This is a genomic window from Kitasatospora sp. NPDC058492 (assembly GCF_042720685.1).
Taxonomy (GTDB): domain Bacteria; phylum Actinomycetota; class Actinomycetes; order Streptomycetales; family Streptomycetaceae; genus Kitasatospora.
Genome location: NZ_JBHXMU010000074.1, coordinates 1 through 43,150, shown reverse-complemented (window position 1 = coordinate 43,150; position 43,150 = coordinate 1). Strand labels below are relative to the sequence as shown.

General features: G+C 74.8%; 42 protein-coding genes. 25 read left to right on the top strand and 17 right to left on the bottom strand.

What is annotated here, in order from left to right; genetic code table 11:
* Positions 1-147: 147 nt before the first annotated feature.
* The 4 genes from ACFWPI_RS34060 to ACFWPI_RS34045 all read right to left on the bottom strand — a co-directional run bounded on the left by ACFWPI_RS34060 (position 148) and on the right by ACFWPI_RS34045 (position 3,603).
* Positions 148-906, bottom strand: a complete 759-nt coding sequence (locus ACFWPI_RS34060; RefSeq protein WP_380377431.1) for a polysaccharide deacetylase family protein — start codon at positions 904-906, stop codon at positions 148-150.
* Entirely contained in the window at positions 903-1,634 is a 732-nt protein-coding gene (locus tag ACFWPI_RS34055; protein ID WP_244293554.1) for an SDR family oxidoreductase, read from the bottom strand. The genes ACFWPI_RS34060 and ACFWPI_RS34055 overlap by 4 nt, the downstream gene beginning before the upstream one ends.
* 135 nt (positions 1,635-1,769) lie before the next feature.
* On the bottom strand, positions 1,770-2,696 hold the full coding sequence (locus ACFWPI_RS34050) for a hypothetical protein (RefSeq protein ID WP_380377432.1): 927 nt from the start codon (positions 2,694-2,696) through the stop codon (positions 1,770-1,772).
* A 103-nt stretch (positions 2,697-2,799) separates the two neighbouring features.
* The gene (locus tag ACFWPI_RS34045) at positions 2,800-3,603 is read right to left on the bottom strand and encodes an SAM-dependent methyltransferase (RefSeq protein ID WP_380343185.1); all 804 of its coding nucleotides are present in this window, start codon (positions 3,601-3,603) and stop codon (positions 2,800-2,802) included.
* Between the two features lie 223 nt (positions 3,604-3,826).
* Here ACFWPI_RS34045 and ACFWPI_RS34040 point away from each other — a divergent pair, with 223 nt between their 5' ends.
* Entirely contained in the window at positions 3,827-4,501 is a 675-nt protein-coding gene (locus tag ACFWPI_RS34040; RefSeq protein ID WP_063350675.1) for an RNA polymerase sigma factor, read from the top strand.
* A gap of 86 nt (positions 4,502-4,587) precedes the next feature.
* Positions 4,588-5,235 carry a hypothetical protein gene (locus ACFWPI_RS34035; RefSeq protein ID WP_363374696.1) on the top strand — a complete coding sequence of 216 codons (648 nt, stop codon included), beginning with the start codon at positions 4,588-4,590 and terminating at the stop codon, positions 5,233-5,235.
* 30 nt (positions 5,236-5,265) lie between these two features.
* On the opposite strand, the gene ACFWPI_RS34030 is transcribed toward ACFWPI_RS34035, so the two are convergent.
* The 4 genes from ACFWPI_RS34030 to ACFWPI_RS34015 all read right to left on the bottom strand — a co-directional run bounded on the left by ACFWPI_RS34030 (position 5,266) and on the right by ACFWPI_RS34015 (position 9,255).
* A complete protein-coding gene (locus ACFWPI_RS34030; RefSeq protein ID WP_380377434.1) occupies positions 5,266-7,020 on the bottom strand; it encodes a condensation domain-containing protein in 1,755 nt (584 codons plus the stop codon).
* Between the two features lie 158 nt (positions 7,021-7,178).
* Positions 7,179-7,958, bottom strand: a complete 780-nt coding sequence (locus tag ACFWPI_RS34025) for a hypothetical protein (protein ID WP_380377436.1) — start codon at positions 7,956-7,958, stop codon at positions 7,179-7,181.
* Positions 7,959-7,962: 4 nt separating this feature from the next.
* Positions 7,963-8,253, bottom strand: a complete 291-nt coding sequence (locus tag ACFWPI_RS34020) for a phosphopantetheine-binding protein (protein ID WP_079136143.1) — start codon at positions 8,251-8,253, stop codon at positions 7,963-7,965.
* Positions 8,254-8,322: 69 nt separating this feature from the next.
* Entirely contained in the window at positions 8,323-9,255 is a 933-nt protein-coding gene (locus ACFWPI_RS34015) for a 3-oxoacyl-[acyl-carrier-protein] synthase III C-terminal domain-containing protein (RefSeq protein ID WP_380377438.1), read from the bottom strand.
* A gap of 145 nt (positions 9,256-9,400) precedes the next feature.
* Between ACFWPI_RS34015 and ACFWPI_RS34010 the strand changes: the two genes are divergently transcribed.
* The 4 genes from ACFWPI_RS34010 to ACFWPI_RS33995 all read left to right on the top strand — a co-directional run bounded on the left by ACFWPI_RS34010 (position 9,401) and on the right by ACFWPI_RS33995 (position 12,822).
* Complete coding sequence (locus ACFWPI_RS34010; protein WP_159398581.1) at positions 9,401-9,724, top strand: hypothetical protein; 324 nt, start codon at positions 9,401-9,403, stop codon at positions 9,722-9,724.
* A complete protein-coding gene (locus ACFWPI_RS34005) occupies positions 9,721-10,914 on the top strand; it encodes a glycosyltransferase (protein ID WP_380377440.1) in 1,194 nt (397 codons plus the stop codon). The genes ACFWPI_RS34010 and ACFWPI_RS34005 overlap by 4 nt, the downstream gene beginning before the upstream one ends.
* A gap of 146 nt (positions 10,915-11,060) precedes the next feature.
* Positions 11,061-12,035 (top strand): ATP-binding cassette domain-containing protein, encoded by a 975-nt coding sequence (locus ACFWPI_RS34000; RefSeq protein WP_063350668.1) that lies wholly within the window; start codon positions 11,061-11,063, stop codon positions 12,033-12,035.
* A 22-nt stretch (positions 12,036-12,057) separates the two neighbouring features.
* Positions 12,058-12,822, top strand: coding sequence for an ABC transporter permease (locus ACFWPI_RS33995; protein ID WP_380343208.1), 765 nt, complete (start codon positions 12,058-12,060; stop codon positions 12,820-12,822).
* 97 nt (positions 12,823-12,919) lie between these two features.
* Here ACFWPI_RS33995 and ACFWPI_RS33990 read toward each other — a convergent pair whose 3' ends face one another.
* The 4 genes from ACFWPI_RS33990 to ACFWPI_RS33975 form a co-directional block, all read right to left on the bottom strand.
* Entirely contained in the window at positions 12,920-14,218 is a 1,299-nt protein-coding gene (locus tag ACFWPI_RS33990; protein ID WP_380377443.1) for a PLP-dependent aminotransferase family protein, read from the bottom strand.
* Positions 14,215-15,150 (bottom strand): alpha/beta hydrolase, encoded by a 936-nt coding sequence (locus ACFWPI_RS33985; RefSeq protein ID WP_380377445.1) that lies wholly within the window; start codon positions 15,148-15,150, stop codon positions 14,215-14,217. The genes ACFWPI_RS33990 and ACFWPI_RS33985 overlap by 4 nt, the downstream gene beginning before the upstream one ends.
* 112 nt (positions 15,151-15,262) lie before the next feature.
* Positions 15,263-16,057 (bottom strand): class I SAM-dependent methyltransferase, encoded by a 795-nt coding sequence (locus ACFWPI_RS33980; protein WP_380377447.1) that lies wholly within the window; start codon positions 16,055-16,057, stop codon positions 15,263-15,265.
* A 49-nt stretch (positions 16,058-16,106) separates the two neighbouring features.
* Complete coding sequence (locus ACFWPI_RS33975; protein ID WP_380377449.1) at positions 16,107-17,201, bottom strand: alpha-hydroxy acid oxidase; 1,095 nt, start codon at positions 17,199-17,201, stop codon at positions 16,107-16,109.
* A gap of 180 nt (positions 17,202-17,381) precedes the next feature.
* On the opposite strand from ACFWPI_RS33975, the gene ACFWPI_RS33970 reads away from it, so the two are divergent.
* From ACFWPI_RS33970 to ACFWPI_RS33915, 12 genes are all read left to right on the top strand, one after another.
* Positions 17,382-18,818 (top strand): class I adenylate-forming enzyme family protein, encoded by a 1,437-nt coding sequence (locus ACFWPI_RS33970; protein WP_380377451.1) that lies wholly within the window; start codon positions 17,382-17,384, stop codon positions 18,816-18,818.
* A 33-nt stretch (positions 18,819-18,851) separates the two neighbouring features.
* Entirely contained in the window at positions 18,852-19,139 is a 288-nt protein-coding gene (locus tag ACFWPI_RS33965; protein ID WP_380377453.1) for a phosphopantetheine-binding protein, read from the top strand.
* Positions 19,136-19,390: a hypothetical protein gene (locus ACFWPI_RS33960; protein ID WP_079136142.1), complete on the top strand. Its 255-nt coding sequence runs from the start codon at positions 19,136-19,138 to the stop codon at positions 19,388-19,390. Before ACFWPI_RS33965 ends, ACFWPI_RS33960 begins: the two co-directional genes overlap by 4 nt.
* On the top strand, positions 19,387-20,535 hold the full coding sequence (locus tag ACFWPI_RS33955) for a beta-ketoacyl synthase N-terminal-like domain-containing protein (RefSeq protein ID WP_380377455.1): 1,149 nt from the start codon (positions 19,387-19,389) through the stop codon (positions 20,533-20,535). The genes ACFWPI_RS33960 and ACFWPI_RS33955 overlap by 4 nt, the downstream gene beginning before the upstream one ends.
* Before the next feature lie 61 nt (positions 20,536-20,596).
* Positions 20,597-21,184, top strand: a complete 588-nt coding sequence (locus tag ACFWPI_RS33950) for a hypothetical protein (RefSeq protein ID WP_380377457.1) — start codon at positions 20,597-20,599, stop codon at positions 21,182-21,184.
* Positions 21,185-21,464: 280 nt separating this feature from the next.
* Positions 21,465-23,087: a class I adenylate-forming enzyme family protein gene (locus tag ACFWPI_RS33945; protein WP_380377459.1), complete on the top strand. Its 1,623-nt coding sequence runs from the start codon at positions 21,465-21,467 to the stop codon at positions 23,085-23,087.
* Positions 23,084-24,340: a beta-ketoacyl synthase gene (locus ACFWPI_RS33940; RefSeq protein ID WP_063350660.1), complete on the top strand. Its 1,257-nt coding sequence runs from the start codon at positions 23,084-23,086 to the stop codon at positions 24,338-24,340. The genes ACFWPI_RS33945 and ACFWPI_RS33940 overlap by 4 nt, the downstream gene beginning before the upstream one ends.
* 42 nt (positions 24,341-24,382) lie before the next feature.
* Positions 24,383-25,369 carry a 4-hydroxyphenylpyruvate dioxygenase gene (gene hppD, locus ACFWPI_RS33935; protein ID WP_380377462.1) on the top strand — a complete coding sequence of 329 codons (987 nt, stop codon included), beginning with the start codon at positions 24,383-24,385 and terminating at the stop codon, positions 25,367-25,369.
* A gap of 33 nt (positions 25,370-25,402) precedes the next feature.
* Complete coding sequence (locus tag ACFWPI_RS33930; protein WP_380377464.1) at positions 25,403-26,317, top strand: phytanoyl-CoA dioxygenase family protein; 915 nt, start codon at positions 25,403-25,405, stop codon at positions 26,315-26,317.
* Positions 26,314-27,369: a thiamine pyrophosphate-dependent dehydrogenase E1 component subunit alpha gene (locus tag ACFWPI_RS33925; protein ID WP_380377466.1), complete on the top strand. Its 1,056-nt coding sequence runs from the start codon at positions 26,314-26,316 to the stop codon at positions 27,367-27,369. Before ACFWPI_RS33930 ends, ACFWPI_RS33925 begins: the two co-directional genes overlap by 4 nt.
* Positions 27,366-28,334 (top strand): alpha-ketoacid dehydrogenase subunit beta, encoded by a 969-nt coding sequence (locus ACFWPI_RS33920; protein WP_380377468.1) that lies wholly within the window; start codon positions 27,366-27,368, stop codon positions 28,332-28,334. Before ACFWPI_RS33925 ends, ACFWPI_RS33920 begins: the two co-directional genes overlap by 4 nt.
* A 33-nt stretch (positions 28,335-28,367) precedes the next feature.
* On the top strand, positions 28,368-29,156 hold the full coding sequence (locus ACFWPI_RS33915) for a DUF3050 domain-containing protein (RefSeq protein WP_063350656.1): 789 nt from the start codon (positions 28,368-28,370) through the stop codon (positions 29,154-29,156).
* 55 nt (positions 29,157-29,211) lie between these two features.
* Here ACFWPI_RS33915 and ACFWPI_RS33910 read toward each other — a convergent pair whose 3' ends face one another.
* The gene (locus ACFWPI_RS33910; RefSeq protein ID WP_380377470.1) at positions 29,212-30,483 is read right to left on the bottom strand and encodes an acyltransferase; all 1,272 of its coding nucleotides are present in this window, start codon (positions 30,481-30,483) and stop codon (positions 29,212-29,214) included.
* 214 nt (positions 30,484-30,697) lie between these two features.
* Between ACFWPI_RS33910 and ACFWPI_RS33905 the strand changes: the two genes are divergently transcribed.
* From ACFWPI_RS33905 to ACFWPI_RS33890, 4 genes are all read left to right on the top strand, one after another.
* Complete coding sequence (locus ACFWPI_RS33905) at positions 30,698-33,100, top strand: FHA domain-containing protein (protein WP_380377472.1); 2,403 nt, start codon at positions 30,698-30,700, stop codon at positions 33,098-33,100.
* Positions 33,101-33,229: 129 nt separating this feature from the next.
* Positions 33,230-33,820, top strand: coding sequence for a hypothetical protein (locus ACFWPI_RS33900; protein ID WP_380377474.1), 591 nt, complete (start codon positions 33,230-33,232; stop codon positions 33,818-33,820).
* A gap of 128 nt (positions 33,821-33,948) precedes the next feature.
* The gene (locus tag ACFWPI_RS33895; RefSeq protein ID WP_063351672.1) at positions 33,949-34,941 is read left to right on the top strand and encodes a serine/threonine-protein kinase; all 993 of its coding nucleotides are present in this window, start codon (positions 33,949-33,951) and stop codon (positions 34,939-34,941) included.
* Positions 34,942-35,012: 71 nt separating this feature from the next.
* Positions 35,013-35,387, top strand: a complete 375-nt coding sequence (locus ACFWPI_RS33890) for a DUF1304 family protein (protein WP_063350652.1) — start codon at positions 35,013-35,015, stop codon at positions 35,385-35,387.
* 21 nt (positions 35,388-35,408) lie between these two features.
* On the opposite strand, the gene ACFWPI_RS33885 is transcribed toward ACFWPI_RS33890, so the two are convergent.
* Positions 35,409-36,791 carry a streptophobe family protein gene (locus tag ACFWPI_RS33885; protein WP_380377477.1) on the bottom strand — a complete coding sequence of 461 codons (1,383 nt, stop codon included), beginning with the start codon at positions 36,789-36,791 and terminating at the stop codon, positions 35,409-35,411.
* 429 nt (positions 36,792-37,220) lie between these two features.
* Between ACFWPI_RS33885 and ACFWPI_RS33880 the strand changes: the two genes are divergently transcribed.
* Entirely contained in the window at positions 37,221-38,570 is a 1,350-nt protein-coding gene (locus tag ACFWPI_RS33880) for a DUF6777 domain-containing protein (RefSeq protein WP_380377479.1), read from the top strand.
* Between the two features lie 78 nt (positions 38,571-38,648).
* Here the strand turns inward: ACFWPI_RS33880 and ACFWPI_RS33875 are convergent, their stop codons facing one another.
* Positions 38,649-39,092 carry a winged helix-turn-helix transcriptional regulator gene (locus ACFWPI_RS33875; protein ID WP_380377481.1) on the bottom strand — a complete coding sequence of 148 codons (444 nt, stop codon included), beginning with the start codon at positions 39,090-39,092 and terminating at the stop codon, positions 38,649-38,651.
* 137 nt (positions 39,093-39,229) lie between these two features.
* Here ACFWPI_RS33875 and ACFWPI_RS33870 point away from each other — a divergent pair, with 137 nt between their 5' ends.
* A complete protein-coding gene (locus ACFWPI_RS33870) occupies positions 39,230-40,477 on the top strand; it encodes an MFS transporter (RefSeq protein ID WP_380377483.1) in 1,248 nt (415 codons plus the stop codon).
* Between the two features lie 140 nt (positions 40,478-40,617).
* Positions 40,618-41,070, top strand: a complete 453-nt coding sequence (locus ACFWPI_RS33865; RefSeq protein WP_363582502.1) for a hypothetical protein — start codon at positions 40,618-40,620, stop codon at positions 41,068-41,070.
* A 72-nt stretch (positions 41,071-41,142) separates the two neighbouring features.
* On the opposite strand, the gene ACFWPI_RS33860 is transcribed toward ACFWPI_RS33865, so the two are convergent.
* Entirely contained in the window at positions 41,143-42,738 is a 1,596-nt protein-coding gene (locus ACFWPI_RS33860; RefSeq protein ID WP_380377486.1) for an LCP family protein, read from the bottom strand.
* A partial coding sequence (locus tag ACFWPI_RS33855) for a DUF6542 domain-containing protein (protein ID WP_380425231.1) occupies positions 42,731-43,150 on the bottom strand: 420 nt, incomplete at its 5' end. The genes ACFWPI_RS33860 and ACFWPI_RS33855, both read right to left, overlap by 8 nt.

The following is a 43,150-nucleotide window of genomic DNA, read 5'->3' as shown; positions in this document are numbered from 1 at the left end:
GCTTCCGCGGCCCCTGAGCCGTCCGGTCCTTGCGGATCTTGAAGTCCATCGCATCCCCTGAACTGGGGTGTTGCGACAACCACTAGAACCTAAGGTCGAGGCGGGGCTTCGCCGTCCGCCCGGCGCTCGGCGGCGGGCGCGATGCCGTCAGCCGCGGGCGGCCCCCGGGACGGCGTGGTCGCGGAGCGGGCCGAGGGTGAGGGAGTGGGCGCGGCAGTGGGCGGCGATCAGCGGAAGGGCGGCGAGGGTGGCCCGCCAGGAGTCGGGGGCGGAGGTGCAGTCGGAGTCGTGCAGGAGGAGGGTCGCGCCGCCGGTGAGGCCGGGGCGGGCGGCCGCGTAGACGGAGGCCCCGGTCGCCTCCGCCGTCCAGTCCCGGCCCCAGGCCGTCCACAGCACCGGGCGCAGGCCCAGCCGCCGGGCGGCCAGGGCCGGGCCCGCCGTCAGCACCCCGTACGGCGGGCGGTACCAGTGCGGGCGCACCCCGCACAGCGCGGTCACCGCCTCGGTCGCGCGGCGCAGTTCGCGCAGGTCACGGGCCGGGGCCGGGTACCACTGCGGCCGGTGGTGCCAGCCGTGGACGGCCACCTCGTGGCCGCGCAGCACCAGCTCCCGGCCGAGGGCGGGGGCGCGCTCCAGCATCGAGCCCAGCAGGAAGAAGGTGGCCCGGACACCGCCCAGCGCGTCCAGCGCGTCCAGGATCTCCGGGGTGCTGCGCGGGTCGGGGCCGTCGTCGAAGGTCAGGGCGACGTGGTGCGGGTCGGCGCCGAGGCCGGCGGTTCGACGGGCCAGCGTGCGGCGCAGCGCCGGGAGGCGCACCGCCGCCGGGGCCAGGTGCGCGAACTCCGCCGCGGCCGCCGCCGCGGCCGCCGTCGCGAGCACCCGGGTCGCGGTGTTCACCGGGCTCACCCGAAGCGGGAGGCCATGCGCCGGAACACGCCCGGCGCCACGCCGTGGATCCGGGCCGGGAAGCCGAGCCAGTGCGGCACGAAGAGCCGGTCACGCCCGGTGGTGATGGTCGCGACCACGGTGTCGGCGACCCGCTCCGCCGGCACGGGCCGTGGCCGCTCCCGCTGGTAGGGCGTGCCGCGCCGGTCGAAGAACGGGGTGTCCACCGGACCCGGCAGCACCAGGCGCACCCCCACCCCGGTGCCGCGCAGCTCGTACCAGAGGCTCTCCGCGAACATCGCCAGCCCGCCCTTGGTCGCCGCGTACCCCGACTCGTCGCGCACGCCGACCTGGCCGGCCATCGAGCCGAGCAGCACGATCCGGCCCCGGCGGCGCTCCAGCATGCCCGGCAGGAGCAGGCGGACCAGCCGCAGCGGGGCGGCGAAGTTGACCTCGATCATCCGGTCCAGGACGTCCGAGGGGGTGTCCGCGAACGGTCCGCGCCACCCCAGGCCCGCACTGGCGACCAGCGCGTCCACCCGGCCGGCCTCCGCGAGGGCCGCCTCCGCGAGCCGGCTCGGGCCGTCCGGTTTGCTCAGGTCCTCGGGCAGGACGCGGCCACCGGTCCGGGCGGCGACCTCGTCCAAGCGGGCGCCGTCCGTACCGGACAGCAGGGTCCGCCAGCCGGCGTCGGCCAGGCGGACGGCCGTGGCCAGGCCGATGCCGGAGGAGGCGCCGGTGACGAGCACGACCGGAGGGTCGGCGGGCCCCGGCCGTCGGGGGCCCGGCTGGGCTTCGTCCGCCATCGCGCACCTGCCGCTCCGTGGGCGTTCAACCGTCCGATTTGTCCGGCAAGTCACCTTCGCACGGCGGCGCCGCCCGGGCTACCGGGGCGGGACGGCCGACTCGGACTCCGCCTCCGGGCCCGGGCCGGGTTCAGGGTCCCGGTCCGCCGCGCCCGGCCGCGCACCGGCCACCTCCGCGGACTGCCCCTCCAACTCCCCGAACCTGGACAGCAGGAAGGTGCCGCCCACCGCCACCGCGAAGCCCGCCAGCGCGCACCACTCGAACCCCGGACGCGCCGCGTCGCCCAGCGCCGCCACGCCCACCAGCGCCGGACCGAAGGTCTCGGCAACCGTCCCGGCGGCGGTCGCGGCCGTGACCGTGCCGCGCTGCAGGGCCAGCGCGTACGCCAGGTAGCCGCCGAGGCCGCCCACCACGAGCGCGTACGCCGCCGGGTCGGTGAGGACGGTGACCAGGCTCGACGCGTCCATCACCCGCACCGCCAGGCTCGTCACCCCGAACCCCACCCCCGCCAGCAGCCCCAGCCCGGCCGCCGCCACGGTGCCGGCCCGGCGCACCAGGACGAGGGTCAGCAGCAGCATCACGGCCGTCGTCGCGAGCAGCGCCCAGTGGAACAGCGGCGGGGCGTGCTCCCGGCCCTCCCGGCCCGACCCCAGCGCCAGCAGCGTCAGGCCGACCACCACGGCGACGATTCCGACCGCGTCCCCCCGGCGCAGCCGTGCCCCGAGCAGCCGGACGGCGGCGAGCGCCGTCACGGCCAGGCTCGCATTGGTGACGGCCTGCACGAGGAACAGGGGCAGGCTGCGCAGCGCCACGATGCTCAGCGCGAAACCGACGATGTCCAGCACGGTGCCGAGCAGGAACTCCCACGAGCGCGCCAGCGCGGCCAGCAGCCCCGCCCGCACCCGGTCCGCCTGCGGCGCCGACCGCGCCCCACGCGCCTGGAACACCGCCCCGAACCCGAAGCACACGGTCGCGACCAAGGCGGTGGTGAGTCCCAGCAGCATGCCTCTCCCAGCCTCACGGGCAGCATCGATCCACCACCAGTCTGTCCCCGGGGCGGCGAGGCCGCACGGGTGGGGCGGGTGGGGGGCGGCGCGGTCGGCGGGGTCAGGGTTTGAGGGCCACGGCCGCGTAGGCGGCGGCTTCGGGGGCGGTGGCCGGCGGGTCGGTGGGGGTGGGACGCCAGTGGGGGGTGGGGACGATGCCGGGGGCGATGAGGCTCCAGCCGTCGAAGAAGCGGGTGAACTCGGGGAGCGTGCGGGCCTGGGCGGCGGTGCCGGCGGATTCGTAGATCCGGACCAGGCCGGCGATCTCGGCCGGGGCGAAGTCGGGGGTGACGTGGGTCATCACCAGGGCGCTGCCGGGGGCGAGGGCCGCTTTGAGGTGCTCGACGAGCTCGTGGGCGCCGTGGGTGTCGGGGACGAAGTGCAGGAGGGCGTTGAGGGAGAGCGCAACGGGCCGGGTGAGGTCGATGGTGTCGCGCAGGCCGGGCGAGGCGAGGAGCCGGGCGGGGTCGGTGACGTCGGCCTCGACGTAGGCGGTGCGGCCTTCGGGGGTGCCGGTGAGCAGGGCCTGGGCGTGTGAGAGCACGATCGGGTCGTTGTCGGCGTAGACGACGCGGGCGCACGGTTCCACGCTCTGGGCGACCTCGTGGAGGTTGGGCGGGGTGGGGATGCCGGTGCCGATGTCGAGGAACTGGTCGATGCCGGCCCGGGCGAGGGCACGGGTGGAGCGGTGGACGAAGGACCGGTTGGCGCGGGCGGCGACGCGCAGCCAGGGTCCGAGGGCGAGGGCGTGCCCGGCGGCCTCGCGGTCGGCGGCGAAGTTGGTGAAGCCGCCGAGGTAGTAGTCGTACATCCGGGCCGAGTGCGGCATGTTGAGCCGCAGGTCGACTCCGTCGTAGAGGCTCATCGCGTTCCCCTTGGCGTCGCGGACACCTGTCGATTGGTGCCCACCGTATCCGGAGGTCAAGCGCGGTCCGCCGCATTCCAACCGGTCAGCTGATCCCATGGGATGACAATCCGTATTCGGGATGCGGCCTGGAGTGACGAGCCGGATGGACTGAGGATGGGCGCAGACAGCCCGACCCTCGAGTGGACCGCCGAGCTGCCGGCGGCCACGGAAAGCAGGCTCGATGACGATCGACAGGGGCGCCCCCGTGCGCGGGTACCGGGGAGGGCCCACGCTGGAGCGCGCCGACGGCCCGGAGTCGGACCGGGAGGCCGGTGGCGACCTCGGCCTGCGGCTGGACCTCACCTACGCGTCGTTCTGCGAGACCCATGAACCTGCTTGGCACGCCCTCGCGTTGACCAGGATAGGCGGCCAGGCGGACGCCGCGCTGGTGGTCGAGGCCGTGAAGGCGGACCTGGCCCGCTGCTGGCCGCAGGTGCTGCGGTTCGAGGAGCCGGCCGCGTACGCCTGGCGGTTGGCGAACCGGCACGTCTCGGACTGGATGTCCGCCGAGGAACCGGTGGCGGTGGAGGCCGTCACCTTCGCCGCGGTGATCGGCGCGTTCAAGCAGGTCGCGAACGGGCTGCTGCACAGCGAGGCGGACGAGGTGCGGCTGTACGCGGCGATCCTCGAACTCCCGGACCGGCAGCGGGATGTGATCATCCTGCGGTACCTGCTGGGCCTGCACGTCAAGGTGATCGCGGCCTACCTGGGGCGGCCGGTGGCGACGGTGCACTCCAACCTCCGGCACGCGCGGGAGCGGCTGGCGCGCCGGCTCGGGGTGGGCGAACTGCCGGACAGCTCGGGCGAACCGGCCGACCGCGCGGGTGAACTGCCGGACCGCGCGGGTCAGCTGTGACGCCCGGGCCGGAAGCCGACCCGCCCGACGGGGCGGGCGCGAGCGGCGAGGCGGTTGCCAGCGGTGGGGGGCGTGCGGTGGTTCACGTGCCCCGGCCGGAACGCGCGCACGCCGAGCGCATCGCAGCACTGCGCCAGGCCCGGCTCACGGCCGCGCCGACACACCTGCCGTCGGAGTTCGAGCAGGCCGCCTTCGAACTGGGCCTGGTGGTGGCCCTGGTGCTGGGCGCGCCGGACGCCTCCCGGGGGCTCGACCTCCTGGTGAACGCCCGCCGGATCCAGCCCGAGGGGGCGGAGGTGTTCGCCGCGCTGCTGTACGCGACCGGACGGGAGGAGGGCGCCGAGTTCTGGTGGCGCTTCGCCGCCGGATCGGGCTGCGGCACGGCGGCGTACTGCCTGCACCTGCACCATCTGAAGCTCGGCGAGAACGACGACGCCGACTACTGGCGGGCCTGGTCGGACCAGCTGGCGGCGGCCGGACGCCCCTCCGGGCCGATGCCGTTGCGGATGACCAGGCCGCTGCTGCCGGACGACGTGCGGCGCGACATCCTGTCCCGGGTCCACCACGGGCTGGCGCCGCAACTGCCGCCGCGGCTGGTCGCGGTGATCGACCGGCTGCCGGTGCAGGGCGACGAGGACGAGGAGGAGGTGCCGAGCCCGTGGGGGCTCACCTCGGGGGCGACCTCGGTGTGTTCGTGGGACGTCCGGTGGGACGGCGAGGACCCGTTGGAGTGAGCCGACCGCGTCTGCCCGTCCTCCCCCCGTTCAGGTGAGCGCCGCCTGCCGGGCGGCGATGTCCGGGTCGCGGCCGCCGCCGGCGGTGACGGCCTCCGCCCCGGAGCCGGTGTGCCGGACGACGTAGTGGTGCGGCGCCATCGCCGTGTCGCGGCCGGGCAGGGCGGCGACCACCGCGTGGTGGGCGACGGCCGGGGTGAGTGCGTGGTCCGCGCTGGTCAGCCTGGCGGTCAGCCTTCCCTCGTCCAGCGCCAGTTCGATGTCCGCCCGCGCGCCGAGGGCGGCCTCCAGCAGGGCGCGGACGGCGGCCAGGTCGACCCAGGAACCGTCGACCAGGTGCCACTCCCCGCTCCGACCGGGGGTCGGCACGCCGCCGACGCCGGGCAGGGCGTCGAGCGGCACGGGCCCGCGGGCGGCGGCGGCGAGGACGGCGAGCAGCGCCCGCGCGAACCGGTCGGTCTCGTCCGGGTCCAGCACCTGCGGGCAGCTGATCAGGGCGAAGTCGAGGCTGCCGCTGATCCGCAGGATGGTGAACATCAGCCGGACCGGCAGCGGCGGGGCGGGCACCCGGGTCAGTTCGGGGTCGGCGGCCGCGGCGGGTTGGGCGTCGGCGACGGCCGCGGGGATGGTCAGGCTCAGGTCGTTGACCACGACATGCCGGGGGAAGCGGCTGCCGCGCAGGTGGGCGCAGTCCTCGATGAGCCGCCAGACCTGTTCGGCGTCCAGGGTGCTGTGCCAGTAGGCGCTCAGCGAGGCCGCCTTGGCCCGGCCGATCAGCTGGTCGAGGTCGGCCGCCCCGGTGTCGAGCCGGATCAGGGCGTCCTGCGCCAGGGTGCCGACGTGGTCGACCAGGGCGGCGCGCTGGCGGTTCGCGGAGAGCGCCGAGAGCGCCAGCTCGGTACGGCCGGACCGGTGCGTGACGAGCGCGGCGAAGGCGGCGAGCAGGACCACGGACGGGCTCGCGCCGGTGCGGCGGCAGACGGCGGCGAGGTCCTCGGCGGCGGTGCGGGAGCGGACCAGGACGGCCGAGTGGTCGCGCGGGGGGCCGGTGATCCGCGCGTCGGCGAACACCACCTGCGGGCCGGTGGCGAGGCTGCGGGCCCAGTACCGCAGGGCGGCGGCCGACTTGCGGCGGCCCTGCGCGCTCCGTTCCGCGTCCGCGATCCGCAGCGGGGTCGGGGCGGTGACCGGCGGGAGGTCCTTGCCGGCGGCGAGGTCCAGCCAGTCCTGGATCAGCAGCACGGTGGCGGCGCCGTCGGCGCCCGCGTGGCAGATCACCGCGACCAGCCGCAGCAGTCGCTCCCCGTCGGCGACGAGGGTGATGCGCAGCCGCGGGGCGGCGGCCAGGTCGAACGGAACGGCGACGTCGGCTCGGCCCAACTCCACTGCGAACGCGTCCAGTTGGGCGCCGTCGCGATCGCCCGCCTCGATCACGGTGACGGTGAACCGGCCTTCCGGGTGCACCACTTGGCGCTCCGGGAAGCCGTCCGCGCCGGGGCCGGCGGGGAAGGAGGTGCGCAGCGACTCGTGCCGTTCGACGAGCCGGCGTAGGGCGGTCAGCCCGGCCGACACCGAGGTGCCGTCCGGGACGGGCCAGAGCGAATCCTTGTTGATCTGCTCGGGGGCGTCGCGCCCGATGCACCGGATCATGTTGTCCTGGCCGAGCGTGAGCGGCCCCGAACCGCCGACCGAACAGCCGGCCGCACCGCCGGCCGAGTCGTCGACCGGGGCCGCGTACCGGACCTCGATCCGCCTACTGCTCTGTGTCTCGCCGTACGGGGTCACGTCGTACGCGCCTTTCGGCTCGCCGGGAAGGGTTCAGCGGGGGTGCGATCGGGACGCTACCAGCGACCTCACATGCTGGTCCAGACCAATCGTCTACCAAACCGATGGTTCATCAATTCCTGTGCGAGACAGGCGAGTTGGCATGAACCGAACCATGGCTACGGAAGGGTCAACGTGCTCAGCACGCCGAGCCGGCGGTCCAGGTCGGCGACCAGGACGGGGCGCCCCTGCGCCCGCCAGGCGGGCAGCTGCTCGGCGAGCTCCGCCCAGGCCCCGGTGAACGGCTGGGCGGCCGCACCGTCGGCACCGGCCAGCCCGGGGCCGAGCACGAGCGCCGGGTCGGGCCCCAGCTCGGCAGCCCGATCCCGCACCACCGTGTCCGACAGGCCGGCACCAGGTATCTGATGGATCGTCATATCAGGCCCGGGGGCCTCCTCGCAGACCAGCACCACCACACCGTGCCGCTCCGGAAGCGACACCGGCGCGGCCGGCTCGTGGTGCAGCGCGGTCTGCTCGGCGAGCACCACGACCGCCCGACGGCAGGATCCGGTGCGGTGGTAGTCGACCGCGAGGCGCAGCGCGGTGAAGGCCGCGGCGACGCCCTGGTCGCAGACCGCGAAGGCGAGCGGCGTGCCCGGACAGGACCGGCTGAGCGCCAGCGAGGACGGCGCGCCCGGTCGGACGTCCGGAGTGTCGAAGGCCAGGATCAGCAGGTCGACGGGCTCGTCCTCGGCGAGCGCCTCGCGCAGCAGGTCGGCGGCCAGCTCCTCGTAGGAGTGGCCGACGCCCTCGCGCAGCAGGTCCTCGCGCAGCGGCAGGCCGTAGGGGCGGACGAGGTCGGAGACGAACACCCGCAGGTCCGGGTGGAGCGAGGCCTCCGAGCGCCCGTCGAAGCGCCGCGCGAGCACCCGGGTGATCCGCAGGCCGCGGTCGGCCACCTGGTCAGTCCTCGGGGATGACGTGTCCGGCGACGTAGTCGGCCAGCTTGGTGACCGAGCGCAGGTCGTCCTCGGTGATCTGCTCGACGTCCACCTGGATGTCGAGCGACTCCTCCAGCTCCAGGATGAGCTCGATGGTGCCGGCCGAGGTGAGGCCGAGATCGTCGAAGAGGCAGGCGTTCTCGGGGATCTCGGGCAGTTCGCGCTTGAGGACGCGGGGCAGCAGTTCGCCGATGCCGGTGCGGATCCGCTCGCGCAGCTCGGGGTCAGTGGTCTGGACCACAGGTTCTGACATGGGTGTCCCGTCCCGTCGTACGTGGGAGAGTGGTCTGGCATGGGAAGGATGGACGAAGCCGACGCTTCGTCAGCAGCGGACCGCCATTGCGGAGAACGTGGCTCCGACACCGGCGGCGGCGATCAGGTAGTGGTCGCCGCGGCGCAGCAGCCCCCGTGTGGTGGCGGTGTGAAGATTGATGAGGCTGTCCGCAGCGAAACTGTGCCCCACCGACAGCACGTTGTCCAGCACCACCTTGTCGAGCGGATAGCCGATCCGGCGCGCTATCATCCGCCACGACGCCTGGTTGACGTTGTGCGGAAGCACCGCGGCCAGGTCGGAGAGGTCCAGACCTGCCTCGTCCAGGGCGGCCTCGATCGCCTCCACCATCACGTTCGGGTACTCGCGCTGGTAGCGGGCCAGGAGGTCCGCGTCCTCGGCCAGTCGGCCGTCGAACTCCGGGCGCTGGCGCACCGCGAAGGAGAGCACCCGGTGGCGCTCGCCGTCGGCACTCACCAGACAGGCGGCCGCGCCCTCGGCGAAGATACCGGTCTCGGGCACCACCTGGGCGTCCTTGGTGAAGGTCTTCTCGCCCGCCAGGATGACCGCCAGCGCCCGCGGGTCGGGCTCGGCGGCGAGCAGCCGGCCGGCCAGGTCGATGGCCAGCAGGCCCACCGCGCACGCGTGGTGGGTCACCGTGAAGGCGTTGGCGTGCGCGAGGCCGCGCGGGGCGAGCAGGTCGTGCAGTGGGTTGAGCGGGTAGGGCACCGCCACCGGCATGCTGCGCGCGTGGATCACGAAGCGGACGTCCCGTTCGCGTCCGCGCAGCTCAGGCAGGTTGTCGAGGGCGGAGTCAAGCAGGTCGGGCAGCGTCCCGGACGGGTCCAGACGGAGCTGGTCCAGTCCGTGGAAGCGGCGGAAGAGTCGAAGTTGACGTGGGGTCAGGCCGATCCGCTCACCAACCGCCTCGATGGGCACGGCGTGCGGGGGGAGGTGAACGGCCACTGCCTCCAGTGCTGTCACGCGGGCTAGTATTCCGACGCCCGCCGGGTCGCACAAGTGATCTCGGGCCCCTTCACCGTCGCGTTCGTCTCCGAGGCCGCCGAATCCGCCTCCGGGGCGGGCGCGTTCACCCCCGTGCCGTCGAGCAGGCGGGAGACCCCCTTCGATGTCCGATGCCATTTCTCACACGTCGTCCGACCGTGAACCGCACCACCCCGCCGCGCCGTTGCACCCCGAGCTGGTCGCGCTGCTGGTCGAGGCCGCCGGGGCGCCCCCCGGCTGGGCCGACCGGCTGACCCCGGACGCCCGGCTGGACGGCGACCTGCTGCTCGACGAGGGCGAGCTGGCCGCGCTCGCCGGGCGCCTGCGCGAACGCTTCGGCCCGGCCGCCGACCTGGCCCGGCTGCGCGCCGGGCTGGACCTGGCCGCCCTGGAAGCGCTGACCGTCGCCGACCTGCAGAAACTGATCCCCGAGGAGGGTGCACGATGACCCGGTTCCTGCTGGTGATGCCCCCGTTGACCGGGCACGTCAATCCCGCGGCGGGCATCGCCGCCGAGTTGACCGCGCGCGGACACGACGTCGCCTGGACCGGCACCGAGTCGGTGCTGCGCCCGCTGCTCGGCCCCCAGGCCCAGGTGCTCGGCACCGGCACCCGGGCCTTCCGGGCGCAGGGCGGGCACGGGCTCGCCGCGCTGCGTTCGCTCTGGGAGGGCTTCATCGTCCCGTACGCGCGGTTCACCGCGAAGCCGCTGGACGCGATCGTGCGGGAGTTCCGGCCGGACGTCCTGCTCGTCGACCAGCACACCCCGGCGGGCGCGCTGGCCGCCCACCGGCACGGCCTGCCGTGGGCGAGCTTCGCGCCGGGGGCGATGGAACTGGGCCGCCCGTACCGGGCATTGCCGCAGGTGGAGACCTGGATGACCGGCCTGCTGCGCGGGTTGTGGGAGCGCGCCCGGCTGCCCGCGCAGGAGTACGTGGACCCGCGCTTCTCGCCCGCCCTGGTGCTGGCGACCACCGGCCCCGCGCTGACCGGTGACGACGCGCCGCCCCCGCACCACGCGCTGGTCGGGCCGGTCCAGTCCGCCCGCCCGGCCGACCCGGACTTCCCGTGGGAGCGGCTGCTGCCCGGGCGCCGACGGGTGCTGGTCACCATGGGCACGCTGGCCGGCGAGCTGGGCGCGGACTTCCACGCGCGGGCCGCCCGGGCGCTGGAGCTGTCCGGCGACGACGTGCAGCCGGTGTTCGCCGCCCCGCGCGAGCTGCTGCCCGAACTGCCGCCGCAGGCCGTCGCGGTGGACCGGGCGCCGGTGCTGGAGCTGATGGCGCGCGGCGCGCTGGACGCGGTGCTGTGCCACGGCGGGATGAACACCGTCGGCGAGGCACTGACGCACGGCCTGCCGCTGGTCACCGCACCGATCCGGCACGACCAGCCGTTCGTCGCGGCGCAGGTGGCGGCGGCCGGGGCGGGGCTGCGGGTGCCGTTCGCCCGGGTGACGCCGGAGCAGCTGGCGCAGGCCTTGCGGGCCGTCCTGGACACGGCCGACTACCGGCGCGGCGCGGTCCGGGTCGGCGAGGCGCTGCGCGCGGGCGGCGGGGCAGCCGCGGCCGCGGACCGGCTGGAGGCCCTGTCGGCCCGAGCCGGGCGGGACTTCCGGCAGCCGCTACCGGGGGCCCTGTAGCAGACCGGAAGATCAACGTCCATTGGTCTAGGCCATTGTCACCGGGCCGGGGTTCGTCCTAGGGTGGCGCCCAGCACCGCCTTCGCAGGTGCCGAGCACCGCCTTCCCAGGTGCCGTGGCAGCCCATCCCCGCACGGGAGTTCCGGTTGATCGAGACCACGGGACTGCGCAAGTCCTATCGCAAGAAGACCTCCCGCAAGAGCGGCGAGAACCCCACCGTCGACGCTGTGCGCGGCATCGACCTGTCCGTCGACGCGGGCGAGATCTACGGTTTCCTCGGGCCCAACGGTGCCGGGAAGACCACCACCCTGCGCATGCTGGCCACCCTGATCCGCCCGGACGGCGGTCAGGCCAGCATCGCCGGGGCCGACCTCTTCACCGACCCGGCCGGTGTACGCCGCCGGATCGGCTACGTCGCCCAGGGCGGCGGCACCACCGACACCGTCAGCGCCCGCGAGGAGCTGGTGCTCCAGGCCCGGATGTACGGCGCCGCCAAGGCGCAGGCCGTCCAGGCCGCCGAGGGCGCGCTCAAGGCCTTCGACCTGGCCGAATTCGGCGACCGCCCGTGCGCCACCTACTCCGGCGGCCAGCGCCGCCGGGTGGACATCGCGCTCGGCGTCATCCACGAGCCCCGGGTGCTGTTCCTGGACGAGCCCACGGTCGGGCTGGACCCGGCCAGCCGGGCGTACGTGTGGGAGGAGATCCGCCGGCTGCGCACCGAGGGCATGACCGTCGTCGTCACCACGCACTACCTCGACGAGGCCGACGCCCTGTGCGACCGGGTCGCGATCGTCGACCACGGCCAGGTGGTGGCCGAGGGCACGCCCGAGGTGCTCAAGCGCGAGATCTCCGGCGACGTCGTGCTGCTCGGACTGGAGCCCGGAGAGGGCGTCGCCGAGCGGGCCGCCGAGGTGCTGCGCCCGCAGCCCTACCTGCACCGGCTGGAGTTCAGCGGGGAGGACGGACTGCGGCTCTACCTGGAGGACGGCGCGGCGGCCATCCCGCAGCTGCTGCGCGCGCTGGACGGGGCGGGCGTGACGCCCGGCACCGTCCAGCTCCAACGCCCCAGCCTGGACGACGTGTTCCTGGCCCGCACCGGCCGTTCGCTCCAGCAGTCCTGATCCGCCCACTCCTGGGGAGACCATGAAGCTCGCCCGCGACACCTGGCTGGTCTTCCAGCGCCAGGTGCTGCTGATGATCCGCACCCCGATCTGGATCGCCGTCGGGATCATCCAGCCCGTGCTCTACCTGCTGCTGTTCGCCCCGCTGCTGAAGAAGGTGCTCGTCCCCGGCGGTACCAGCAGCTACGCCGACACCTACCAGGTGTACGTGCCGGGCCTGTTGGCGGTGCTGTGCATCTTCGGCGGACTGTTCACCGGCTTCAGCCTGCTCGGCGAGCTGAAGGCCGGCATCATCGAGCGCGCCCGGGTGACGCCGGTGAGCCGGCTGGCGCTGCTGCTCGGGCGGGCGCTGCGGGAGATGGTGGCGCTGCTGGTGCAGGCCGTCCTGATCACCCTGATCGCGCTGCCGTTCGGGCTGCGGGTGAGCCCCCTGAACCTGCTGCTCGCCTACCTGCTGCTCGGGCTGCTGGCGCTGATGACCTCGGCGATCTCCTACGGCATCGCGCTGATGGTGCCGACGGACGCGGCGATGGCACCGGTGGTGAACACCCTCGCGCAGCCGATCGCGCTGCTCTCGGGGGTGCTGCTGCCGCTCACCCTGGCGCCGCACTGGCTGCAGCAGACCGCCAAGTGGAACCCCTTCTACTGGGCGGTGGAGGGCATGCGCGCGCTGTTCTCCGGCCACCTCGGGGACAGTGCGGTGTGGCAGGGCCTGCTGGTCGTCGTGGTGATGACCGTGCTGTCGGTGTACTGGTCGGCCCGGTTGTTCTCCACCCGGGTGCGCTGAGACACGACATGAGAGGAGGGGCCCGGCTCACGAGCCGGGCCCCTCCTGCTGTTGCCGCCAGCGCCGCTCAGGAAGCGATCGCCCAGGAGGCGGTCGCTCAGGAGGCGATGAACGCCGCCAACTTGGCCACACCGTCGATGATCTGAGCCTGCGTCAGTGAACTGATCGAGAGCCGCAGGCGGTGCTCCCCGCCGCCCGCCGGGTAGAACGGCGCCATCGGCGTCCACAGCACCCCGTAGCCGCGGGCGCAGCGTTCCATCGCCGCGTCGTCGGCGGCGAACGGGACGGTCAGCACGGCGAAGAAGCCGCCCTCGGGCCGGTTCCAGGACACGCCCAGACGGCGCCGCTCGGAGGCCGGGAAGTGCCGGTCCAGCTCCCGCAGCAGGGTGTCCATGCCGGCCGCGTAGTGGGCCGTGGCGGCGACGTTGGCGGCGCGCAGCCGGCAGTCGTGGCGCAGCAGCATGCCGCCGATGACGGCCTGGCTGAGCGCGGGCGTGTTGACCGTCGTCATGCTCTTCAGCTTGGCCAGTTCGTCCGCCAGCAGGGTGCGCCGCCCGCCGGGGCCGGCCACCTCCTGGTCGGCCACGACGTAGCCGAGGCGGGCGCCGGGGAAGCAGGTCTTGGCGAAGGAGCCCAGGTAGACCACCTGGCGGCGGCGGTCGAGCGCCTTGAGCGTCGGCCGCTCCCCCGGGTCGCGGGCGAAGAAGCCGTACGGGTTGTCCTCGATGACGAGCAGGCCCTCCTCGGCGGCCGTCTCCAGCAGCCGGGTGCGGGCCGCGACGGGCATGCTGGTGCCCGAGGGGTTGGCGAAGTCCGGGACGACGTAGAGGGCGCGCGGGCGGCGGCCCTCGGCCCGCACGGCCCGGGCGGCGGCGCGCACGGCCTCCGGGTCGGGGCCGCCGGCCGGGCCCTCGGGGACGGGGAGCGTGGTCAGGTCGAGCAGCCGGGCGGCGCCGGTGACGCCGACGTAGCAGGGCGAGCTGACCAGCAGGACGTCGTCCGGGCCGGCGCACAGGGCGCGCAGGGTGAGCAGCATGCCCTCCTGGGCGCCGACCGTCAGCACCAGGGCCTCGGGGGCCACCGCCAGGCCCTCGTCGTTGGCGAGGGTGCGGGCGACCAGGTCGGCGATGATCCCCTTGGTGGGGCCGTACTGGAACAGCGCGGTGCGCACGGCGTCCCGGTCGAGGCCGCGGGCCGCCAGGTGGGCGAGGTAGGTGTCCAGGTAGGCGGGGACGTCCTCGGGTTCGAAGAAGCCCTCGTAGGGGCGGCCGGGGGCGAAGGAGACGGCGTCGGGGTAGCGGGTGGTGACCTCGTTGAGGAAGGTCATCGCGTCCAGCAGCGGGTCGGCCAGGCTGGCGTGCAGGTCGGCCAGGGGCAGGGGCTCGGGCGCGCTCACCGCAGGGCCTCGCGCAGCCGCTCGGCGGCGTAGCGCTGGGCGTCGGCGGCCGCGTCCAGGGTGCCGGTCATGGCGAAGAAACCGTGCGGCATGCCGTCGTAGCGGCGGCTCTCCACCGGCACCCCGGCCGCGCGCAGCGCCTCGGCGTACTGCTCGCCCTCGTCGCGCAGCGGGTCGTACTCGGCGGTGATGACGGTCGCGGGCGGCAGTCCGGCCAGGCCGGGGGCGCGCAGCGGGGAGGCGTGCGGGTGGGCGCCGTCGGCGGGGTCGGCCAGGTAGTGGCCCCAGTACCAGTCCACCGAGCGGCGGTTGAAGAGCATCGGGTCGTCGTGCTCGCGCAGCGAGGGGGTGTCGGCGGCGTGGTCGGTGTTGGGGTAGACGAGCAGCTGGTGGCGCAGGGCCGGGCCGTTCTCGTCGCGGGCGATCAGGGTGAGGGCGGCGGTGAGGTTGCCGCCGGCGCTGTCGCCGCCGACGGCGAGCCGGCCCAGGTCGACGCCGAGTTCGCCGGCGTGTGCGGCGAGCCAGTACAGCGCGGCGCGGCAGTCCTGGACGGCCGCGGGGAAGGGGTGTTCGGGGGCGAGCCGGTAGCCGACGGAGACGGTGACGCAGCCGGCCGCGTTGGTCAGCCGGCGGCAGATCGCGTCGCTGGTGTCGGGCGAGCCGAGGGCCCACCCACCGCCGAACAGATAGAGCAGGGCAGGAAGTTGACGGCCGGGCGGCTCGGGGCGGTAGAGCCGTAGGGCGAGTTCGCCGCCCGGGCCGGGGATTCGGTGCTCCTCGACGGCGGCGACCGGCTCGGGGCTCCCGGCCGCGGCGCGGATGTCGGCGAGGTCGGCGGCGCGGGCCTCGGCCAGGGTGAGGGTGTAGAGCGGCGGCGCACCGCTGCTCGCGCGCCGGGCGCGCAGCGCCTCGGCCTGGGGGTGCAGGGGCATGGGTGGTCCCGTTCGGTACAGATCCGGTGCGGAGGCGTCGGCGGGGGCCCAGGGTCCAGGGGGCTATGAGCCCAAGGACCCGAGGGCCTGGCGAGCCTATGGGTCTACGGGCCTAACGGTCGGCTTCGACGTAGACGGTCTCGTCGGTGCGGAAGGCGGTGTCGAGGTCGGCGACGTCGGGGCGGGCACCCTGGCGGTAGGCGCAGTGGCGGATCCGCTCCGGTTCGAAGCCGGCGAGGGCGAGGACGTGGCGCAGCTCGTCCAGGTCGTAGATCCACTGGTGCCCGTAGTAACGGAAGATCTGGTTGACCAGGAAGGCCGGGCGGGCGGGCATCGGCGGGCCGAAGCCGAGGGTGGTGAGGCGGCGGCGGTGCTTGGCGAGGAAGCCGTCCCCGTTGGCGTAGCCGGCCAGGTAGCGGGCGAGGTCCGGGGTGGTGAGGCGCAGCACGCCGCCGGGGCGCAGGACGCGGCGGACCTCGCGCAGCCAGCCGACCGCGACCGGCATGGTGACGTGCTCGATCAGGTGCTCGGCGTAGACCCAGTCGACGCTGGCGTCGGCGAAGGGCAGCGGCCGGCCGATGTCGAGCTGGGTGAACCAGCGGTCGCCGTCGATCCGGTAGAGGGTGCCGGGCTCGGTGGCGGCGCCGGGGCTGCGCAGGGCGGTGAGGTCGCTGCCGAGTCCTTCCGGGTGGGCGGTCCGGAAGGCGGCGAACTCGATTCCGGTGAGGCCGAGTTCGCGGAATCCGGCGTGGTCGCGGGGCAGCCCGCCGGGGTGCGCTTCGAGCGTGTCGCAGGTGGCGACCAGCTCGCTGAAGGCGTCCAGGCGGGTGGCGAGGCCGTCGGGGTCGTCCCAGTCCCAGCCGGGGAAGGGGTCGTTGCGTTCGGTCTCGGGGGTCGGTTCGGTCATCTGCTGTTCTCCATCCAGTAAGGACAACGTGGTGCAGGCGGTGCGCGGTTCAGCGGGCCGGGCAGGGCCAGGGGGCGAGGGCCGTGCGGTCCAGGTCGGCGAGCCGGGGGCGGCCCAACAGGGCCATGGTGTGCTCCAGTTCCTCGCGCAGCAGGTCGAGGACGCGGTGCACGCCGGCCTCCCCCTCGGTGGCGAGGCCCCAGAGCACCGGACGGCCGACCAGGACGGCGCGGGCGCCGAGGGCGAGCGCGACGGCGATGTCGGCGCCGGTGCGCACCCCGCCGTCGAGCAGCACCGGCAGGTCGGCGGGTACGGCGTCGACGACCTCGGGCAGTGCGGCCAGGGAGGGCAGTGCGCCGTCGAGTTGCCGCCCGCCGTGGTTGGAGACCACGACGGCGTCGGCGCCGTGCTCGGCGGCGAGCCGGGCGTCCTCGGCGGTCAGGATGCCCTTGAGGACCAGCGGCAGCCGGGTGCGGGCGCGCAGCCAGTCGAGGTCGGCCCAGGTCAGGGTGGGGTCGAACTGTTCGCGGGCGTGCTCGGCGATGCCCGAACCGCCGTCCGTCACGCGGTGGCTGGCGGACATCAGGTCCTGGTCCAGGTTGACGGCGCGGACGGCGGGCGGGATCGCGAAGCCGTTGCGCAGGTCGCGCAGGCGGCGGCCGATCCTGGGGGCGTCCACGGTCAGGACGAGCGCGGAGTAGCCGGCCGCCTCGGCGCGTTCGACCAGGGCGGCGAGCGCGGCGCGTTCGCGCAGCCAGTACAGCTGGAGCCAGAGCGGGCCGGTGGCGGCGGCCGCGATCTCCTCCAGGGTGCGGCTGGCGAACATGCCGGCGACCAGCAGGGCCCCGGCGCGGCCGGCGGCGCGCGCGGTGGCGGTCTCGCCCTCCGGGTCGACCAGCCGGTGGTAGGCCATCGGGGCGATGCCGACCGGCAGGCCGAGCGGCGCGCCGAGCAGCGTGCGCCCGGGCGAGCAGTCGGAGACGTCGACCATCGTGCGCGGGCGCAGTGCATAGCGCGCGAACATTTCCCGGTTCGCCGCCACGGTGCGTTCCGTGCCGCTGCCACCCTCGATGAAGTCCCATATTTCCGGGGAAAGTTGCGCGCGCGCGGCGTGCTCCATCCCGGCCAGCGTGAGTTCTCCCACGGGCGTCCTCGATTCCGGGCGGCCACGCGTGGACCAGCCCCGGTTCGGCAGCGTAGGAGCAACAACCACATTGGTATAGACCTTGATTTGACCAAACGTCTGTGCAATCGTCTGGCAACGGAATTGACCGTTTTGGTTGTGAACGGCGTTCATGTCAAATCCCCTCACTTGTGTGGAGCGGTGTTGACCGGCATTTCCCCCTCTTCACTTCCGCCTTCCTCACCGCCGCACGCCGACGCCCCGGACGCCTGGGTCGACCGGCTGTTGCTGGCCGGTCCCGGAGGCGAGGAGTGCCTGCATCTCGGCGGACCACTCGACCGGGACGCCCTGCGCGCCCTGGTCGACGAACAGGCCGCGCACCTCGCCGCGGCCGGACTCGGCCCCGGCGGCACCGCCGCGCTACGACTGCCGCCCTCGGTGGCGTTCGTCACGGTGCTGCTGGCGTGCTGGCGGCTCGGCGCCCAAGTGGCGCTGCTCGACCACCGCTTGACGGACCACGAGGTCGACGCGGCGGTCGCGCGGCTGGCTCCGCAGGTCCTGGTAGGCTCCGCCCACCGGCCCGCGGCCGCTCTGCGCGGCTTCTCCGAGGTCGAGCCGGTGGCCGTCCGGCTGCCGGACGGGCGCCCGGCCCGCACCGGGCACGCGCTGATCCAGCTCAGCTCCGGATCCACCGGCCCGGCCAAGGTCATCGCCCGCACGGCCTCCGACCTGCTCCGCGAACTCGACTGCTACCACAGGCTGGTGGAGTTCCCCGGCGAGGGCGAGCGGGTCGTCCTGCTGTCCTCCGTAGTGCACGTGCTCGGCCTGGTCGGCGGACTGCTCAACAGTCTGCACGCGCGGGTCGCGCTCACCGTGCCCGAGCGGATGACGGCGGCGGGCATCCTCGCCGCGGTCGCCGCCGGCGACCGGCCGACCACCGTCATCGGGGTACCCTTCCACGCCGAACTGCTGGCCGGCACCGTCAACCCCCCGGCGCTGCCGGGGCTGCGACGGATGATCGTGGCCGGCGAACTGGTCCGCCCGGGCCTGCCCGCGCTGTTCGCCGACCGCTACGGCGCCCCGCTCGGCACCATGTACGGGATGACCGAGACCGGGGTCATCGCCACCGACCTGTCCGGCGCGCTCCACCCGGCCAAGCAGCCCGTCCACGGGATGCGGCTGCGGCTGGTCGCGGGCGAGCTGCGGATCGGCACGGAGGCCTCGCCCTACCCGGGGCTGGACGACCCGACCCGCTGGTCGGACGGCTGGCTGCACACCCGCGACGCGGCCGAACTCGACCCGGCCACCGGCCTGGTCACCGTCCTCGGCCGGCTGGACTCACAGGTCTCGATCGGCGGCCTCAAGGTCGACCTCACCGAGATCGAGCAGACCCTCACCGCGCTGCCCGAGGTCCGCGAGGCCGTCGTGGTCTTCGAGGACGGCGCGATCGAGGCCTACCTCGCCACCGAACCCGACGCCGACCTCGCCCTCGTCCAGGACGGGCTGGCCCGCCGGCTCGCCGCCTACAAGCGGCCGCGACGGCTCGCCCTGCTGCCCCGACTCCCCCGTACCGCCACCGGAAAACTCCTGCGCGACCCGGCCGCCCTGCGCAGCACCGCCACGGCCGCCGCGCTCTGATCCACCGCACGCACCCCGACAAGGAGCCACACCATGCAGGACCGCGTCCGCGAGTTCGTCCTCGCCTCGCTCACCGAGATGCAGTACGACGTCTCCGAGGTCACCGGGGACACCGACCTCGGCCCGGCCGGGCTGGACCTCGAATCGCTCGCGCTGGCCGAGCTGTCGGTGCAGGTCGAGGACGAGTTCGGGATCAAGTTCGACCTCGACGAGATGGAGACCACCGCGCTGATGACGCTCGACGAGTTCACCGCCGACGTCGTCAAGCGGATCGACGCCAGCGCCGCCACCGCCACCGCCACCGCCGGCAGCCCGGCGTGAGCGGCTCCGCCCTCCCCGACCGGGCCGAGGTCCGCGCGATGCTGGCGGCGTTCGGGCAGCGCGCCGCCGACACCGTGCCCGACGACCTCGGATCGCTCGAACTCACCTGGCTCATAGCCGAGTTCGAGCAGCGCTACGGCATCCAGGTGGACCTCGACGACGACCGCTTCGGCGCCGTCCGGACGGTCGACGACGCCACCGAACTGCTGCGCGCGGCCGTCCTGGCCGAACGTGTGGGCGCCCGGCCATGACCACCGGCGCGCCCTCCGCGCACCGGCCGCGCGGCCGGCCGGTGGTCACCGGGCTCGGCGTGCTCAGCGCCGCCGGGCGCGGACTCGGCCCGCTGACCGAGGCCGCCGCCCACGGCAAGACCGCCTTCGGCCCGGTCACCCGCTTCGACGTGAGCGCCCGCCGCACCACCCGGGCCGCCCTGCTGCCCGACGACGTGCCGCTCGCGCACACCTTCCCGCTGGCCCGCGCGGTGCTCGACGCCGTCGGCCAGGCCTGCCGCCAGGCCGGACTGACCGCCGCCGACGGCGCGGACACGCCCGTCCTGCTCGCCCTGCACAGCGACGAACGGACCAGGGGCACCGCCGACGCGGTGGCCGCCGGCGTCCGCGCCGCCTGGGGCACCGCGGGCGTCACCCGGGTGTACACCGGCGCCTGCGTGGCAGCCGCGACCGCCGTCGCGGACGCCGCGGCGCTGGTCGCCACCGGGCGGCACGAGCGGGTCCTGGTCGCGGCCGGGCACCTGGTCGAGCCGGGCGTGTTCGCCGTCTTCGACGCCGGCCGCGCGCTGGCCCGGGACGGCGAGCTGCGCCCGTTCAGCACCGGCCGCACGGGCACCCTGCTCGGCGACGCGGCCGCGGCCGTGCTGGTCGAGGCCGCCCCGGCCGCCGAACGGCGCGGCGCCGCCGCCCTCGCCCGGCTGGCCGGCTGGGGCCGCGCCGGGGACGCCCACCACGTGTGCCGCCCCGAACCGGACGGCGCCGGAGTCGCCCGGGCCGTCGAGGCCGCGCTCACCCGCGCCGGCGTCGCCCCGGCCGAGGTCGGCTACGTCAACGCCAACGGCACCGGCTCCACCCTCGCCGACCAGGCCGAGGCGAGCGCGCTGCGCCGGGTCTTCGGCGCGCACACCGCCGAACTCCCGGTCAGCTCCAGCAAATCCGTCCACGGGCACGCCCTGGAAGCCTCCGCCCTGCTCGAACTCGCCGTCACCATCGGCGCGTTGGGCACCGGCCTGCTCCCGGTCAACGCCGGCTGGCTCGGCCCGGACCCGGACGTCGGCCTGGACCTCGTCCTGGACGGCCCCCGCGCCGCCCGCCCCCGCTACGCGCTCAGCCTCAACTCCGCCTTCGGCGGCGCCAACACCGCCCTGCTGGTGGCCCCCGCATGACCGGCCACCGGACCCCGCCCGCCGTCCGACGGCGCCGACCCCGTACCCCGGCACCCACACCATGACCACCGACGCCACAGACCCCGACGCCACGAACTTCGGCGCCGCACCCGCCCCGGCCGCCGCCCGGCTGCGGGTCCTCGCCGAGGCCCGCCGACCCGACCCCGGCTCGGCCGACCCCGACCTGGCCGGCCCGCCGCCACCGCTGCCCGGCTTCGCCGCCTCCGGCTTCAACCCGCTGGTCGCCGACACCGCCGACCGCTGCCTGCGCGCCCACCACGGCGCCCCGCCCGCCCCCGGGCGGACCGCACTGCTGCTGGCCAGCGCCGGCGGCGACCGCGCCACCGCGCGGGCCATCGACCGGAGCGCCGAACCCGGACGGCGCCCCGCACCCCTGCTGTTCTTCCAGTCCAACCCCAACGCCGTCCTCGGGCACATCGCCGCCCGCTGGGGCCTGACCGGCCCCGTCGTGGCGATCAGCCCGGCCCACGCCGTCCCCGGGCAGGTGCCCGCGGACGCGCTCGACCTCGCGGCGCTGCTCCTCGCGGACGGCGACGCCGACCAGGTGCTGGTCATCGCCGCCGAACCGGGCGACGACGAACCGGGCGAGGCCGCCGGACACGCGGTGGCCGTCCTGGTCACCGGCTGACGTCCCGGTCACCGGCTGAGTCACCGTCTCAGTCACCTCCTCAGTCACCGGCTGAACCGTCCGGCCACCGCCGCCCGTACCCACGGACGAGGCCCGACGACTGAAGCAGCCGCACCCGGCAGACCAGCACCCGGCCCCGTCACCCACCCAGGCCCCGTCGCACCCGCCGACAGCCCACCGAGCACTCGCCGACACCCGTCGCCGCCCGCGCGGCCGTCCGACCCACGCCAACCGATCAGCCGCCCGGGCCGTCTCCGGCCCCGAGGGAGGGATCCACCCCGTGACCATCCGCAGTGTCCGCAGCCTGATCGCGGACGACCCCGACGTGGGCGCCGGCAACGTCCTGACCGCCCGGCTCGCACTCGGCCTCGGCCTCGACGAACCGCTGCTGACCTTCGACACCCCGGTGGACGACCACCCCGCCTGGCAGCCGCTCACCCTGCGCGAGCTCGACCGCGCCGTCCGGGCCCGCGCCGCCGCCCTGCACGCCCTCGGCATCACCCGGCGCGACCCGGTGGTGGTCTTCGCCAGCGACGCCGCCGACCACGTGCTCGCCTTCCTCGCCCTGACCCGGCTCGGCGCCATCCCCGCGCTGCTCAACCCCAACGTGGACGGCGAGCGGGCCGCCCGCTACATCGCCCGCCTCGGCGCCGTCGGCGTCCTCGCCGACCCGGCCCACCTGGCCGCGCTGGCCGGCCACGACCCCGGCGCGCCGCTGCTGCCCGAGATCTCCACCCTCGGCACGGGCGACCCGGATGCCGCCCCCGAGCCGTACCGGCACTGGTCCGGCGACCCGGTGGCGATCACCCACTCCTCCGGCACCACCGGAATGCCCAAGGCCGTCGTCCACTCGCACGCGAGCCTGTACGCGGCGATCCGCCACCGGCTGCGGCTGCCCCGCCCGCAGGGCCAGGACCGGATGCTCAGCGCACTGCCCGCGCCGCACGCCGCCACCCTGATCGCGCTCAACCTGGCGCTCAGCTCGCACACCGAACTCGCCGTGCTGTCACGGCAGTCCGGCGCCGGGGTGCTGGACGCGATCGAGCAGTGGCGGCCCACCGGGGTGATCGGCTTCGCCGCCACCTGGGCCGAACTCGCCCACCACGACCTCGCCGCCCGGGACCTCGCCACCGTCGCCCTGTGGTGGAACACCGGCGACTGCGCGCACGAGGTGCACATCCGCCGCCTGATCGCCGTCGGCAGCCGGGAGTCCGTCACCCGCGCGGGCCGCACCCGGACGCCGGGCTCGCTGTTCGTCGACGGCCTGGGCTCCACCGAGATGGGCCACTCGCACTTCTTCATCACCCACGGCCCCGGCACCGAGCGCTACGGGCGCTGCGTCGGACGCCCGCACGCCTTCGTCGACTGCGAGGTGGTCGGCCCGGACGGCGAGCCGCTCGGCCCCGGCGAGGTCGGCGAACTCGCCACCTCCTCACCGACCCTGGCACTCGGCTACTGGAACGACTCGGCCACCACCTTCCGCACCCGGATCCGCGGCCGCTTCCTCACCGGCGACCTGATGTACCGGGACGAGGAGGGCTACTACTACCACGTCGACCGGGCCGTCGACTCGGTCGAACTCGGCGACGGCAAGCGGCTGTTCACCGCCATGTCGGAGGAGCGGGTGCTGGCCGCCCGCCCGGACGTGGCGGACTGCACGGTGGTCGCCGTGCGGGACGGCGAGCGCGTGGTCACCGACGTGCTGCTGATCCTCGCCGCCGACGCCGACCCGACCGCCGACCGGACCAAGGACGTCATCGCCGCCCTGGACGAGGCCGCCGCCGCGACCGTGCGCCAGGTGCTGGTCGTCTCCGGGGACGACATCCCGCTCGGCCCCACCGGCAAGGTCCGCAAGGTGCTGCTGCGCCAGCGCTACCTCGACGCCGCGGCCGGTGCCCGATGACCCGCCGCGAGGGCGCCGTCGTCACCGGCCTCGGCCTGGTCTCGCCGCTCGGCCGCAAGCCCGCCGAGGTGTTCGACGCGCTCAACGCCGGGCGCTCCGGACTGACCGCCGTCCCCGAGGGCCACGCCGCGCACGGCTGGCTGCCCGCCGCCGGGATCGCCCCCGCCGTGGACGGCCGCGAGGTGCTGCCGCCCACCGAGACCCGCTGCGTGGACCGATTCGTGCTGCTCGCCCTGGCCGCCGCCGACGACGCGCTCGCCGACGCCGGCCTGGTCGTCGGCCGGGACGCCGACCCGCACCGCACCGCCGTGGTGCTGGCCACCGGCGGCGGTGGACTGGAGACCTTCGAGCAGCAGTCGCACCGCCGGCTGGAACGCGGCCGCCCCGGCGTCAGCCCGTACCTGCTGCCGGGCATGCTCTCCAACATGGCCACCGCCCGGATCGCCATCAAACACGGGATCCGCGGCTACAGTTCGGCCGTGGTGACGGCCTGCGCGGCCGGCGCCCAGGCCGTCGCCGAGGGGCTGCGGCTGATCCGCTCCGGCGACGCGGACGTGGTGGTGTGCGGCGGCACCGAGTCCTCGCTGCACCCGACCATCGCCGCCGCCTTCACCAACGCCCGTGCGCTCGCCCAGGGTTGGGACGATCCGGAGCAGGCCAGCAGGCCCTTCGACACCCGCCGCAACGGCTTCGTGCTCGGCGAGGGCAGCGCCGTCCTCGTCCTGGAACGTGCCGACCACGCCGACGCCCGCGGCGCCGCCGGGTACGCGGACGTCATCGGCTGGGGCGCCTCCACCGACGCCCACCACCCGACCATGCCCCGCCCCGACGGCTCCGGCGCCGCCGACGCGATGCGCTCCGCACTCGCCAACGCGGGGCTGGCACCGGGCGACATCGACTACGTGAACGCCCACGGCACCGGCACCAAGCTCGGCGACGTGGCCGAGACCGCCGCCCTGCACGCCGTCTTCGGCGCGCACCCGCCCGCGGTCAGCTCCACCAAGGGCGCCACCGGCCATCTCCTCGGCGCCGCAGGCGCGTTGGAGGCGGTGGTGACCGCCCTGGCGGTGGCGAGGGGGACGCTGCCGCCGACACTCAACCTGACCGACCCCGACCCGGCCTGCGACCTGGACCACGTCCGGGGCGGGGCCCGGTCCGCACCGGTGCGCGCAGCGCTGAGCAACGCCTTCGCCTTCGGCGGCCACAACCTCAGCCTGATCCTCGGCCCGGCGTCCACCCGGGCCGCCAAGTAGCGCGCCGATCCACGCCCTTCCATCCCTCCGGGGGAGATCCCGTTGTCCATCCAGTCCATCACCCACGTCGAGTTCCACTGCGCGGACGCCGACAAGACCGCGGCCGGGCTCTGCGCCGACTTCGACTTCACCGCCGACGCCCCGGCGACCGCACCGGACGGCGCCCGCACCATCCGGCTGCGCCAGGGCTCGATCCGGATGCACCTGGCCTCCGCCGCCGACCCCGACCACCCGGTGGCCGGCTTCGTCGCCCGGCACGGGGACGGCGTCGCCGCCCTCGCCCTCGCCTGCACCGACCCGCAGGCCGCGCTGGAGCGCGCCGAGCGGCACGGCGCCCGCGTGCTGGACCGGGCCGGCGGGCTGATCGCCGGCTTCGGCGACACCGCCCTGCGGTTCGTGCCGCTGCCCACGGCCGAACCCGCCGACGAGCCGGGCCTGCTGGACGCCCTGGACCACGTCGCGATCTGCGTCCCGGCCGGCGAACTCGCCGACGCCGTACGGTTCTGCGAGGCCGCGCTCGGCTTCCACCGGATCTTCGGCGAGTACATCGAGGTCGGCCAGCAGGCCATGGACTCCAGCGTGGTGCAGAGCGCCTCCGGCGAGGTCACCTTCACCCTGATCGAGCCGGACACCACCCGGCGGCCCGGCCAGATCGACGAGTTCCTGGCCTCCCACGACGGCGCCGGAGTGCAGCACCTGGCCTTCCGCACCGGCGACATCGCCACCGCCGTCCGGACCGCCCGGGCCAACGGCGTGGAGTTCCTGAGCACCCCGGGCGCCTACTTCGACGCCCTGGCCGAGCGGTTCGGCGAGACGGCCATCCCGGTGGAGACCCTGCGCGACCTGCACGTGCTCGTCGACCAGGACCACGGCGGCCAGCTGTTCCAGATCTTCGTCCGCTCCACCCACCCGCGGCGGACGTACTTCCTGGAGCTGATCGAGCGCCAGGGCGCCGGCACCTTCGGCACCGCGAACATCAAGGCCCTGTACGAGGCCGTCGAGCGGCAGAGCTCCGACGCCGCCGTCTGACCGCCGCCCACACCTCAAGAAGGGGCACACCCCATGACCACCGCCGTCGAGTTCCGCCTCAGCGAGGCCGAACACGCCCTGCTGCCCACGCCCGAGGAGGTGGCCCACTACCGCGAGCACGGCTGGTACCTGTCCCGGAAGCTGTTCAGCGACGAGGAACTGGACACCCTCCAGGCCGCCACCGAGCTCTACTACGGCGGCCACCGCGACCGCGAACTGCCCGCCCGCCCGCCGCGCCTGGCCGCCTGGGAGCCCTCGCAGGGCCCGATCCAGCGGCACAACGACTACGTGCACTACGAGAGCGACGCCATCGGCGCGATCCTGCGCAAGCCGCTGATCGGCGCGGTCGCCGCCCTGCTGGCCGGCGCCGAGGAGATCCGGGTGTTCCAGGCGACCCTGATCTACAAGCCGCCGGTGCCCGGGGAGCCGAGCAACCAGGTGCCCTGGCACTTCGACAAGCACTACTGGCAGACCTCCACCTCGGAGGAGATGCTCACCGCGTTCATCCCGTTCCACGACTGCCGCGAGGAGAACGGCACCATCACCATGGTGGACGGCAGCCACCGCTGGCGGGAGCTGGACTCCGGCGAGGACTCCACCCGCCACTTCGCCGACCGCAACCGCACCGAACTCGACGACATCCTGGCCGCCAACGCCGCCCACAACGGGCAGCAGGTGCGCATCGTCCCGATGCACATCCCGCGCGGCCACATGTCCTTCCACCACTGCCGCACCTACCACGGCAGCGGCCCCAACCTGGCCTCCTTCCCGCGCCGGGCCGTCTCGCTGCACCTTCAGGACGGCGCGAACGAGTACCGCCACCACACCCGGGCGGACGGCGGCCCGGTGGTGTACAACCACGACGTGCTGGTGCGCCGTACCGCCGACGGCCGGCCCGACTACGCCGACCCGCAGTTCTGCCCGACCATCTGGCGGGGGGCCCGGTGACGGCTCCCCCGGCGACCGTGCCCCCCGGCACCGCGGCTCCCGACGCCGCGGTTCCCGGTGCCGCTGCTCCCGGCACCGCGCCGCTGGACACGCCGGCCGAGCGCTACCGGATGCTGCGGCTGATCCGCGGCTTCGAGGAGCTGGCGCTCGGCCTGGTGAAGGCCGGCGCGATCCCCGGCGGCATCCACCCGTACATCGGGCAGGAGGCCGTCGCGGTCGGCGTCTGCTCGGCGCTCGGCCCCGCCGACCGGCTCACCAGCACCCACCGCGGCCACGGCCACGTACTCGCCCGGGGCGCCGCACCGCACCGGCTGCTCGCCGAACTCGCCGGCCGCGTCGACGGGTTGAACGGCGGCCGGGGCGGCTCGATGCACGCCGCCGACCTCTCGCTGGGCATCCTCGGCGCCAACGGCATCGTCGGCGCCGGCGCCCCGATCGCGGTCGGCGCCGCCTGGGCCGCCCGGCAGGCCGGGGACGGCCGGGTGGCAGTGGCCTTCTTCGGCGACGGCGCGCTCAACCAGGGCGTGCTGCTGGAGTCGTTCAACCTCGCCGCGATGTGGCAGCTTCCGGTGGTGTTCGTCTGCGAGAACAACGGCTACGCCACCACCCTGCCCGCCGCCACCGCGGTCGCGGGCAGCGCGACCGGGCGGGCGGCCGCCTTCGGCATCCCCGCCGAGGAGGTGGACGGCATGGACACCGAGGCCGTCCGCGCCGCCGCCCTGCGCGCGGTGGAACGGGCCCGGTCCGGCGGCGGCCCCGGCTTCCTGGAATGCCGCACCTACCGCTACGAAGGCCACCACACCATGGAACGCCGGATGAAGCTGCACTACCGCACCCCCGAGGAGGTCGAGGCCTGGCGCGCCCGCGACCCGCTCCCCCGGGCCGCCGCCCAGCTGGAGCAGCCGGCCGTCGCCGAACTCGACGACGCGGTGGCCCGCCAGCTCGCCGCCGCCGAGGAGTTCGCCCTCGCCTCCGAACACCCCGACCCGGCCGGCGCGTTGGACCACCTGTACGCCGACGGCCTGCGGCCCCGAGCCGGGGCGGTGGCATGACCAGGCTCTCGTACACCAAGGCCCTCAACCGGGCGATCGCCGACGAACTCGCCGCCGACCCGGCGGTCTGCGTCTTCGGCGAGGACATCGGCGCCGGGATGGCCGGCCCGACGCTCGGTCTGCTGGACCGCTTCGGGCCCGAGCGGATCGTCGACACCCCGCTGTCCGAGCAGGCCTTCACCGCCATGGCGATCGGCGCGGCGCTCGCCGGGCGGCGCCCGGTGCTGGAGTTCCAGATCCCCTCGCTGCTGTTCCTGGTCTTCGAGCAACTCGTCAACCAGGCACACAAGTTCTCGCTGATGACCGGCGGGCAGGCGAGCGTCCCGCTGACCTGCCTGGTGCCCGGCTCGGGCTCCCGGGACGGCTGGGCCGGGCAGCACTCCGACCACCCGTACAGCCTGTTCGCGCACGCCGGGGTGAAGACCGTGGTGCCCGCCACCCCGACCGACGCCTACGGGCTGCTGCGCTCGGCGATCCGCGACCCGGACCCGGTCGTGGTGTTCGCGCCCGCCGCCGCCCTCCCGGTGCGCGAGACCGTCACCTGGGACCTCGCGCCGATCCCGCTCGGCCGGGCCCGGATCCACCGCCCCGGCACCGACGTCACCGTGGTCGCCGTCGGACACCTGGTGCACGACGCGCTCGCCGTGGCAGACGAGGTCGCCGAGGACATCTCGGTCGAAGTCCTCGACCCCCGCACGCTGTACCCCCTAGATTGGGCCGCGCTCGCCGCCTCGCTGGAACGCACCGGCCGGCTGGTCGTCTTCGACGACTCCAACCGCAGCTGCGGCTTCGCCGCGGAGGTGCTGGCCACCGCCTCCGAGGAGATGCGCCTGATCGCCCCGCCCCGCCGGGTCACCCGCCCCGACGGCACCGTCCTGCCGTTCGCCCCCGCCCTCGACCGCGCCCTGCAGCCCGGCCGCGAGCAACTGCGCCACGCCCTGCACGCCGTCCTCAAGCACCCCTGAGACCCCCGAGACCCCCGAGCAGAAGGAGCCGCCTTGTCCACCAACCGCTACCACTGGGACCGTTCGCACCCCGGCCTGACCAGCCTCCAGCAGGCCATCGACCCGCTGCGCCGCGAGGTGGTCGGCCACGGCGTGTACGGCGGGCTGACCAGCATCGGGCGCGTCCGCACCTTCCTGGACAGCCACGTCTTCGCGGTCTGGGACTTCATGTCGCTGCTGAAGAGCCTGCAGCGCGACCTCACCAGCGTCGAGGTCCCGTGGGTCCCGAGCGGGCCGACCGCCAGCCGCCGGCTGATCAACGAGATCGTGCTGGTCGAGGAGAGCGACGAACTCGGGGAGGGCTACACCAGCCACTTCGAGCTGTACGTCGAGGGCATGCGGCAGGCCGGCGCCGACCCGGGCCCGGTGGAGGAGTTCCTGGGGCTGCTGGGCACCGGCACCGCCGTCCCGGAGGCGCTGAAGGCCGCCGCGGTGCCGCAGGCCGCCGTCGACTTCACCGGCACCACCTGGTCGATCATCGAGAACGCGCCGGTGCACTGCCGGGCCGCCGCCTTCGCCTTCGGCCGCGAGGACCTGATCCCGGACATGTTCGCCCAGGTGGTCGGCATCGACGACCCGGACGGCGTGCTCACCGTCTTCAAGGACTACCTGGCCCGGCACATCGAGGTGGACGGCGAGCAGCACACCCCGATGGCGATGCAGATGCTGATCGACCTGTGCGGCGACGACCAGGCCAAGTGGGACGAGTGCGCCGAGACCGTCCGCACCGCGCTGCGCGCCCGGGTGCAGCTGTGGACGGCGATCGAGGCCGCCTTCGCGTAGCGCGGCCGGGGCGCGGCTCACCCCGCGCGTCGTGCCTCGCACTACGCGGTGCGGCTCAGACCACCTTCGGGACGGCGGCGGCCGACGCGGGCAGTTCGTCCGCCGCCGTCCGGAAGCGGTGCAGCGCGGCCCGGCCCTCCGCCCCCCGCACCCGGGCGGCGAGCCGGGCCGGCAGCACCACGGTGGTCAGGTAGCCGGCGCCGCCGAACCCCTCGACCGTCCAACTCACCCAGGGAAGAGGGTAGTTGGCGGCAGGGCTGAAGAACACCGGCCGGTGCCCCTGGAAGCTCACCCGATAGGCCCCGAACCGGCTCCAGTTCGAGAAGCTGAACCGGCGCTCCTGCGGGTCGAAGCCCAGCGGCACGCAGTCCCGCAGCCGGGAGCGGCCGAGCGAGGCCAGGAAGCCCAGGTTGGAACGCAGGTTGAGGTGGGCGGCCGGGAACTCCTCGACCGCCGCCCGCAGCGCGCCCGCGAGCACCGCCGGGCCGTCCTCGGGCCGGTGCGACACGTGGACGTCGCCCAGCAGGTTGCCCACCAGGGCGGGTGAGAGTCCGAGCCAGCGCCGGGCGTTGACCGGTACGGTCAGCCAGCGCTCCGCCCCGTCGCCGTCCAACTCCCTTATGGTGCTGACGACATGGGCGCAGAGCACGTCACCGGAGGAGAGCCGCCGGCCGGCCGTCGCACTGAACTCCGCGCGCATCCGCTCGACTTCGGCGTCCCCGAAGTAGATCTGGACGGTCCGATTGGCCCGCGGACCGACCGCCACCTCGCGGGCCAGCAGCTGCGCCTGCACCGTCGAGGGCACCCGGAAGCCGGGCCGTCCGCAGTCCTCGGCCGGGAGCACCCGGTCCAGCAACTCGTCCTGGTCCTCGACCAGTTCGGCCTCCGGAGGCTCCTCGTCCTCGACCGCCGCCGACCAGATCCGCAGCAGCAGCATGAAGCTGTGCAGATCGCCGATCGCGTGGTGCCAGGAGCATCCCAGCACCGTCCCGCCGTCGCCGGTGCGGGTGACCCGGACGGTGAGCAGCGGGACGCCGCCGCCGCGCGCGGCCGGGGCGTCCACCGGATCGACCAGTTCAGAGCCGGCGGCCGTCACCCGGCCCATCGCCTCGGCGAGCGTGCCGGCCACGGTGTAGACGTCCAGCGGGACGCCGGAGTCGTCGCAGACCGCTTCGAGGGCGCCTCCCCCGCCGGTGCGCAGCCGCCCCGCGAACACCGGCACCCGGTCCAGTGCGCGGGCCAGTCCGGCGGCCAGCCGGTCCTCGTCCAGCGCCTGGTCGAAGTAGAGCACGACCGAGACGGCGAGGTCCGCCAGCATGGTGTCCATCAGGCCGCAGTGCAGCACCGTTCCGGGGGCGCGGCCGGCCCTGACAGTCCGGGATCTTCGCAACACCGGCCAACTGTTCATGCGTTCCGTCCCCGGTTGTTCTGCGGGTGGCGTGCGGGCACGCCGAACGATAGTGCCGCGCCGTCACAGTGGTCCAGTCCAATCCCGGGATCCGGAAAGGCCGCTGGACTGCTGCGGCGATAGAATGCCCAGCATGGGAGAGCGCCCGGGCGCACCCACCGCGCCGCCCCTCGTCCTGGTCACCGACACCGGGTCGCTGCTGATCGACCCGGCCCTGGCCTACCACCTCGGCCGCGACCCGACCAGCGAGATCGTCCTGGACGACCCCCGGGTCTCCTGGCACCACGCCGTGCTGCGGGCCACCGACGGGCACTGGCTGCTGGAGGACGTCGGCAGCACCAACGGCACCTACGACCAGGGCCACCGGGTCGACCGCGAGGACATCGGCCCCGGCACCCGGCTGCGCTTCGGCGACCCGGCCGACGGCCCGTCCGCGACCTTCGCCGGCCTGCCCCGCCCCGACCCCGGCGAGCGGCCCTCCCTGCTCGCCCCGCAGGCCTCCGGCACCTTCCGCAGCCCCAGCTCGGTGCTCCAGCTGCCCGGCCGCACGGTCCGGATCGGCCGCTCGCACGACAACGACCTGGTCCTGGACGACCTGGTGGTCTCCCGCCACCACGCCGAGCTGCGCGAACTGCCCGGCGGCGGCTACGAGATCGTCGACCTGGACAGCCACAACGGCACCTACCACAACGGCCGCCCGGTGCAGCGGGCGCCGGTCGGCCCGGCCGACATCGTCGGCATCGGCCACTCCGCGCTCTGCCTCTCCGACGACCACCTGGTCGAGTACACCGACACCGGCGAGATCTCCCTGGACGTACGGCACCTGGTGGTCCGGGTCGGCTCCGACCACCGGGTGCTGCTGGACGACGTGAGCTTCCCGCTCGCCGAGAAGGCCCTGCTGGCGGTGGCCGGCCCGAGCGGCGCCGGCAAGTCCACCCTGCTCAACGCCCTGACCGGGCTGCGCCCCGCCGACGAGGGCACCGTGCTGTACGACGGGCGCGACCTCTACCGCGACTACGCCGAACTGCGCCGCCGGATCGGCCTGGTGCCGCAGGACGACATCCTGCACACCCAGCTCACCGTCCGCCGCGCGCTCGGCTACGCCGCCGAACTGCGCTTCCCCGGCGACACCGCGAAGCACGAGCGGGAGGCCCGGGTCGTCGAGGTGGTCCACGAGCTGGGCCTGGCCGGCCGGGCCGACCAGGTGATCGGCAGCCTCTCCGGCGGCCAGCGCAAGCGGGTCAGCGTCGCGCTGGAGCTGCTCACCAAGCCCTCGCTGCTGTTCCTCGACGAGCCGACCTCCGGTCTGGACCCGGGCATGGAGCGCTCGGTGATGCACATGCTGCGCGGGCTGGCCGACGACGGCCGGACGGTGATCGTGGTGACGCACAGCGTGCTGAGCCTGAACGTGTGCGACCGCCTGCTGGTGCTCGCCCCCGGCGGCCGGACGGCCTACTACGGCCCGCCGGGCGAGGCGCTGGCGTTCTTCGGCTTCGCGGAGTGGCCGGAGGCCTTCGAGGCCTTCGAGAGCGAGGACCACGAGGCCTGGCAGCGCCGTTTCCGCAGCTCCCCGCAGTACGAGCGGTACGTCGCCGCCGAGGCGGTGTCCCTGACGCCGGCCGCCGTGCCGGGAGCGCCGGCCGCGGCATCGGGAGCGCCGGAGGCGGCGGGGCCGGCGCAGGCACCGGCGGCCGGGCGGGACCCGATCGGCTGGGAGAAGCCGCAGGGCTGGTTCTCCCAGCTGGGCACCCTGGTACGCCGGTACACCGCGGTGCTCGCCGCCGACCGGCTGTTCCTGACCATCATGGTGGTGCTGCCCTTCGTGATCGGCCTGATGTGCCGGGTGATGGCCGGCTCCCGGCTCACCCCCGACAACGCCGTGAACTGCCTGCTCACGCTGTGCATCGGCGGCCTGCTGACCGGCGCCGCCAACTCGGTGCGCGAGGTGGTCAAGGAGCGGGCGATCTACCGCCGCGAGCGCGTGGTCGGACTGTCCAGATCGGCGTACCTGGTCTCCAAGGTGGTGGTGCTCGGCACGGTCACGGTCGCCCAGGCCGCCGTGCTGACCGTGGTCGGCCTGGCCGGGGTGGACCTCTCCTGGGCGGTGCCGACCGGGGTGGTGATGCCGCAGCTGCCCGAACTGATCATCGCGGTCGCGCTGCTGGCGTTCTCGGCGATGATGCTCGGCCTGGTGGTCTCGGCGATCGTGGACAAGGAGGAGGCCACCATGCCGCTGCTGGTGCTCCTCTCGGTGGTGCAGATCGTCTTCAGCGGCCTGATGCTCAAGCTGCACGGCGTGCCCGGGCTGGAGCAGTTCGCCTGGCTGATCCCGTCCCGTTGGGGCATGGCCGCGATGGCCCGCACCGTCGAGCTGCACGGCATCTTCCCGACCGCGATCACCGCCGACCCGATGTTCCGCCACGAGCGCGCCGGCTGGCTGTTCGACATCGCGGTGCTGCCCGGCCTCGCGGTCGCGTACGGGCTGCTGGTGCTGGCCCTGCTGCGGCGGCACGAGCCCGCGATCATGCGGCGCTGAGCCTCGAAGGGCGACCCCGGGCCCCGACCGACCACCGCCGGTACAGTGGGAAGCGACCTGTGGTGCGAGTCCCATCGCTATGACCGCGCGCAGCCGCGGGCTCGCGCGGCGGAGGAAATGTAGCCGCCCATGGACGAGTTCGCGTTCCGCCCCACCCACGTCGCCCCGCCGGCCGGGATGGCCACCTGGGCGGCCCCGGACCCGGCCCGGCCCGCCACCCGGCTGGACGCGCTGCTGCCGGTGCGGGTGGTCGCCCGGCAGGGCGACTGGGCGCAGATCCTCTGCTCCAACGGTTGGACGGCCTGGGTCGACGGCCGGCTGCTGGTCGCCCTCCCGGAGCCGCCGCCCACCGCCGGGGGCCCGCCCGCCCGGACGGCGGACCCGCGCCCGGCGCTCGTGGAGGCCGAGGCCGCGGTGGCCCGCTACCGGGCCCTGCTGGAGGACCTCGCGGCGGGCGCCCTGGACCTGGAGGCCTTCCGGGAGCGGACCCGTGGCCTGCGGATCGGCCTGGTCGTGGACGCCGAGGCGCTCTGGGTGTTCGACCCGGTGCGCGACCGCTGGTGCTACTGCGACGGGCTCCAGCTCCAGACGTACGCGGCCACCGACCGGCCGGTGCCCAGGTCGTCGCCCACACCGTCGCCCACGCCGTCGCCCGCCCCCGCCGTCCCGCCGGGGCCCGCGCCCGCTCCGTACGCCCCCACCCGGCCGGGCGCGCCGTGACCCCGGCCGAACGGGTGCCCGAAGACCACCCTGGCCATGCCGATAAGTCCGACCACCCCGGCCGTGCCGACGATCCCGACCAGCTCGACCACCCCGACCGGCCGTCCGCACCCGGCCTGCCGGCCGGCATGGTCGGGCGCCGGATCGCCGGCTACCGGCTGGAGCGCGAGATCGGCCGCGGCGGCATGGCCGTGGTGTACCGGGCCAAGGACCTGAGGCTCGGCCGGACCGTCGCGGTCAAACTGCTCGCCCCCGAACTGGCCCGCAACGAGGTGTTCCGGCAGCGCTTCATGCACGAGTCCGAGGCCGCCGCCGCGATCGACCACCCGCACATCATCCCGGTGTTCGAGGCCGGCGAGCACGACGGCATCCTGTTCATCGCGATGCGCTACGTCGAGGGCGGCGACCTGCGCGGGCTGATGAACCGGGGCGGCCCCTTCTCGGCCGAGCGGACCGCCCAGCTGGCCCTGCAGATCGCCTCCGCGCTCGACGCCGCGCACGACCACGACCTGGTCCACCGGGACGTCAAGCCCGGCAACGTGCTGGTCGCCGCCGGGACGGACAGCGAGCACCCCGAGCACCTGTACCTGGCGGACTTCGGCCTCACCAAGAAGTCCCTCTCGCTGAGCGGCCTGACCAGCGTCGGCCAGATCGTCGGAACGCTGGACTACGCCGCGCCCGAGCAGATCTCCGGCAAGCCGCTGGACGGGCGCTGCGACCAGTACGGCCTCGGCTGCGTGGTCTTCGAGATGCTCGCGGGCGCCCCGCCGTTCCGCCGGGAGAGCGACGTGGCGCTGCTCTGGGCGCACCTCAACGACCCGCCGCCCGCGTTGCGCGACCACCGCCCCGACCTGCCCGCCGCCGTCGGGGCGGCGGTGGCCCGGGCGCTCGCCAAGGCCCCCCAGGACCGCTACGCCAGCTGCCTGCAGTTCGTCGCCGAGCTGCGCGCGGCCACCGCCGTCGTGCCCGGCCTCGGCGCCGCGCCGAGGGCGTGGAGCGGGAGCGGGAACGGGCCGCCGACCCGGGTCGTCCAGGCGGTCGTCCCCGGGCTCGCCGCGGCGGCCGTCGTGCCCGAGCCGCCCGCGTGGGCCGCCCCGGTCGTCCACCCGCCGCCGTGGTGAGCGCCGTACCGTCCACCGCCCCCCAGGAAACCGACCCGCCAGGAAACCGACCCCTCAGGAAGCCGACCGCCATGAACGCCGTGAGCCAGGTCTTCGCCGTGATCGCCGCCGCGGTCCACCTCCTCGCGTGGCCGCTGGAGAGCTTCCTGTACGGCCACCCGCGGGTGCGCTTCCTGCTCACCGGCAGCACGGCGGACGCGCCGGAGGTCCGGCTGTGGCGCTTCAACGTCGGCTTCTACAACCTGTTCCTGGCGCTCGGCCTGGTCGCCGGACTGGTCCTGCTGCACACCGGGCACGCCGCCTCCGGCCGCGCCGTGATCAGCTACGTCGCCGCGTTCATGGCCGCCGGCGGGATCACCCTCTTCGCCTCGGAGCCGAAGGTCTGGCGCGGCGCCCTCGCCCAGGCGCTGCCGGCGGCGGCGATCCTCATCGCCGAGGCGTTCTGAGCGCGCGCCGCCCGGCAGCCGTCACCCCGCCCCGGGCACCTTGCCACCCGAGACCTCGCCACCGGGGACGTCGCCGCTGGTGACCTCGCCCCGGCGGCCGGTGCGGGCGGCCAGCAGGGCGCCCAGCGCGCCGGCCAGCAGGCCCCAGCCCGCCGCCAGCGGGACGGCCGTCCACAGCACCGGGCGCAGGGTGAGGCTGCCGCTGCCGAGGCCGGCCAGCGGGTTGGCGCCGCCGAGGAGCGAGCCGATCAGGTCGCCGAGGCCGCCCTGGCCGACGCCGACGCCGAGCACCGACAGCCCGTAGTCGGCGTCCGCCCTGGTCCAGAGCCCGACCAGCAGCACCGTCACCGCGCTGGCCAGGGCGAACCGGACGGCGTGCTGCCAGAGCCGGACGGTGCGCGGCGAGCGGTACGCGGCGAGGAAACCGGCCGCGAGCAGCAGCACGGCGGCCAGCGGCAGCAGCCACCAACTGCGCGCGTCCTGGTCGGCGAGGGTGCCCAGGCTGATGGTGGCCTGCTGCCCGTCCGGCGCCCGCAGCACCTCGGCGAGCGGCCTGGGCACCGGCAGGCCGAGCGCGCCGCTGAGCCGCCCGTGCCACTGCGCGCCGAGCCCGACGCCGAAGGCCAGCCAGGCCAGGTCGGGCAGGGCGAGCAGCAGCACGGCCAGGGTCTGCCGGGCGTTGCCGTGCACGATCGCGGTCAGCACCCCGGCCGCCAGCCCGATCACCAGGTACGCCAGCAGGACCAGCCAGAGCGCGAACGCGGCTGGGCGGACGGCCAGTTGGTAGGGCAGCAGGGCGCGCGGCAGCGGCGCCCGCCGGGACACCGCGAAGGTGCCCGCGAGGACGACGAGCAGCCAGGCCAGCCCGATGCCGACCGTGCTCGGGGCGTCCGCGTGGAAGCCGACCTCCGGGGTGAGCCCGAGCGCGCCGCCGATGGTCTGCGCCAGGTCGCCGCCGAGCGGGACGACGAAGGTGTGCCGGGCGCCGAGGGTGAGCAGCGCGAGGGCGACCAGCCAGAGCACCACCGTGCGGGCGATCCGGCCGAGCAGTTCGCCGCCGCCGGCCACCGCGCGAAAACGCAGCTGACGCAGGAACACCTCGGCCATCACCACCGCACCGGCCAGCGAGACGGACAGCGGCATGGCACTGATACCGGCATCCACTGCGGCGAACTGCCCTGCTCCGCCGTCGAGTTGGACGGCGCCGCCGACGGCCAGTACCACCGCCCCGGCCAGCACGGCCGGGAAGCCGCCCCCCGGGAGGTCGTCGGCGCCGGCCAGCCAGAGGCCGAGCGCGGCCACCGCCGCCATGGCGGCGAACCCGGCCAGCACCACGGCGAGCGCGTCCAGCCAGCCGCGCAGGGCGCCGGGCGGGCCCGCGACCCGGGTGGTGGGCTGCTGCATGGCGCCTCCTCGGTGCGTCGGGCTTCGCGTTCCAGGGTGGCCGACACCCGGCGGGCACGCTCGGCGACGGTCTCCGCACCTGCTGTTGCGGCGGGTGGGGAGCCGGGGGGGAAATGGAGGCCAGTGGCAGGAGCTTCCCGGGTCGGCGCATCCGCCGGCCGCCTGCGAAACGGAGCCTCGATGAGTTCCCAACCGCCCCCGTCCGGCCCGCCGAGCGAGCCGCCCCACGGCCCCCCGTCCGGCCCGCTGGCCGGTCCCCCGTCGGGCGGCGGCCAGTTCGGGCCGCCGCCCGGGTCATCCGGCGCTTCCGGGCCTTCCGGGCCTTCCGGGCCGTCTGGTCCGTCAGGGCCGTCCGGTCCGTCAGGGCCGTCCTCCGGCGGCGGTCGGGGGCCGCACACGCCGTGGTGGCGCTCCGGGCGGGGGCTCGCATTGGCCGCCGGCACGCTGGCGGTGGCCGTGGTGGCCACCGTACTGATCGTGAACAGCCAGGGCGGCGGTCACCACGACACCCTGCCGGCCGCCAACGAGGTGGCCCTCCAGGCCCCGGCCGACCCGGGGCCGGACCCGTTCACCCCATCGGTGGAAACCCAGGGGGTGAGCGCCCCCGCCCCCGCCCAGGAGCCGCAGTCCGGGCAGGCACCGCAGTCCGGGCCGGCGCCGCAGTCCGCCCAGGCTCCGCAGTCCGGGCCGGGCGGCCGGTCCACGGCCGCCTCCCCGGCGGTGATCCACAGCGTCGAGGGCAGCTCCGCCGGGCTGTACGGCGGGACGATGACCAGGCCCAGCTGCGACACCGAGCGCCTGATCGGGATGGTCTCCAGCGGGGACTCCGGCCGCGCCTGGGCCTCCGCCGCGGGCGTCCAGCAGTCCGACATCCCGTCCTACCTGCGCTCGCTGACCTCGGCCTACCTGCGGGTGGACACCCGGGTCACCAACCACAACTACAAGAGCGGCGCCGTCGCCGAGTACCAGTCCGCGCTCCAGGCCGGCACCGCCGTCCTGGTGGACTCCCAGGGCGTGCTCCGGGTGCGCTGCTCCTGCGGCAACCCGCTGAAGCCGCCGGTGCTGGTGAGCGACGCCAAGTACACCGGGAAGGCATGGGCCGGCTTCCACCCGACCACGCTGGTCGTCGTGGTGCCCGCGCCGCAGCCGGTGACCGAGATCATCCTGGTGAACATCGAGACGGGCGGCTGGTTCTCCCGGCTGACCGGGCGGATCGACGTGGTCGACCGGAACGTCGGACCGCCCAAGGGGCCGCTGGCGCCGGGCGTCCCGCCGCCGGGGAAGATGACGCCCACCACGCCGGCGGGCACGGCCTCGACGTCGCACTCGACCTCCGCCTCGTCCTCCGGGGCCACCTCCGGGTCCGGCTCGGCGACGACCTCGGGTTCGACCTCGTCCGGGGCGACGTCCTCGGGCGCCTCGACCGGGACGGGCTCCGCCTCGGCAACGTCGTCCACCTCCTCGGGCACCCCGACCGGGACGACCAGGACGACCGGCACCTCGTCCGCGTCCACCGGCTCCTCGACCGGGTCCTCGACCGGCTCGTCCACGGGGTCGTCCGCAGGCTCCTCGACGGGGTCGTCCACGGGTTCGTCCACCACCAAGACGCCGACCCAGACCCCGACCCAGACGCCGAGCACCAAGGCCCCGGCAACCACGACCGGTTCCACCGCGACGAACACCACCAACGGCACCACCAACGGCACGGCCCCCGGCACCACCGCGACGGCCACCGAACCCCCGAAGACCGCGACGGCCGGGAGCGCCACCCCCAGCTGATCCGCCCGACTCCCCCACACCACCCGCACCACCCGCCGCCACCGGCCGCCCGTCCGCCGGTGGCGGCGGCGGCGCGTCTCAGGGCAGCAGCACCTCGGCGTCCTCGGGCCCCAGCACCCGGCCGCCGGCCGCGCGGACCTCCATCGCCTCGATCGGCGCGCCCGTCCCGCGTTCCACCAGCCGGGCGCGCGGCTCGCCCTCCGCGAAGAACCACTGGTCGCCCCACTGCCGCAGCGCGGTGATCACGGGGAAGAGGGCGCGCCCCTTCTCGGTCAGCACGTACTCCTGGTACGGGCTGCCGTCGGCGGCCGGCGCGAGCTCGAACACCCCGTTGGCGACCAGGTTGGTGAGGCGGGCCGAGAGGATGTTCCTGGCGAGGCCCAGGTTCTTCTGGAAATGCCCGAAGCGGCGCAGCCCGTCGAAGGCGTCGCGGACGATCAGCAGCGTCCAGCCGTCGCCGACGACGTCGAGCGGGCGGGCGACCGGGCAGGTCGACTCCTCGTGCGTGGTGCGCTTCGGCACTTCTCCCACCTTCCACCGGTCGGCGCCCAGCCTAGCGGCGAGTCGCGTAGTTGCTTATTGAAACCACAGTATGCCAGGGTGGCTCGGTAGCACTTTGAAACCAGTCCGGCCGCGCCCGCCACCAGGAAGTCCCGCCCATGACCTCGCCCACCCGCGCCACCGCCGCCGAAGCGCCCCCACGCGGCCTGCCACCCGCCGCCGCCTGGCTCCTCTCCGTCGCCTGCGGCCTCGCCGTCGCCAACGTCTACTACTCACAGCCCCTGCTCGACCTCATCGCCGCGGACTACGGCATCGACCCGGCCACCATCGGGCTTGTCGGCACCCTCACCCAGACGGGCTACGCGCTCGGCCTGCTGCTGCTCGTCCCGCTCGGCGACCACGTCAACCGCCGCACCCTCACCACCGCCCAGCTCGGGCTCTCCGTGCTCGCCCTCGCCGCCGTCGCGCTCGCCCCCTCCGCGCCGCTGATGCTCGCCGCGATGGCCGCCGTCGGAGTCCTCGCGGTGGTCGCCCAGGTCGTCGTCGCGTACGCGGCCTCGCTCGCCGCGCCAGCCGACCGGGGCCGGGTGGTCGGTACCGTCACCAGCGGCATCGTGGTCGGCATCCTGCTCGCCCGCACCGTCGCCGGCACCATCGGCGACCTGGCCGGCTGGCGCGCCGTCTACGTGGTGTCCGCCGTCGCCACCGGCGCGATGGCAATCGCCGTCGCGGTCGTCCTCCCGGCCGAACGTCACCGCCCGTCGGCACCGACCTCGCAGACCTCGCAGACCTCGCAGACCAGGCAGACCGCACGGATCAGCTACCCCCGGCTGATCGGCTCGGTGTTCACCCTCTTCGCCGAGGAGCCCGTGCTCCGCGCCCGGGCGGTCCTCGCGCTGCTCACCTTCACCTCCATCACCGTCCTGCTCACCCCGATGGTGCTCCCGCTCGCCGCCCCGCCGTTCAGTCTCAGCCACACCCAGATCGGGCTGTTCGGCCTGGCCGGCGCCGCCGGAGCCCTGGGTGCCGGCCGCGCGGGCCGCCAGGCCGACCGCGGCCGGGCCGAACGCACCGCCGGCATCGGCCTGTTGGCCATGTTCGCCGCCTGGATCCCGGCGGCCCTGCTGCCGCACTCGGTGTGGTGGCTGGTGCTCGCCATGGTGGTGATCGACTACGGCCTGCAGTCCGTGCACGTGGTCAACCAGCACCTGCTGTACCAGGTCCGCCCCGAGGCGCAGAGCCGGCTCACCGCCGGGTACATGCTCCTCTACTCCGCCGGCTGTGCGGCGGGCGCGATCGGCTCCACCGTCGTCTACGAGCACTGGGGCTGGACGGCCGTCTGCCTCCTCGGCGCGGCCACCAGTCTAGCCGCACTGCTCTACTGGCTTGCCAGGAAGCAGGATTGACGAAGCCTCGGAACGGCTCCTCCCCCTGATCCGGCGGCGTCGGCGCCAGGCCGTCGGCGAAGTCCACCGCCGTGTCGTTCTCGAAGGGGGCGGCGCCCCGGCCACCGACGGCCCGTCACGGGGCGGGTATCGTCCGGGCCATGAAGGCAGTGTTACGCCGGGTGTGGTCCCTTCCGTTGGCGGGCGCGGTGGTCTCGCTGCTGGTGCTCTGCTGGAGCCTGTTCGCCGCGTCCGCGCAGTGGCGGGCCGCGAGCCGGATAGACGCCGCGCCGCTGCGGGTCGACGGGACGGTCAGCGCCGTGGCCCTGCGCAAGGGCGGCTGGCTCTACACCGTCACCTACCGGGTGGGGGATCGCGACTACCGCACGTCGGCGCTCGGCCTCAAACGGGTCGAGAAGCCGCACGTCGGGATGACCGTCCCCCTGGAGGCGGCGGCGGACGACCCGGCCACCGTGCGCGTGGCCGGCGACCACTACCCCAACGACGACATGCCCGCGACCTACGTGCTGGCCGCGGTGGGCGCCACGGCGGTCCTGCTGTGGCTGGTCGGCCTGCTCGTCCAGCGCGCCCGGGGCCGGACTCCCCTCCCGTGACGGCCGGTTCGGCCGCCGGGCCGGTTCGCCCACCGCCTCGTGGGTGCGGCCGCGCGGCGCCCGCCGCCCCCGTCAGTCCACGCAGGGGATGCCGCCGGCCTTGACGGCGGGGCCCTGCATGGGGAGGCCGGCGGCGGGGTCGGTGGCCGCGTCGCCCGGCCCGGTGGTGGCGGCGGCGGAGGGGCTGGGGGTGCGGGTGACGGCGAGGGTGACGACGATGTGGCCGGGGGCGACGACGGCGGCCGCGGTGGCGGTGACGCCGTAGCGGGTGGCGAGCTGCTGGGCGTCGGCCTTGGCGCCGCTGCCGTAGGCGACGGTGGTGGCCCTGGTCCTGGCGGCGGCGTCGCCGATCCTCCCCGGCTGGTAGCCGAGTTCGGTGAGGGCCTTGGACTCGGTGGCGGCCGTGCCGGCGCCCGCGACGGCGTTGACGTCCACGACGGCCCTGGTCGCGGTCGGGGAGGCGGCGGACGGCGAGGGGGTGGCGGTCTCGGCGGCCGTCTCGGTGGGTGCGGGGACGGCCTGGACGGGGGCCGGCTCGCGGTTGAACAGCTGCCGGACGATCTTCTTGATCAGCTCCGGGTTGACGGTGTTGACCTCCTGGCCGCCGACGGTCTTGAACCCGGTGATCGGCAGGGTGTTGAACTCGACGTTCCCGCCGGTGAGGTTGGGCGCCTGCTGGGCGAAGTCGAGGATGTTCCACTCGTTGTCGATGACGACGTCCTTCTTCACCACTCCGAACAGCTTCTGCATCTGCCCGAAGTCGTTGAGGATGCCCTGCTGCTTGAGCCGGTACTCGACGGAGGAGATGAACGCCTGCTGCCGGTGGGTGCGGTCGAGGTCGCCGTTGGCGAGGTGGTGGCGCTGGCGGACGAAGGAGAGGGCCTGGGCGGCGTTGAGGGAGCTGATGCCGGCGGGGAGCTTGAGGCCGGTGCCGCCGCCCTCGTGGGCGGCGGTGCGGGCGGTGATCGGATCGTCGACGGGGTGGTTGAGGCAGACCTGGATCGGCTCGACGGCCTTGGCGATGTCGTAGAAGCCGATCAGGTTGACCTCGGCGAAGTGGTCGATCGGGACGTCGAGGAAGCCCTGCACGGTCTGGATGGTGGCGGAGCGTCCGGCTTCGCGGCTCTGCCGTTCCAGGTCGGCCTTGGAGAGCCCCTTGCCGGCGAGTTTCTGCTCGGCGGCCACCTTGGCGATGCCGTAGGCCTCCTTGATCTTGTGCATCTTGCCGTCGGCGCCGAGGGTCTGCACGTAGTCGTCGCGCGGGACGGACAGCGCGGTGACCTTGCCGCCGTTGGCCGGGATGTGCAGGACGATCAGGGCGTTGGTGTTGTAGCCGCCGATCTCGCTCGACCCGGCGTGCAGTTCGTCCTCGACGAACTGCTTGGGCAGGTCGTTGCCGTCCATGTCCTTGCGGCTGTCGAGGCCGATCAGCAGCAGGTTGACGGACTTGTCGAGGTGGGGCGGGGCGTTCTTCTTGGCCTCGCTCAGCGCGGTGGACTTGGTCATGCCGTCGTCGAGGCTGCGGTACTCGTACCAGGTGAAGCCGCTGGCGCCGAGGACGGCGACGGAGACGGTGCAGGCGAGCGTGCGCCCGGCGACGGTCAGCGGGGCGGGGCCGCGGCGCGGGGCGCGGCCGCGCGGGCGGAGGCGGGCGGCGCGTTCAGCCACGACGGCTCCTTCCGGCCGGGGTGCCCGCCCTGCGGAGCCGTCGGCGGTCGAGCGCGATGCGGACCGCGACGACCAGCAGCGCGACCCCCACCGCCGCCGCCATCACCGGGAACGCCCCCACCACCCACCGCAGCGCGCCGGTGCCGAGCTGCTTGCCCTGGTACGCGTCCCGGTTCGCCAGGTACTCGATGCCGGCGGCGCCGAGCAGCACCACGAGCGGGGCCGCGGTGACGACCCACCAGCGGCCGGCCCGGCTGCACAGCGCCGCCGCGGCACCCGTCCCGCCGACCGCACCGACCGCGAAGAGCACGCCGACCCCGGGGCCGCCGAGCTCGTCCGCGACACCGCCGAGGACGGGCAGGCCGACGGCGGTGAGCAGCACCGGCAGCCGGCCGCCCCGGCGGGCCTGCGG

Coding starts and splice junctions, on each gene's coding strand:
- ACFWPI_RS33865 (WP_363582502.1), top strand. CDS start 40,618: ATGAAGGCAGTGTTACGCCGGGTGTGGTCCCTTCCGTTGGCGGGCGCG.
- ACFWPI_RS33955 (WP_380377455.1), top strand. CDS start 19,387: ATGACCACCGGCGCGCCCTCCGCGCACCGGCCGCGCGGCCGGCCGGTG.
- ACFWPI_RS33900 (WP_380377474.1), top strand. CDS start 33,230: ATGGACGAGTTCGCGTTCCGCCCCACCCACGTCGCCCCGCCGGCCGGG.
- ACFWPI_RS34010 (WP_159398581.1), top strand. CDS start 9,401: ATGTCCGATGCCATTTCTCACACGTCGTCCGACCGTGAACCGCACCAC.
- ACFWPI_RS33940 (WP_063350660.1), top strand. CDS start 23,084: ATGACCCGCCGCGAGGGCGCCGTCGTCACCGGCCTCGGCCTGGTCTCG.
- ACFWPI_RS33890 (WP_063350652.1), top strand. CDS start 35,013: ATGAACGCCGTGAGCCAGGTCTTCGCCGTGATCGCCGCCGCGGTCCAC.
- ACFWPI_RS34050 (WP_380377432.1), bottom strand. CDS start 2,696: ATGCTGCTGGGACTCACCACCGCCTTGGTCGCGACCGTGTGCTTCGGG.
- ACFWPI_RS33950 (WP_380377457.1), top strand. CDS start 20,597: ATGACCACCGACGCCACAGACCCCGACGCCACGAACTTCGGCGCCGCA.
- ACFWPI_RS34045 (WP_380343185.1), bottom strand. CDS start 3,603: ATGAGCCTCTACGACGGAGTCGACCTGCGGCTCAACATGCCGCACTCG.
- ACFWPI_RS33885 (WP_380377477.1), bottom strand. CDS start 36,791: ATGCAGCAGCCCACCACCCGGGTCGCGGGCCCGCCCGGCGCCCTGCGC.
- ACFWPI_RS33985 (WP_380377445.1), bottom strand. CDS start 15,150: ATGCCCCTGCACCCCCAGGCCGAGGCGCTGCGCGCCCGGCGCGCGAGC.
- ACFWPI_RS33920 (WP_380377468.1), top strand. CDS start 27,366: ATGACCAGGCTCTCGTACACCAAGGCCCTCAACCGGGCGATCGCCGAC.
- ACFWPI_RS33870 (WP_380377483.1), top strand. CDS start 39,230: ATGACCTCGCCCACCCGCGCCACCGCCGCCGAAGCGCCCCCACGCGGC.
- ACFWPI_RS34020 (WP_079136143.1), bottom strand. CDS start 8,253: ATGTCAGAACCTGTGGTCCAGACCACTGACCCCGAGCTGCGCGAGCGG.
- ACFWPI_RS33965 (WP_380377453.1), top strand. CDS start 18,852: ATGCAGGACCGCGTCCGCGAGTTCGTCCTCGCCTCGCTCACCGAGATG.
- ACFWPI_RS34040 (WP_063350675.1), top strand. CDS start 3,827: ATGACGATCGACAGGGGCGCCCCCGTGCGCGGGTACCGGGGAGGGCCC.
- ACFWPI_RS33995 (WP_380343208.1), top strand. CDS start 12,058: ATGAAGCTCGCCCGCGACACCTGGCTGGTCTTCCAGCGCCAGGTGCTG.
- ACFWPI_RS34005 (WP_380377440.1), top strand. CDS start 9,721: ATGACCCGGTTCCTGCTGGTGATGCCCCCGTTGACCGGGCACGTCAAT.
- ACFWPI_RS33930 (WP_380377464.1), top strand. CDS start 25,403: ATGACCACCGCCGTCGAGTTCCGCCTCAGCGAGGCCGAACACGCCCTG.
- ACFWPI_RS33910 (WP_380377470.1), bottom strand. CDS start 30,483: ATGGACACCATGCTGGCGGACCTCGCCGTCTCGGTCGTGCTCTACTTC.
- ACFWPI_RS33980 (WP_380377447.1), bottom strand. CDS start 16,057: ATGACCGAACCGACCCCCGAGACCGAACGCAACGACCCCTTCCCCGGC.
- ACFWPI_RS33905 (WP_380377472.1), top strand. CDS start 30,698: ATGGGAGAGCGCCCGGGCGCACCCACCGCGCCGCCCCTCGTCCTGGTC.
- ACFWPI_RS33895 (WP_063351672.1), top strand. CDS start 33,949: ATGGTCGGGCGCCGGATCGCCGGCTACCGGCTGGAGCGCGAGATCGGC.